At 62.5% G+C, this 57,671-nt stretch carries 50 protein-coding genes (1 of these 50 running past the window's edge); 38 read left to right on the top strand and 12 right to left on the bottom strand.

Going from position 1 to position 57,671, the window contains the following annotated elements:
- Positions 1-1,264 carry the 5' portion of a hypothetical protein gene (locus Q363_RS00265; RefSeq protein ID WP_035346911.1) on the bottom strand. The gene continues 917 nt to the left of window position 1, outside the view, so the window shows 1,264 of its 2,181 coding nt (coding positions 1-1,264); the start codon lies at positions 1,262-1,264; the stop codon falls past the left edge of the window.
- A 171-nt stretch (positions 1,265-1,435) separates the two neighbouring features.
- Between Q363_RS00265 and Q363_RS45270 the strand changes: the two genes are divergently transcribed.
- The 6 genes from Q363_RS45270 (at position 1,436) to tgt (ending at position 11,671) form a co-directional block, all read left to right on the top strand.
- Positions 1,436-3,241, top strand: a complete 1,806-nt coding sequence (locus tag Q363_RS45270) for a tetratricopeptide repeat protein (RefSeq protein WP_157466438.1) — start codon at positions 1,436-1,438, stop codon at positions 3,239-3,241.
- Between the two features lie 91 nt (positions 3,242-3,332).
- The gene (locus tag Q363_RS00255; protein ID WP_035346905.1) at positions 3,333-4,214 is read left to right on the top strand and encodes an FkbM family methyltransferase; all 882 of its coding nucleotides are present in this window, start codon (positions 3,333-3,335) and stop codon (positions 4,212-4,214) included.
- Between the two features lie 335 nt (positions 4,215-4,549).
- Positions 4,550-5,584 (top strand): hypothetical protein, encoded by a 1,035-nt coding sequence (locus Q363_RS35515; RefSeq protein WP_051978116.1) that lies wholly within the window; start codon positions 4,550-4,552, stop codon positions 5,582-5,584.
- Between the two features lie 69 nt (positions 5,585-5,653).
- Positions 5,654-6,787, top strand: coding sequence for a glycerophosphodiester phosphodiesterase family protein (locus Q363_RS00245; RefSeq protein ID WP_035346904.1), 1,134 nt, complete (start codon positions 5,654-5,656; stop codon positions 6,785-6,787).
- Positions 6,788-6,826: 39 nt separating this feature from the next.
- Positions 6,827-10,384: a TonB-dependent receptor gene (locus tag Q363_RS00240; protein WP_245631952.1), complete on the top strand. Its 3,558-nt coding sequence runs from the start codon at positions 6,827-6,829 to the stop codon at positions 10,382-10,384.
- Positions 10,385-10,528: 144 nt separating this feature from the next.
- Complete coding sequence (gene tgt / locus Q363_RS00235; protein WP_035346900.1) at positions 10,529-11,671, top strand: tRNA guanosine(34) transglycosylase Tgt; 1,143 nt, start codon at positions 10,529-10,531, stop codon at positions 11,669-11,671.
- A 48-nt stretch (positions 11,672-11,719) separates the two neighbouring features.
- Here the strand turns inward: tgt and Q363_RS00230 are convergent, their stop codons facing one another.
- Positions 11,720-13,177 carry a M20/M25/M40 family metallo-hydrolase gene (locus tag Q363_RS00230; RefSeq protein WP_035346898.1) on the bottom strand — a complete coding sequence of 486 codons (1,458 nt, stop codon included), beginning with the start codon at positions 13,175-13,177 and terminating at the stop codon, positions 11,720-11,722.
- Positions 13,178-13,361: 184 nt separating this feature from the next.
- Between Q363_RS00230 and Q363_RS35510 the strand changes: the two genes are divergently transcribed.
- The 3 genes from Q363_RS35510 to Q363_RS00215 are packed head-to-tail and all read left to right on the top strand — an operon-like array spanning position 13,362 to position 14,640.
- The gene (locus Q363_RS35510) at positions 13,362-14,192 is read left to right on the top strand and encodes a hypothetical protein (protein WP_051978115.1); all 831 of its coding nucleotides are present in this window, start codon (positions 13,362-13,364) and stop codon (positions 14,190-14,192) included.
- Positions 14,171-14,398 carry a hypothetical protein gene (locus Q363_RS41915; RefSeq protein ID WP_169746900.1) on the top strand — a complete coding sequence of 76 codons (228 nt, stop codon included), beginning with the start codon at positions 14,171-14,173 and terminating at the stop codon, positions 14,396-14,398. The genes Q363_RS35510 and Q363_RS41915 overlap by 22 nt, the downstream gene beginning before the upstream one ends.
- Positions 14,341-14,640 (top strand): hypothetical protein, encoded by a 300-nt coding sequence (locus tag Q363_RS00215; RefSeq protein ID WP_157466437.1) that lies wholly within the window; start codon positions 14,341-14,343, stop codon positions 14,638-14,640. The genes Q363_RS41915 and Q363_RS00215 overlap by 58 nt, the downstream gene beginning before the upstream one ends.
- Before the next feature lie 121 nt (positions 14,641-14,761).
- Here Q363_RS00215 and Q363_RS00210 read toward each other — a convergent pair whose 3' ends face one another.
- Positions 14,762-15,322: a heme-degrading domain-containing protein gene (locus tag Q363_RS00210; protein WP_245631951.1), complete on the bottom strand. Its 561-nt coding sequence runs from the start codon at positions 15,320-15,322 to the stop codon at positions 14,762-14,764.
- Between the two features lie 139 nt (positions 15,323-15,461).
- Between Q363_RS00210 and Q363_RS00205 the strand changes: the two genes are divergently transcribed.
- From Q363_RS00205 to Q363_RS00170, 7 genes are all read left to right on the top strand, one after another.
- Complete coding sequence (locus tag Q363_RS00205) at positions 15,462-17,546, top strand: M3 family metallopeptidase (protein WP_051978113.1); 2,085 nt, start codon at positions 15,462-15,464, stop codon at positions 17,544-17,546.
- A gap of 46 nt (positions 17,547-17,592) precedes the next feature.
- Positions 17,593-18,384 carry a HipA family kinase gene (locus tag Q363_RS00200; protein WP_035347594.1) on the top strand — a complete coding sequence of 264 codons (792 nt, stop codon included), beginning with the start codon at positions 17,593-17,595 and terminating at the stop codon, positions 18,382-18,384.
- Positions 18,362-18,772: a DUF3037 domain-containing protein gene (locus Q363_RS00195; protein ID WP_035346885.1), complete on the top strand. Its 411-nt coding sequence runs from the start codon at positions 18,362-18,364 to the stop codon at positions 18,770-18,772. The genes Q363_RS00200 and Q363_RS00195 overlap by 23 nt, the downstream gene beginning before the upstream one ends.
- 837 nt (positions 18,773-19,609) lie before the next feature.
- Positions 19,610-20,269, top strand: coding sequence for a hypothetical protein (locus tag Q363_RS00185; protein ID WP_035346882.1), 660 nt, complete (start codon positions 19,610-19,612; stop codon positions 20,267-20,269).
- A 44-nt stretch (positions 20,270-20,313) separates the two neighbouring features.
- Positions 20,314-20,868 carry a YceI family protein gene (locus Q363_RS35505; RefSeq protein ID WP_051978112.1) on the top strand — a complete coding sequence of 185 codons (555 nt, stop codon included), beginning with the start codon at positions 20,314-20,316 and terminating at the stop codon, positions 20,866-20,868.
- A 51-nt stretch (positions 20,869-20,919) separates the two neighbouring features.
- Entirely contained in the window at positions 20,920-21,309 is a 390-nt protein-coding gene (locus Q363_RS00175; protein ID WP_245631950.1) for a cupin domain-containing protein, read from the top strand.
- 3 nt (positions 21,310-21,312) lie between these two features.
- Entirely contained in the window at positions 21,313-22,101 is a 789-nt protein-coding gene (locus Q363_RS00170; protein WP_035346878.1) for an SDR family oxidoreductase, read from the top strand.
- A 368-nt stretch (positions 22,102-22,469) separates the two neighbouring features.
- Here Q363_RS00170 and Q363_RS00165 read toward each other — a convergent pair whose 3' ends face one another.
- Together Q363_RS00165 and Q363_RS45265 are read right to left on the bottom strand one after the other, a co-directional pair.
- Positions 22,470-23,351, bottom strand: a complete 882-nt coding sequence (locus Q363_RS00165) for an isocitrate lyase/PEP mutase family protein (RefSeq protein ID WP_035346876.1) — start codon at positions 23,349-23,351, stop codon at positions 22,470-22,472.
- A 784-nt stretch (positions 23,352-24,135) separates the two neighbouring features.
- Positions 24,136-26,688 (bottom strand): alpha-L-rhamnosidase-related protein, encoded by a 2,553-nt coding sequence (locus Q363_RS45265; RefSeq protein WP_035346874.1) that lies wholly within the window; start codon positions 26,686-26,688, stop codon positions 24,136-24,138.
- A gap of 140 nt (positions 26,689-26,828) precedes the next feature.
- Here Q363_RS45265 and Q363_RS00155 point away from each other — a divergent pair, with 140 nt between their 5' ends.
- The 14 genes from Q363_RS00155 (at position 26,829) to Q363_RS45260 (ending at position 39,278) form a co-directional block, all read left to right on the top strand.
- A complete protein-coding gene (locus tag Q363_RS00155; protein ID WP_035346872.1) occupies positions 26,829-27,173 on the top strand; it encodes a PadR family transcriptional regulator in 345 nt (114 codons plus the stop codon).
- A 26-nt stretch (positions 27,174-27,199) separates the two neighbouring features.
- Positions 27,200-27,637 (top strand): permease prefix domain 1-containing protein, encoded by a 438-nt coding sequence (locus Q363_RS00150; RefSeq protein WP_035346870.1) that lies wholly within the window; start codon positions 27,200-27,202, stop codon positions 27,635-27,637.
- Positions 27,618-28,730 carry an ABC transporter permease gene (locus tag Q363_RS00145; protein WP_035346868.1) on the top strand — a complete coding sequence of 371 codons (1,113 nt, stop codon included), beginning with the start codon at positions 27,618-27,620 and terminating at the stop codon, positions 28,728-28,730. The genes Q363_RS00150 and Q363_RS00145 overlap by 20 nt, the downstream gene beginning before the upstream one ends.
- A 28-nt stretch (positions 28,731-28,758) precedes the next feature.
- Positions 28,759-29,892 carry an FtsX-like permease family protein gene (locus tag Q363_RS00140; protein WP_035346866.1) on the top strand — a complete coding sequence of 378 codons (1,134 nt, stop codon included), beginning with the start codon at positions 28,759-28,761 and terminating at the stop codon, positions 29,890-29,892.
- A gap of 211 nt (positions 29,893-30,103) precedes the next feature.
- Positions 30,104-30,415 carry a preprotein translocase subunit YajC gene (gene yajC / locus Q363_RS00135; RefSeq protein WP_035346864.1) on the top strand — a complete coding sequence of 104 codons (312 nt, stop codon included), beginning with the start codon at positions 30,104-30,106 and terminating at the stop codon, positions 30,413-30,415.
- A 138-nt stretch (positions 30,416-30,553) separates the two neighbouring features.
- Positions 30,554-32,161, top strand: coding sequence for a protein translocase subunit SecD (gene secD / locus Q363_RS00130; RefSeq protein WP_035346862.1), 1,608 nt, complete (start codon positions 30,554-30,556; stop codon positions 32,159-32,161).
- 84 nt (positions 32,162-32,245) lie between these two features.
- A complete protein-coding gene (gene secF / locus Q363_RS00125; RefSeq protein ID WP_035346860.1) occupies positions 32,246-33,208 on the top strand; it encodes a protein translocase subunit SecF in 963 nt (320 codons plus the stop codon).
- Positions 33,209-33,313: 105 nt separating this feature from the next.
- On the top strand, positions 33,314-34,045 hold the full coding sequence (locus Q363_RS00120) for an energy transducer TonB (protein WP_035346858.1): 732 nt from the start codon (positions 33,314-33,316) through the stop codon (positions 34,043-34,045).
- Positions 34,046-34,198: 153 nt separating this feature from the next.
- Positions 34,199-34,939, top strand: coding sequence for a MotA/TolQ/ExbB proton channel family protein (locus Q363_RS00115; RefSeq protein WP_035346856.1), 741 nt, complete (start codon positions 34,199-34,201; stop codon positions 34,937-34,939).
- A gap of 170 nt (positions 34,940-35,109) precedes the next feature.
- A complete protein-coding gene (locus tag Q363_RS00110) occupies positions 35,110-35,550 on the top strand; it encodes an ExbD/TolR family protein (protein ID WP_035346854.1) in 441 nt (146 codons plus the stop codon).
- A 49-nt stretch (positions 35,551-35,599) separates the two neighbouring features.
- On the top strand, positions 35,600-36,034 hold the full coding sequence (locus Q363_RS00105; protein ID WP_035346852.1) for an ExbD/TolR family protein: 435 nt from the start codon (positions 35,600-35,602) through the stop codon (positions 36,032-36,034).
- 314 nt (positions 36,035-36,348) lie between these two features.
- Positions 36,349-37,170 carry a tetratricopeptide repeat protein gene (locus Q363_RS00100; RefSeq protein ID WP_035346850.1) on the top strand — a complete coding sequence of 274 codons (822 nt, stop codon included), beginning with the start codon at positions 36,349-36,351 and terminating at the stop codon, positions 37,168-37,170.
- A gap of 123 nt (positions 37,171-37,293) precedes the next feature.
- The gene (gene accC / locus Q363_RS00095) at positions 37,294-38,790 is read left to right on the top strand and encodes an acetyl-CoA carboxylase biotin carboxylase subunit (RefSeq protein WP_035346847.1); all 1,497 of its coding nucleotides are present in this window, start codon (positions 37,294-37,296) and stop codon (positions 38,788-38,790) included.
- Positions 38,787-39,278, top strand: coding sequence for an acyl-CoA carboxylase biotin carboxyl carrier protein subunit (locus Q363_RS45260; RefSeq protein WP_051978111.1), 492 nt, complete (start codon positions 38,787-38,789; stop codon positions 39,276-39,278). The genes accC and Q363_RS45260 overlap by 4 nt, the downstream gene beginning before the upstream one ends.
- 480 nt (positions 39,279-39,758) lie before the next feature.
- Here the strand turns inward: Q363_RS45260 and Q363_RS00085 are convergent, their stop codons facing one another.
- A complete protein-coding gene (locus Q363_RS00085; RefSeq protein WP_211256091.1) occupies positions 39,759-40,109 on the bottom strand; it encodes a hypothetical protein in 351 nt (116 codons plus the stop codon).
- A 176-nt stretch (positions 40,110-40,285) separates the two neighbouring features.
- Between Q363_RS00085 and Q363_RS00080 the strand changes: the two genes are divergently transcribed.
- The 3 genes from Q363_RS00080 (at position 40,286) to Q363_RS00060 (ending at position 44,492) form a co-directional block, all read left to right on the top strand.
- Positions 40,286-40,615: a PadR family transcriptional regulator gene (locus Q363_RS00080; RefSeq protein ID WP_035346844.1), complete on the top strand. Its 330-nt coding sequence runs from the start codon at positions 40,286-40,288 to the stop codon at positions 40,613-40,615.
- A 391-nt stretch (positions 40,616-41,006) separates the two neighbouring features.
- Positions 41,007-43,667: an ABC transporter permease gene (locus tag Q363_RS00065; protein ID WP_035346841.1), complete on the top strand. Its 2,661-nt coding sequence runs from the start codon at positions 41,007-41,009 to the stop codon at positions 43,665-43,667.
- 84 nt (positions 43,668-43,751) lie between these two features.
- Positions 43,752-44,492, top strand: coding sequence for a YIP1 family protein (locus tag Q363_RS00060; RefSeq protein WP_035346835.1), 741 nt, complete (start codon positions 43,752-43,754; stop codon positions 44,490-44,492).
- Between the two features lie 6 nt (positions 44,493-44,498).
- Here the strand turns inward: Q363_RS00060 and Q363_RS00055 are convergent, their stop codons facing one another.
- The 4 genes from Q363_RS00055 to Q363_RS00040 form a co-directional block, all read right to left on the bottom strand.
- A complete protein-coding gene (locus tag Q363_RS00055; RefSeq protein WP_035346832.1) occupies positions 44,499-45,986 on the bottom strand; it encodes a sialate O-acetylesterase in 1,488 nt (495 codons plus the stop codon).
- A gap of 60 nt (positions 45,987-46,046) precedes the next feature.
- The gene (locus Q363_RS00050) at positions 46,047-46,565 is read right to left on the bottom strand and encodes a YceI family protein (RefSeq protein ID WP_035346830.1); all 519 of its coding nucleotides are present in this window, start codon (positions 46,563-46,565) and stop codon (positions 46,047-46,049) included.
- A 152-nt stretch (positions 46,566-46,717) separates the two neighbouring features.
- Complete coding sequence (gene fabF / locus Q363_RS00045) at positions 46,718-47,968, bottom strand: beta-ketoacyl-ACP synthase II (protein ID WP_035346828.1); 1,251 nt, start codon at positions 47,966-47,968, stop codon at positions 46,718-46,720.
- A 2-nt stretch (positions 47,969-47,970) separates the two neighbouring features.
- Complete coding sequence (locus Q363_RS00040; RefSeq protein ID WP_035346823.1) at positions 47,971-48,216, bottom strand: acyl carrier protein; 246 nt, start codon at positions 48,214-48,216, stop codon at positions 47,971-47,973.
- Between the two features lie 313 nt (positions 48,217-48,529).
- Here Q363_RS00040 and Q363_RS46015 point away from each other — a divergent pair, with 313 nt between their 5' ends.
- On the top strand, positions 48,530-49,135 hold the full coding sequence (locus Q363_RS46015) for a DUF1810 domain-containing protein (protein ID WP_425387617.1): 606 nt from the start codon (positions 48,530-48,532) through the stop codon (positions 49,133-49,135).
- Positions 49,132-49,758: a hypothetical protein gene (locus tag Q363_RS00030; protein WP_281175955.1), complete on the top strand. Its 627-nt coding sequence runs from the start codon at positions 49,132-49,134 to the stop codon at positions 49,756-49,758. The genes Q363_RS46015 and Q363_RS00030 overlap by 4 nt, the downstream gene beginning before the upstream one ends.
- Before the next feature lie 15 nt (positions 49,759-49,773).
- On the opposite strand, the gene Q363_RS00025 is transcribed toward Q363_RS00030, so the two are convergent.
- The gene (locus Q363_RS00025; RefSeq protein WP_035346821.1) at positions 49,774-51,261 is read right to left on the bottom strand and encodes a DNA recombination protein RmuC; all 1,488 of its coding nucleotides are present in this window, start codon (positions 51,259-51,261) and stop codon (positions 49,774-49,776) included.
- 113 nt (positions 51,262-51,374) lie between these two features.
- Here Q363_RS00025 and Q363_RS00020 point away from each other — a divergent pair, with 113 nt between their 5' ends.
- Together Q363_RS00020 and Q363_RS00015 are read left to right on the top strand one after the other, a co-directional pair.
- On the top strand, positions 51,375-53,411 hold the full coding sequence (locus Q363_RS00020; RefSeq protein WP_035346818.1) for a M13 family metallopeptidase: 2,037 nt from the start codon (positions 51,375-51,377) through the stop codon (positions 53,409-53,411).
- 124 nt (positions 53,412-53,535) lie between these two features.
- Positions 53,536-54,582, top strand: a complete 1,047-nt coding sequence (locus Q363_RS00015) for a VWA domain-containing protein (RefSeq protein WP_035346816.1) — start codon at positions 53,536-53,538, stop codon at positions 54,580-54,582.
- On the opposite strand, the gene folP is transcribed toward Q363_RS00015, so the two are convergent.
- The gene (gene folP, locus Q363_RS00010) at positions 54,567-55,490 is read right to left on the bottom strand and encodes a dihydropteroate synthase (RefSeq protein ID WP_035346814.1); all 924 of its coding nucleotides are present in this window, start codon (positions 55,488-55,490) and stop codon (positions 54,567-54,569) included. The two genes, Q363_RS00015 and folP, sit on opposite strands and share 16 nt — an antisense overlap.
- Positions 55,491-55,594: 104 nt before the next feature.
- On the opposite strand from folP, the gene dacB reads away from it, so the two are divergent.
- A complete protein-coding gene (dacB, locus tag Q363_RS00005; protein WP_035346812.1) occupies positions 55,595-57,244 on the top strand; it encodes a D-alanyl-D-alanine carboxypeptidase/D-alanyl-D-alanine endopeptidase in 1,650 nt (549 codons plus the stop codon).
- Positions 57,245-57,671: the final 427 nt, after the last annotated feature.

Here is a 57,671-nt window from a genome sequence, read left to right as displayed (position 1 = left end):
TGTCGGAGGCTCCGAGGGAGGGGTTGGCGGTGCCGATCTCTTCAAGGATCTGGCGGCGAGCTCCGGTGGGATCGAGCTGATACCAGCGGTAAAGGGCCGCCGATTTGAGTTCGCGCTGGGAGTAGACGTCGTTTCCCGAAGCCGGGACGGGTTTGGTGGCCATAGTGCGAAGGGCTGGGAGGATGGACGGCGAGTTGATGGCGTCCCAGTTGTAGAAGAGTTGCTGGGTCTGGCCAGCTGGCGGGAGATCGAGCAGGCGTGAGGCGAGTACGGCGACGAGCTGGGCCTTCTGCTGCGAGGTGCGTTCGGTGCCGCGAGCGATGGTGAGGCTCTGCGCGGTGGCGGCCTGGGCCTTGTTGTTTTTTCGGGGAAGAGATTCGAAAACGGCCTGCCATGCGGCGGCGTCCGCGCGCTTGCCCTCTTCCAGCATGGATTCGCGAGTGCCGTGGCCGCTGCGCTGGAGTGCGACTGCGGTGCTGAAGTACAGATACGAGACGGGGAAGTCGGGATCGTCGAGCTCGCGGTTGAGGGCGGCGAGCGCGGCGGGGCGCAGGGCTTCGGGGACTCCGATGAGTCCGAAAGCGCACTGGCCGACTAGCTCGGGTCGATCGTCGCGAAGGTTCTTTGCCATGTAGTCGATGGCGGCGCGGGTTCCGAGGAAGCGGAGATCGGCGAGGGCTTTGACTGGCTCGGGAGATTGCATGCCGGGAGTAAAAGGTGGGGTGAGTTGCGCGACGATGGCAGCGAACTGTTTGTCCTGCCAGTCGGGAGTGGCCGCGATGATGTGGAGGCGGATGGGTTTCGACTGAAGGGTGAGCGGCGAGTTGTTGGCAAACGGTGCGAAGCCGGGGCCCACGCGATGGCTGGAGACGGTGACGGTGTAGTCGCCGGGCTGATCGAAGCGCACCCATTCATTGAGGTTGAGGGGAAGAAGGAATGGGGTGGAGGAGAGTGTGCGAGGACCGGCGCTGGCTCCTCCCATGGAAGTCTTGCCGAAGACGAAGTAAGTGGCGAGGGGGTCGGCCCAGCCGGTGGCGGGCTTTACGTCGAAGTCCTCGGAGATCATCCTGCCGCTGCGGTCGTAGGTGGAGGTGCTCACCTGGAAATTGCCGCCGTCGGGGCCGGTGAAGCTGAGTTCGAGCGGGATTCTTTCGCCGATGCGGAAGGTCGTCTGGCCTCCGGTGGTGTGGACCTCGAGCCGGGGCTGATTCTGCTGAGCTGCTGCGGTGGCGATGAGGGAGACGGCGCAGGCGAGCGCAGCCACGGTGAGTCCTGGGTGGCGGCTAGGATTCCTGGACTGGAGACGGCAGCCGCTCGGAACCATGGGGGGAGTGTATGCGGAAAGGCCTGCTTTGAGAAGCAACAAAGCCAGTCGGACCAGGCATGGAGGTTTTATGCTGGGTAACGGCAGTCTGCGCCAAGTACGAGGGAGTTTATGGGACGTCGATGTAAAGGAGCGTGGGCGGTTGCCGCGCTTGGCGGTGCGTTGTTGAGTGGAGCGCTGGTTGCGCAGCAGGGGCAGAATTGTCATGGGACGGAGACGGGGGTGTCGGATCCGGCGACGCTACCGGCTCCGGTGAAGATGACGGGGATCGGGAACAGCCGGATGGAGATTACGGCTGCGAACGATCAGGCAAAGGAGTGGTTTACGCAGGGGCTGAATCTGCTGCACGACTTCTGGGACTATGAAGCGGCGCGGGCGTTTGAGCAGGCGGTAAGGGCCGATCCGCAGTGCGCGATGTGCTACTGGGGACTGTATCAGGCGGGGAGCTTTCGCGGGCAGGGTGTGGTGTGGGCGCAGACGGCGCTGACGCGGGCGCAGGAGCTGGCGAAGGATAAGAGGGCATCGAAGGCGGAGCGTCTCTATATAGAGGCGGCGGTGGCGGATAACAAGGAGAAGGCGGAGCGGTCGAAGCATGGTCCGAACACGGCGGGGGCCGGGAAGACGGAGGCGTACAAGGATTCCAAGGAGACGAAGGTTCTGCGCAGGCTGGTGAAGATGCAGCCGGAGGATGTGCAGGCGCGGATCTATCTGGCGGAGTCGATGATGAACGGCTTCGATGCGAAGGGCGAGCCGAAGCAGGGCACGGCGCAGGGGCAGGCGATGCTGGTGGAGATCTTGAAGGAGCATCAGGACGACACGGCGGCGAACCACTACTGGATTCATGCGGTGGAGCCGGGGAATCATCCGGAACTGGCGCTGGAGAGCGCGCGGAAGCTGGGGGAGCTGACGCCGGCGTCGGGGCATATGGTGCATATGCCGGGGCACATCTTCTACAGGACGGGGGATTATGAGGCGGCGCGGGTTTCGTTTGAGAACTCGATGCATGTGGATGAGGCGTACATGCAGGCGCAGAACGTGACGGTGGCGAACGACTGGAACTATGTGCACAACCTGATGTATCTGATTGCGGATTTGATGGAGGCGGGGAGGCTGACGGAGGCGACGGCGATCTCGGCGAAGCTGACGCGGGCGCGGGCGGAGGTGGGGCCGACACTGTATCGGGGAGTTCCGCGGGATGGGCTGACGCGGATCGATGTGAGGCTGCCAGTGATGCTGCGGGCGGGGGCGTGGAGAGCGGCTCACGGTGCGCTGGAGACGAAGACGCTCCCCGGTGAGCTGAAGAACCTGGAGGGGCTGCGGGAGTCGATGGTGGAGTACACGGGCGGGATGCTGGCTCTCGAGATGGGCGACGTCGCTGCGGCGCGGAAGGCGAGCGATGCGCTTGCGGCTCGGGTGAAGGACAAGCCTGCGGTTCCGCCGGAGGATATGCCGGGGATGGCGGCGATGTCGATGTCGAAGGACGCGATGGCGATGCCGCTGTATAACTTTCTGGACGTGGCTTCGATGGAGCTGGAGGCGAGCGTGCTGCTGGCGGAGGGGCGCGGGGTGGAGTCGGACGCGCTGTTTACGAAGGCGGCGGATGCGGAGCGGGAGCTGGGGTATCGTGAGCCGCCGATGTACATACGGCCGGTGGGCGAGACGAGGGGCGATGCTCTGATGCGCGCGAAGCGTTATGACGAGGCGAAGACGGCGTATGAGGCGGCGCTCGAGGAGCGGCCGAACTCGGGGTATCCGCTGTTTGGGATTGCGCAGGCGGATGCGGCGGCGAAGCGTAGCTCGGCGGCGACGGAGGACTATGCGCGGCTGCTGGGCGCGTGGGCGAAGGCGGATGCGGACCTGCCGCAGATGGTGGTGGCGCGGGCGTGGCTGGCGGGGCAGGCGGTGAGCGGGGAGTAGGCGCGCGAGGTTCTTCGAGGGCCATCGCGTATGATCCAGTCATCGACGTCATGGGGCATCATGGATTGATGATCTTGATTTTGGGGAAGCGATGAAGCGGGAGATTCTGCGGTTTGTAGGGCACCAGCATTGGCTTCGCGGCCGTGACCGGGTTTTGCGAGCGTTTGAAGATCCTGACCGCCAGAAGCCGTATGCGTTTACTGTGGACTTCTTCGGCAGGCCCTATACGGGCAATATGTCGAACTTCATCGACTGGTCGGTGTTTTACTACGGGGCGTTTCAGGGACATGAGCTGAAGCTGCTGGCGGCGATCGCCGAGGGGCTGCACAGGAAGGGCAGGCCGGTGAACTTCTTCGATGTGGGGGCCAACATCGGTCACCACACACTGTTTATGTCGGCGCATGCGGATCGAGTGTTTTCGTTTGAGCCGTTCTCGGTGGTGCGCGACGAGATGAAGCGCAAGCTGAAGCACGCGGCGGTAGACAATGTGACGATCTTTCCGGTGGCGATGGGAGATGCTAACGAGACGGGCTCGTTTCATCCGCCCACAGGAGCGAACCAGGGGACGGGGACGCTGGGGGATGCGCTTCCGGACAACGCGTCGAGCGAGATTCTTCCGGTGACGGTGGTGCGCGGCGATGATTTCTTCGGGGCGAACAATCTGCCTCCAATCTCGGTGCTGAAGATGGACGTTGAGGGTTACGAGACGAAGGCGTTGGCGGGAATGCGCGAGACACTATGGCGCGACCGGCCACCGATGTTTGTGGAGATTCAGCGGGACCAGTACACGGGCGCGGCAGCGCGGCAGGGGACGATGGTGAAGGATCTGCTGTACCCGGACCACCTTATCTTCGAGGTGGCATCGTCGCGTGGGGAGTATGTTCTGAGGCGGTTTCTTTCGGGGAATACGGAGGAGGCGCTGGTGATTCCGGCGGAGCTGGCCGGGTTTATCCCAGGCACGGCGACGGCTTGAGGGACGAGATGTCCTGGGCGGACTCCATCAAATGATGTAGGCGGGGGTGGGCCGATTGGCTCATGACAGGGGAGTTGTGGGTGAGTAGTGTTGTTGGCGTGATGTATTGCTCTCCGGGGCGCCCTTTTGGGGCGCTCTTCTTTTTTGGTGTGCGGTGGGGTCGCGTTCCTTTCGGGCATTGATTGTTGGGGATCTCCACCTTTTGGTGGAAGACGACGTCTGGAGCGGCGACGTAGAGTTGTGGCGCTCCTAAGAGCTGAGTTTTGTTCCGCGCGAGCAAATTTGTGTGAGGCATTGCTGTGAGGACGACCATGAGAACAAGAACGAGAGTATGGATGGGAGTTTTTCTGGGGGTGCTGGCGGTGATGCCGGCGGCGCGAGGGTTTGGGCAGGGTTGCGTGGCGGCGCACTCGAACCAGCGGTCGATGGATGAGCTGGTGCGGGTGTGGGATGGAGGGACGACGCGGGGGTTGTCGATTCACAACCTGACGGTGGAGATCGGGTACAGGGTGTACAACTCGAACAAGTACTTTATCGGCGACGAGGAGATCAATCGCAGGAACGCGACGAGGAATCACCAGAACATCTTCGACATCGGGGTGGAGTACAGGTTTACGCCGCAGTGGAGCTTTATCGCGGATGTGCCGGTGTTCGATGGCTCGCGCAATCAGCTGTATCCGCCGTCGGGGGTGTTTCAGGTGAGCGGGCTGGGGGATATTTTGCTGGGCGCGCAGCGGTGGATCTTCCGACCGCCGACGGAGTTTGGCGGCAACGTGGCGGTGAACGCGATGGTGAAGGTTCCCGTGGGGATCAACAATGCGAGGGGGTCGGCGCTGTACAGGGGCAAGACGATCGAGGCGACGGCGGATCAGTCAATGCAGCCGGGCGATGGCGGGTGGGGATTCACGATTGGGGCGCAGGGGTACAAGTCCATGTGGCGCAGGGCCGATCTGTATGGGCAGGCGCAGTATCTGTTCAACCCGATGGACACGAATGGAGTGCCGACGTTTCGGTCGCAGCCGGGGCAGAGCGTGATGTCGGTGACGGACCAGTATCTGTATCGGCTGGGAGTCTCGCAGGGACTGCCGAAGGTGCGCGGCGTCGCTCTGAGCCTGGGGGTGCGCGGCGAGGGCGTTCCGGTGCGCGACCTGCTGGGGGACAGCAACGGGTTCCGGCGGCCGGGCAGCGTGATCTCGATCGACCCGGGGCTGATGGTGAACGTGCGGCGGACGACCCTGATGGTGAACGGGCCGTGGGCCCTGCGCAGGGACAGGCCGCCGAGCGTTCCGGAGATCGAGAACGGCACGAAAAGAGGCGATGCGTTCTTTGCGGATTACACGGTGATTGTGGGGATCTCGCACCACTTCTAATTCAAGCGCACTTTCAGCGGAGAGTGTTTCTTACACCAGCGTAACGTTGGTGTGGGACGCTGGCTGTCTATGACAAAGAGAGTTGTGGGCGGCGTAGTCTTCTCGATGAGTGTGGCGGTGGCGATGAAGGCGCAGGTGGCGAATCCTTATTTGCAGCTGATGGAGAAGGCCGGCGAACATGCGAAGGCGCATGGTGCGGTGGTGCCGGTGCTGTCACCGGTGGATGCGACGGTGCTGAGTGGCGCGGTTCCTGTGAAGGAGTTGCAGGCGAAGGGCTTCAAGGTGGTGCCGTGGACGACGAACGAACCGGAGAAGATGCGCGCGCAGATTCGTATGGGCGTGGATGGGCTGATTACGGATCGGCCGGACCTGCTGCAGGCGGTGCTGAAGGAGGAACGCGCGGCGGCGAAGACGGAGGAGGAGCGGGCGCGGCTTGCGGGGTTCGATGTGACGGCACATCGCGGCGGACGGGGATTGAGGCCGGAGAATACGCTGCCTTCGTTTGAGGGCGGGCTGGACCAGCTGTCGACGACGCTCGAGACGGACACGGGCGTGACGACGGATGGGGTGTCGCTGATATGGCACGACCAGTTTCTGAATCCGGAGAGCTGTCGCAGGGCGGATGGCGCGGCGTACACGATGGAGAACCGGGTGTTTATTAAGGACATCTCCAGCACGGAGGCGCAGAAGTCATTTATTTGCGACAGGCTGCACTTCGGCGGGGAGCAGAAGAACGATCTGGCGCTATCGCCGGTGGCGGTGGCGTTCGCGAAGAAAGAGGCGCTGATGAGCCCGTATGTTCCCACGTACGCGGCGCAGCTGTTCCAGTTTGTGAAGTTCTACGTAGAGTACTACACGACGGGCGCGGGGAAGAGCGATCCGCACGCGAAGGAGCGCGCGGAGAATGCGGCGCGGGCGCGGTTCAACCTAGAGACGAAGCTGATGCCCGAGGGCATCACGACGGACGAGGCGCACAAGAACCACACGGTGGGGCCGCAGGCGTTTGTGAATGCGCTGTGCGGGGCAATTGTGAAGAACGGGATGGAGTCGAGGGCGGAGATGCAGAGCTTCGACTTCAGGACGCTGGTGCTGGTGGAGGAGCAGTACCCGAGGATTCCGACGTACTACCTGACGGGCGACCCGAAGCTGCTGTCGAGCCCGCTGGTTCCGGAGCAGCTGCGGGTGACGGCGGGCGTGAAGTAGCGGATAGACCAATCCAAAAAAATCCAACAGGAGAGCCCGATGAAACGTTCTGTTCATCGTCTGGTTACGGTGCGTACACAGAGAGACGTTAGCGTTACTGCTATGCGCAAATTTCTCTTTTTACTGACGGCGACACTTGTGTGCCTGGCACTGACATCGGGGCGGGCCCTGGCTCAGTATGACAATGGCAGCATTGTGGGTACAGTGCACGACGCCACGGGCGCGGTGATCTCTACTGCAACCGTTAAAGTCACAAATATTGCGACCGGCGTCGTGAGCACGCGCCAGACGAACGACAGCGGCGACTACGAGGTTCCGGCGCTGCGTGTGGGGCAGTACGACATCGAGGTGTCGAAGCAAGGTTTTTCGCCGGCGCGGGCGCATGAAATTACGGTGTCGGTCGGCGCGCGGCAACGAATCGACCTGACGATGGGTGTGGGCGAGACGAGCACGACGGTTGAGGTGTCGGGCGTCTCGCTGCAGGTGGAGACGGATTCGAGCCAGCGCAGCCAGGTGGTGACGCAGTATCAGTCGGCGGCGTTGCCGCTGGTGAGCCGCAACTACTCGGACCTGATGGGGCTGGTGACGGGCGTGCGGCAGGCTCCGACAGCGGCGACGACGAGCTCGATCTCGAGCCTGGTGCGCGCGGGCGCGTACAACGTGAACGGCCAGCGCAGCATGTTCAACAACTTCCTGCTGGATGGCATGGACAACAACGCCTACGGCGAGTCGAACCAGGGATTCGATAACCAGATCATCTCGGTTCCTCCGGACTCGGTGGCGCAGTTCAGCGTGGTGACGAACAACGAGAGCGCGGAGTATGGAAGGTCTTCGGGCGCGACGATCAACACGGCGTCGGCAAACGGAACGAACAAGTTTCATGGAACGGCATACGAGTTCCTCCGCAACACCAGCCTTAATGCGGCGGGATACTTCAAACCGAACATCGTGAGCAATACTGGCAGCGTGGTTCCATTCAAGAAGTCGACGTTCAACCGCAATCAGTTCGGCGTGAACTTCGGCGGGCCGATCATTCATGACAAGCTGTTCTTCTTTCTGGACTACGAGGGATTTCGGCAGGTGCTGAAGCCGCTGAGCGTGCTGACGCTGCCGACGCAGAACGAGCTGAACGGCATCCTGGTGGTTCCGGTGCGCAATCCGGTGACAGGCGCGGTGTATCCGGCGGGCAAGCCGATTCCGGCGGCGGCGATGAGTCCGCTGTCCCAGCAGATCGTCTCGTACTTCAAGCAGATTCCGGGGCTTCCGGTAGCAGGCCTGCCCGCGACGGGGCTGGCGTCGAACGACTATGCGGTGCAGGCGCCGTTCACGGACTACTCGGACAAGGGCGACCTTCGGCTGGACTACCAGCAGAACCCAAGCAGCTCGTGGTTCCTTCGCATCAGCGACCGCAAGGAGAACGCGGTCAATAACCCGACCATTCCGCTGCCGCTGGACGGGCAGACGAACGGCACGATCCGTGTTCTGAACCAGCAGATTGCGTTGGGCTACACGCACCTGATCGGAGCAAACAAGATCATTGATGCGCGGCTTGGGCTCTCGCGCACGAAGGCCGGCAAGTACACGCTCTCGATCGGCGATTCATCGTTCTCGATTCCCGGGCTGCCGACCATTCCGAGCGTGTCGGGAGGCTTGCCTGCGATCGGTATCACCGGTTTTAGCGGGTTCGGTCGGCAGACCACCAATCCGCAGTGGCAGAATCCCGCGCTGCTCGATCCGAAGGTCAACTTCACCTGGGTGAAGGGCAACCACTCGCTGAAGTTCGGCTACGAGTACGAGCACATCTGGATGGCGGTGAACGACAACAACCCGCTCTATGGATCGTTCAACTACGGCGGAGGATACAGCGCGGTGGGGACGGCGGTGACCGATACCTACTGGGCTGACTTCCTCTTCGGCGCGACGAACCAGTATTCGCTGGCGAACTACTTCGTGGCGCATCTGCGGCAGACGATGCAGAACGTTTATGCGCAGGACGACTGGAAGGTGAGCCCGAAGCTGACGCTGAACCTCGGTATGCGCTGGGAGTATGGTTCGCCCTACTCTGAGCAGCACAACTACATCTCGAACTTCGATCCGGCCACGCAGACGGTGCTGACGCTGTCGCCGGGAGCGGTGGCGGGCAATGGAATTACGCCCTATCACGGTAGCGGAGTGTATGGCAACACGCTGGTCAATCCGGACCTGAACGACTTCGGACCCAGGGTTGGCTTCGCATACTCTCCTGACACGAAGACTTCAATCCGCGGTGGCTTCGGCACGAGCTACGTGCACTACACGCGCGCGGGCTCGGGCAACATTCTGGCGATCAACGCTCCGCAGGCGCAGTTTGCCAGCGTGACGCAGATCGCTCCCACGACGACGAATCACTGCAGCTCGACGCTGCCGGCGCAGATCATTCCGATCGGCGGAACGACTCCGAGCTGCTTTGCGACGGCGGAGCAGGGCTATCCCTCGGGGCTGGTGACGGCGTTCAATCCGGCGACCGACAACATCACGTACGTTCCGAAGAACAAGCGGGACAGCTATGTGGAGAGCTACTTCGTGAGCGTGCAGCGCGAGCTGGCGAAGAACATCCTCGTCGATGTGGCCTATGTAGGCAATCATGGGTTGAAGCTCGAGGGCTTCCTGAACGCGAACCAGCTGAACCCGTCGATCATCACCAACGGCAAGTTCACCCGGCCGTATGGCAACTGGCCGAGTGACATCACGGCGGCGGTCAACAGCTTCTATTCGAACTACAACGCGCTGCAGGTTCGTTACGAACAGCGCATGGTGGGCGGGCTGACGCTGCTGAACTCGTTCACGTGGTCGCACTCGATGGACAACGCGAGCGCATCGCTTGAGGGCAACACGCCTTCGCCGCAGGATGCGAACAACCTTGCGGCGGACTACTCGCAGTCGGACTACAACCTTCCGATCGCGAACGTTACGAGCCTTGTCTACGAGCTTCCCTTCGGTCGCGGGCGCAAGTTCATGAACAGCACGAACGGCGTTGTGGATGCCGTGCTGGGAGGATGGCAGATCAGCGGCATCAATACGATGCAAGCGGGTACGCCGTTCAACCTGGGGTATACGCCGAACGCAGCCACCGCAGTCTCGCCGCAGATCGCAGCGACGTATCGCGGCGCGAATGAGTATCGCCCGAATGTCGTGCCGGGGCAGAAGATTACGCAGGGACGCTCGGTGAAGCAGGCGAACACCGGCTTCATCCAGTACGTGAATCTGAACGCCTTCCAACTGCCGGCGACGCGGAGCGCCTCGGGTGCGCTGCTGAGCCCGTTCGGCAACGCGCGGCGCAATCCGGGGCGCAATCCGGCTTTCTATCAGACGGATCTTGCGGCGAACAAGAAGTTCAACACGCCGATCGAAAGCCTGAAGGTGGAGTTCCGCACGGAGTTCTACAACATCTTCAATCACACGAACCTGTACCTGCCTTCGAGCGGTCTGGGTGGAACGCTGCTGACCTATGGGTCCAATGGGACGGTTACGAATCCGGGTACGCCAACCACCGGCGGCGTGATCTCGAGCACCTTCCAGCCGCGCATTATTCAGTTCGGCCTGAAGGTGATGTTCTAGAGCAACGTCAATACATCCTTAGGCGCCAGTTCCTCCCCAGGGCTGGCGCCTTTTTTTGGTGGCGGCCCTTGCAGCGGCGGTGGCGAGCGCGGGCTACGATACGCGGCCGCGAGAAAGCGTGAGCGGGACCATACAATCGAAGGGATGGGTTTGACGTTTGACATTCAGGCGACCGCGAGCGGCGGCGGCCGAAGGGCTTCGCTCGCGCTGCCGCATGGCGTGGTCGAGACGCCGGTGTTTATGCCGGTGGGAACGGCTGCGAGCGTTAAGACGGTCGAGCAGGGTGTTCTGGAGCGGATGGGGCCAGGCGGGCGCGGCGCGGAGATCATTCTGGCGAACACGTATCACCTGTATCTGCGGCCGGGGCACGATCTGATTGCGCGGATGGGCGGCGTGCATGGCTTCATGGGCTGGGAGCGTCCGATCCTGACGGACTCGGGCGGCTTCCAGGTCTTCAGCCTGAGCAGCCTGCGCAAAGTCACGCCGGATGGCGTGGAGTTTCGCTCGCATCTGGATGGGTCGCGACACTTCTTCTCGCCGGAGCACTCGATCGACGTGCAGATTGCGCTGGGCGCGGACATTGCGATGGTCTTCGACGAGTGTGTGGAGACGCCGGCCAGCTGGGAGCGGACCAAGGAATCCATGGGGCTGACGCACGCGTGGGCGCAGCGGTCGAAGGATCACTTCGAAGCAAACAAAACAAAGGTGCCATGGCATGCGGAGTTGAACGGCGCGACGCAGAACCTGTTCGGCATCGTGCAGGGCGGGATGTACGTCGATCTGCGGAAGGAGTCGGCGGAGCACCTGGTGGAGATGGATCTGCCGGGCTATGCGATCGGCGGGCTTGCGGTGGGTGAGCCGCGTGAGGTGACGCGCGAGATGATTGCGCGCACGCTGGAGTGGCTACCGAAAGACAAGCCGCGCTACGTGATGGGCGTAGGCTATCCGGATGAGATTGAGGAGTACGCGAAGATGGGCGTGGACATGATGGACTGCGTGCTGCCGACGCGCGCGGGGCGTCATGGGCTGGTGTTTGCGCGCGGCGAGGACGGTCTTCCGGTGCGCATGAACATCAAGCGCAAGGAGTACGCAGAGGACCAGGGGCCGATCGACGCGACGTGCGGCTGCATGGTGTGTGCGCGGTATACGCGGGCGTATCTGCGGCATTTGTTTGTTGCGGGCGAGCCGCTGGGGCTGACGCTGAACTCGGTGCACAATCTGCACTTTTATCTTGCGACGATGGAGCGGGTGCGGACGGGGCTGGCGGGAGCTGTGTCATCGAGGTGAGGGTGAGGTGCAGTGTAGCCCGCACCTCATCGTGGGAGTGAGTTGTTTCTATGGGAAGACGCCGGCGTTCTTGAAGAACTGATAGTCGTCCCACTGCTTCGCCTTCTTGAGCCACTCCTCGACCTGTGTGGGTGTCTGGTGCGGGGCGAAGGGCTGGGCGGAGTCGGCGATGGCGTAGGCGGTGGCGATGGTGGTGGCCGCGCCCTGGTTCAAGTCGGCCTGGTTGATGGCGTCGAAGGAGTCGGACGCTTTGTGGTGGAGCTTGAAGTACTTGTCGGTGTCGTTCCAGAGCACGAGCGTGGGCACGCCGAGCAAGTCGAAGCTGATGTGGTCGGTCTGGAATAGGAACTCGGTTGAGGGCGTGGTGTCGTTGGAGCCGAGGCCGGCGAGCAGCGGCTCGACGTTCTTGAGGGCGTCCATCTCATCGTCGCGTCCCATCAGGTACCAGCCTTTGGCCGGCTGCGCTCCTGTATCGGAGATGAGCACGCAGTCGATGGAGGGAAGGTCGGCGCGGTGGTTGTTCACGTAAGCCGTTGAACCGAGGATTCCCTGCTCTTCGCCGCCGAAGAGAATGAAGCGCATGGTGCGGCGTGGTGCGCGGCCGCTGGCCTTGATGGCGCGCGCGGCCTCGATGACGGTGGAGGCGCCGGTGCCGTTGTCCTGTGCGCCGGTGGCGGGATGCCAGGAGTCGAGGTGGCCGGCGATGATGACGACCTCGTTAGGCAAATCGCGTCCGGGGATCTCGGCGACGACATTGTTCACTTCGACGTCCTGGCGGATGCGGTTCTTAAACGAGAACTCGACGGAGACGGGGACGTGGTCGAGCATGCGCCGGATGAGCGAGGTGTCCTCGGCGCCGACCTCCGCGGTAGGGCAGCGGAAGATGCTGCCGTCGAAGGTCAGCGCGGTCGCGGACTCGCTGCCGTTCGGGCCGCCGACCAGCAACAGGGCCTTGGGCGCGAGCTTGTTGAGGTGGTCGAGCGCCTGGAGGATCTGGCTGAAGGCGGGGCTCTCGCCGATGGAGTCGCGGTCGATGAGGACGATGTTTCCGGCGAGCTTATCCTTCTGGGCGTCGATGCCTTCGTTGGTGAGGTGTTGGAGGTAGACGACATTGCCCTTGATGCCGCCGTCGGCTGTGGACGGGCTCCAGCCGAGCGAGTAGATGTGCAGGTTCTGCACGCGCGGCGTGACGATGCGGCCGGTGGCGGCGGTCTCGGGCTCCCATGCGGACTTCAGGGTGAAGGGCTCAGTGTGGACGTTGGCCAGGCCGAGCGACTTGAACTGCTGCTGGGCCCAGGCGACGGCGTGAACGTAATTGTCGGAGCCGGTGAGGCGCGGGCCGATGGTGTCGGCGAGCTGGCGGTCGTACTCGTAGGCCTGGCCGTTGACCATGACGTCGCCGATGATGTGTGCGACGGTGGCGCGGGTCTCGGGTGATACGGGCATCTGTGCGGAGGCGAGGACGGGAGCGAAGAAGGCCAGAAGGGCCAGGGTAAATCGGCGCATCTTCGAACGGTAACACGGCTCGGGAGCGGATTTGTGCGGAGGTCTCCGGGCGGGCAGTCGCGAGCGAATCCCCGTGCTACGATGGGCTGCCTCGCGCGGGTGGTGCGAGACTGCAACTCCGGGCCCTGAGTCTGTGCTGTCGGAAGGAGCTGCGATGCAGGCGAGGCGGCATCTCTGACGTGACGTGCTGCTGGCTGTGCTGGCGGCGCTCATTGTCGTCGCTGGGCTGCGTCTGATGTACCACTTTCCTGGAGCTCCGGCGGAGGACCGGCAGAGCGCGGTGGCGGTCTCGACGGCTCTGCCGGGAATGAACAAACTGCGCGTGCGGATGTGGGTGGATTCGAGCGTCGTTCGTCCGGACGAGGCTGCGCACATGACGGTGCGCTTTGAAAACGGCACGGGCGAGACGATCAGCGGGCTGGCGATTGTGGACGCGCAGGAGCCGGGGTTCTGGTACCAGCCGCTCGAGTTGAAGGCGTGGTCGCTGGCTCCGGGCGAATCGGTCGAGAGTGCTCCGGTGGAGCTGCGGCCTTCGACCGGCCGCGGACGCTATCGCGTGACGGTGCGCTACCGGGTGAAGGGCGCGGACGATCTTGTTCGCGAGGGCGCGATTGCGAGTCCGCCGATCCTGATCCGGAACGAGGAGGCGGAGCGGAGAGATCGCTTTCTGCGCAGGATGCTGTCGGTCTTCACGCTGCCGCTGCTGCTGGAGCTGATCGGCTTCTGGCTGCAGCGGCAGCAGGCGGTGGAGGCTCGGCGGCAGGAGATCTGGAAGACGATCCTGCCGCACTTTTATTCGCTGTCGGAGCGGCACTATCTGCCGATTGTGCGCAGCCTGCGCGCGGTGGAGCGCACGCGCGTGGCGGATGGGCGACGGCACCGCCGGAGCAGATGCGGCGGCTGCTCTTCGAGTTTCTGTTTCTTCTGCTGCGCATGGATATTCTCCGCAAGCGGCGTGGGCAGTTCTTCTTCAAGAGCAGAAGGGGCGAGCAGGTGGCCTCAGCGGCGTGGATGATCCTGAAGCTGGGCAGCGACGAGGCGCTGGGGGCGACGTGCGTGGAGGCGGTGCTGGAGAGGACGACGGCGAAGATGTCGTACCGGCAATTCTGCTATCTGCTGGCGACGCAGCCGGAGGTGATGGAACTGGAGGGAAAGTTCCTGGCGTGGAACCGAACGAGGAGCCGGGGCGAAGCTTCTACTGCTACACGGACCTGGTGGTGATTATGCAACTGGCGGTGTACTTCGAGGCCAACCGGCCGTTCGATCGCGACTGGTACGAGGTGACGGCGGAGTTCAAGATGAAGCCGTCGGGCGAGTATCAGTATCCGCAGCCGGCTGCTACCGACAGTGCGGCAGAGAGGCAGGCGAAGATCAAGCGGAATGAAGATCTGAAGAGCGCCGTGACGTCGTACGAGGCGGAGGTCAGGGCCTATCTTACGTCGCTGCCGAAGCCGAAGGAGTAATCGGAATCACGGCAGAGATTGAAAGCTGTGTTAGAGAACGTCTGTGCCCTTCATGGTGCTCCCTTCGGTGCTTCTTATTCGATGCTACAAGCTGTGCCGGGATGTTGTCGCGTGTGTGCGGTCAGGGGAGGCGCAGCGAGGCGGGGTCGCGTTTGAGGGTGAGGCAGAGTGCTTCGACGACGAGGTTGTGGTCCTCGCGCTGGGGGAGGCCGGAGACGGTGACTGCTCCGATGATGCCGGCGCCTGTGACGTGGAGCGGGAAGCTGCCGCCATGCGCGGCGTAGTCGGCGTCCGGCAGCGAATACTTCTCGGCGAAGGTGGTTTTGTTCTGAGCGAGGAAGAGGCCGAGTTGGTAGGAGCTGCGGTGGAAGCGCGCGACGAGGTTCGCTTTGCGCTCGACCCAGCGGGCGTTGTCGGGCGTGGTTCCGGGCAGCGCGGTGTAGAAGAGCGGCTGCGAGGGCTGGCCGAAGCGGCGGATGTCGATGACGAGGGTGTGGCTGCGGGAGACGGCGAGATTGCGGAGCAGAAGCCCGAGCTCCCAGGCGTCGTTGTGGTAGAAGTGTGGGAGTCGAAGTTCAGACTCCTGATGGATGACGTGTGCGAGGTCTTCGGCGATGGCCATGCGTGCAAGGATAAATGCAGCCGAGCCTCGGCGGGCGCAGCGGGTCACTGAAGGAAGCACGGGCGTCACGTAGGTCTATGCAGGCGTCACGTAGGTCTATGCAGGCGTCACGTTTGTCTAGGTAGCCGCGGAATCGTTGGGTATACTCGCCGGTACAACACTCTATTCGCCGAAGCTTCGGTTCTCTTTGGAGGATTTCATGGTCAGCTCTCGTCTTGCGCGGAACAGCGTCGTTCGTGGCGGAGTTACTGCTGCTTTGTTGGTTGCTCTCTCTGCCGGGGCTCGCGCGCAGAAGCCGGATCCGCTGCATGCGTGGGCCGGAGGAGCCGATCCGGCGGCGCTCGAGACATGGGTGAATGCGCGGCTGGCCGCAGTGAAGGCCGACATCGACAAGGTGACGGCGGTGAAGGGCGAGCACACGGTGGCGAATACGGTTCGCGCGTACGACGATGCTTTGAACGAGCTTAATCTGGCGGGTAACGAGGCCTATCTGATGTATGCGGTCGGCGATGCGGCTCCGCTGCGCGACAAGGGGCAGGCGCTGGTGGCGAAGATCTCGTCGGTCCAGACGGAGCTGAACCTGAACCAGGCGGTGTACAAGGCGCTGTCGGCGGTTCCGCTGCCTGCGAATGACGCGGCGACGAAGCACTACGTGGAGCGCGCGCTGCTGGAGTACCGGCTTGCGGGCGTGGACAAGGACGACGCAACGCGGGCGAAGATTCGCCAGCTGCAGGACAAGATCACCGAGCAGTCGCTGGTCTTCGGGCGCAATGTCGCGGACGGCAAGCTGGAGATCAGCGCGGCGAAGGCTGAGCTGGACGGCTTGCCGGAGGACTACATCACGCGGCACAAGCCCAAAGCCGACGGCAGCTATACGCTGACCACGGACTCTCCGGACTTTACGCCGGTGATCAGCTTCGCCAAGAGCGCCGATCTGCGCAAGCGGATGTACATCGCATACAACGAGCGAGCGTATCCGAAGAACGTCGCGGTGCTGAAGAGCATTCTGGAGACGCGGCAGGAGCTGGCGACGACGCTGGGCTACGTGACCTTCGCGGACTTCGCGATGGCCGACCAGATGATAGGCTCGGCGAACAACCTGAAGGCGTTTCTGAAGCAGGTGGACGAGGCCTCGCACGACATCGCGGACAAGGAGTACGACGTTCTGCTTGCCTATGCGCAGAGCCAGCAGCCGGGATTGAAGAACATCCTCGCCTCGGACTATGGCTACTGGGCGGAGCAATATCGCCGGGCGAAGTACGACTTCGACGCGCAGAGCGTGCGGCCTTACTTTCCCTACACGCAGGTGCAGGAGGGAATCCTGACGACGGCGGCGCGTCTGTTCCACGTGGAGTTCAAGGCGGTTCCCGGTGCGAAGACGTGGGATAAGTCGGTGTCGACGTACGACGTCTTCGACGCTGTGGGTTCCGATCATAAGAAGCTGGGACGGATCTATCTGGACATGCACCCGCGCGAGGGCAAGGACAAGTGGTTTTCGTCGGCTCCGGTGGTTCCGGGGATTCGCGGAAGGCAGATTCCCGAGGGTGTGCTGATCTGCAACTTCTCGGGCGGCGTTGCGGGCGATCCCGGACTGATGGAGTACAGCGAGGTGGTGACTTTCTTCCATGAGTTCGGTCACCTGATGCACCACATTCTTGGCAGCCAGGGACAGTGGTCGAACGGCGGCGGATTCAATGTCGAGGGCGACTTTGTCGAGGCTTCTTCGCAGATGCTGGAGGAGATGTTCCGCGACTACGGAGTTCTGTCGGCGTTCGGCAAGGACTATAAGACCGGAGCGGTGATTCCGCGCTCTCTGGTGGAGAAGATGAACGCGGCCGGAGCGTACGGGCGCGGCAACTGGGTGCAGAGACAGCTGCTGTATTCGACGTACTCGCTGCAGCTGCATGATCGTGCGCCGGCGGATGTGGACTTCGATGCTCTGTGGCGGCAGGACGCCGAGCGATTCTCTCGCGCGACGTTTGTGGACGGAAACAGGGGTTATGCGAGCTTCACGCATCTGACGGGCTACTCGTCGAACTACTACACGTACATGTTGGACAAGGTGATCGCGGTGGACTTCTTTGCGCAGTTCGACAAGGCGAACCTGCTGGGCGGTCCAGCGGCGATGCGGTATCGCAGGACGGTGCTGGATCCGGGAGCTTCGAAGCCGGCGACGCAGCTGGTGAAGGACTTCCTGGGCCGCGAGCAGAGCCTTGACTCGCTGAAGCTGTGGATGAACGAGCAGTTCGAGGCGAAGGGCACGAAGACGGCTTCGGGCAACTAGAGCTTTCTCCGCTCGCGTTCGCCGCCGCTACACTTGATGGATGGAGTTGCGGACGGTACGGGCGACGCAGTATGTGACGGCGCTGCGCGAGGGCGGAAGCCTTCCGGCGATCGTCGCTGCGGACGATCTTGGGCTTTATGTGCTGAAGTTTCGCGGTGCGGGACAAGGTCCGCTGGCGCTGGTTGCAGAGCTGGTTGCGGGCGAGATCGGCCGCGAGCTGGGGCTGAATGTTCCGGAGCTGGTGTTTATGGAGGTCGATTCGGCGCTGGGGCGCAATGAGCCGGATCAGGAGATTCGCGATCTGCTGAAGGCGAGCGTTGGGCTGAACCTTGCGCTGGACTTTCTTCCCGGCGCGACGATGTTTGATCCGGCGGCTTGCGATGCGGCGGATGCGGAGACGGCTTCGATGGCGGTTTGGTTCGATGCGTTCGTGATGAACGTGGATCGCACGCCGCGGAATGCGAACCTGCTGTGCTGGCATCGCGAGCTTTACTTCATCGATCATGGAGCTTCGATCTACGTTCACCATGACTGGGAGACGATGCTGGAACGCGCTGAATCTCCGTTTCGTGAGGTGAAGCATCATGTTCTGCTGCAGTGGGCGAGCGCGCTGGAAGAGGCGGATGAGCGGGCTCGGCTGCGGTTGACGACGGAGTGGATCGCCGAGATTCTTGAGGTGGTTCCGGACAAGTGGCTGCTGCGCGATACAACTCAAGGGCGCGATGGTTTGAGCGCTGGGGAGAAGCGTGCGGTGTATTCGGATTTCTTTTCGCGCCGGCTGAAGGCTTCGGCGAGGTTTGTGGAGGAGGCGAATCGTGCCCGTTCCGAGCTCGTTTGATTATGCGGTGGTGCGCGTGGTTCCTCGCGTGGAGCGAGGGGAGTTTATCAACGCGGGCGTGATTGTGTTTTGTCTCGAGCGCCGGTTTCTTGAGGCTCGGGTTGTGGTGGACGAGGCGCGGTTGAGGGCGCTTTGGCCGGAGACGGACGTGGAACTGGTGCGGCGGCATCTGGAGGCGATTCCGAAGATCGCGGCTGGCGATGCTTCAGCGGGACCGATTGCGCGGCTGTCGCAGCGGGAGCGGTTTCACTGGCTGGTCTCGCCGCGGAGCACGATCATCCAGGTTTCGCCGGTTCATACGGGGTTGTGCGAGGAGGAGCCGTCGGAGATGGTGGATGATCTCGCTCGGCGGCTGCTGGGAACCTCCCTCCCCCCTGTTTCGCGGTAAAGTATCTGTTTTCAGAGAGATGTCTGCTTTGTTGGGCTAAAATCTTGATTCTATGTGGGTTATGGGCAAAAATCTTGAATCTAAATGAGTTAGCCCCGGGTTGGTGGCCGGGGCTTTTCTCTTACTGGTTTAAGGATAGCCGGGGTGGGTGGGTGAATCGGCGCTTTTTCCAGATTTATTTTTTGGGCGTATGTGGCTTATTTTATGTGGTTTGTTCGTGGGATGAGGGGTTTTGGGGGCTTGACAACATTTTTTGGTCTTTAGTTCTTTGGGCCATGGCGCGGTGGCGACTTGGACGAACTACTGAGATTCTTCGCCTTCGGCTCAGAATGACGGGTGAGGTGGGCGTGATGGTTGGGCGCCTGCAGGGTCTTTGGCGGATTGCGGCTGAGGCATACCTCAGGGGCTGAAGCCCCTGTTATTTGGGGGATGAGATGCCGGGGCTGAAGCCCCGGCCTACCTCAGAAGCAAGGGCAACGACAACGGCAAGGGCAACAACAACGGCAACGGCAAAGGCAACCGCCAAAAGGCAACAGCAAAGGCGTCTGGAAGCGCGAAGCCGGTGGCGAAGAGTGCCACGGTCAGGTCACACTTTGCCCCGTGAGCGAGTTGTTACTTTTTGTTCTTGCCGGACTCTCATGGGTGAAGTGGTTCGGCGGGCTTCCTAAGCGGGCTTTCCAAGAGGACCATTCCAAGGCAGGACGGCGTTACGAGTGCCGGCTGCCAGCTAGCTCGTCGCAAAAATTTGCGCTGTTTTCCAGTTGCTCGCGTAGGCCGCGCAGCGATACGGCGAGGCCGTGTCTGGCTGCAGGTTCACCGGCAGAAAGGTGGACAGAGATGAAGAGATTTGTCATAGGTGTTGTCCTGTGCGTGCTTGTTCCGCTGATAGCATCTGCGGCGCATGCACAATCGTCCGATCCCACTCTGAAGAATGAGGTCGGGCTGGTCGTTGGCGCGACGTTGACTCCGTCGATCGAGCTGAGGGGAGGCGGTGATGTCAACCTGAACTCGAGTCTTGCGTTCGGCGCGGAGTACGACCGGCGGCTCATCGGCCGTCAGATCGCTGTGTATGCAGGCATCGACTTTCTCGCATCGCCCTTCGATGTGAAGGCCAGCTACCCTGCTGCGGACGTCAGCCCTCAGTACGCTTATCTGTTTCTCACACCGCATGTGCGGGTGAAGTTCAACGCCGATGGAGCCTTGCAGCCGTGGCTCCTGTTCGGCGGCGGATATGCCAACTTCGCTCCGAAACAACCGCGCGCGGGCAGTGTTGATGTCACCGGCCAGGGCAGCACCGGAACGTTCGAGTTCGGTGGAGGCGTGGATACAAAAACACTGATCCGCCTGAGTGGGATTCCTGTCCTTGAAAAGCTTCCGATTGGCGCGCGCTTTGAAGTGCGTGACTTCTATTCCGGACAGCCGAACTACGGTGTTCCCACGATCAGTTCGCGGCAGAATAATGTTGTCTTAACAGGTGGGCTGTTGCTTCGCTTTTAGGATGGGGGGAGAGTATGCGGGGAACCGCGTAAGAGGAGATTGTTGTGAGAGCGATTCTGGTGCCGGTTCTGTTTCTTTCGTTTGGAGTGATGCAGCTGTCTGCGGAACAGAAGCAGATCGATGCCGAGCGCAGCACTCTGACAATCCATGTCGGCAAAAGCGGGCTGTTCTCGGCCGCCGGTCATGAGCACACGGTGACGGCGCCGATTGCTGAAGGCACCATTGATGATGGCTCAAATGCTAGGGTCAGCTTCCGAGTGGAAGCGGCGCGTCTGACGGTTCTTCCGGAAGAACACCAGAGTGAAGTTCAGCATTCGATGCAGGAGCGAGTCCTTGAGAGCGCGCGCTTTCCTGAGATCAGGTTCGTGTCGGATAAGGTTCAACCCACCGGAGACAGGAAGTGGGATGTCTCGGGCAGGTTGACGCTGCACGGCGAAACGAGGGCGGTCCCGGTGCGTGTGCAATTGGTTGATGGCAACTACGTCGGTAGCGCGACGATCAAGCAGACCGACTTCGGTATCGAGCCAGTGAGCGCCGCTGGAGGCACGGTCAAAGTGAAGAACGAGCTGACGATCGATTTCGTAATCAAGACAAAGTAGTGCCGGCGAGGGGTAGGATATCTCTGGTCGAGTTGCCGGGAGAGTGAGCGTATGGAGAGCGAAATGGAGCGGCCTTCCTATGTGAAGTGGAAGGATGTTGAGGTGGAGCAGATGAGCTCGCACATCGGGCGGCAGTTTGTTGTGGGGACGAATGTGATGGTCGCGCGGGTGCTGCTGAAGAAAGGAGCTAACGTTCCGCTGCACCAGCATCACAATGAGCAGATCACGTATATCCTGGAGGGCGCGCTTGAGTTCCTGATCGCGGGCGAGCGCATCGTGGTTCGCGCCGGTGAGGTGTTGTGCATTCCGCCGAATGTTCCGCACGAGGCCAATGCGCTGGAGGACACGGTGGACCTCGATGTCTTCAATCCTCCGCGGCAGGACTGGATCGATCGCGACGATGCGTACCTTCGCCGCGAGGCGACGGCAGAGAAGGGGTAAGGCTTGGACCTGGGGCTTTGGAAGCGGAGCGTAATCGTCGCGGCTTCAAGCGAGGGGATTGCTCGTGCCGCCGCGGAGAGGTTTGCGGCGGAGGGTGCGCGTCTGGCGATGTGCTCGCGGGATGCTGAGAAGCTGAACAAGGCGGCTGCGGAAGTTCGCGAGCGTTATGCGGCGGAGGTGTTGGCGGAGCCGGTGGATGTGACGGATGCGGCGGCTGTCGCGCGGTTCGTCGATCAGGTCGCGGAGCGATTTGGCGGAGTCGATGTGTGCGTGACGAACGCGGGCGGGCCTCCGGCGAAGATGTTTCTTGAGACGACGGGCGAGGAGTGGCAGCGCGCGGTGGAGATGAACCTGATGAGCATCGTCCACTTCGCGCGGGCGGTCGTGCCACACATGCAGAAGAAGAAGTGGGGGCGCATCGTCACGATCACTTCTGTCTCTGTTCGCCAGCCGGTGTACGACCTTGTGTACTCGAATGCGGTGCGCGCCGGTGTTCTGGGGCTGGTGAAGAGCCTGTCGAACGAGTTTGGCAGGGATGGCATTACGGTGAACAATGTGGCGCCGGGTTATACGGCGACGGAGCGGCTCAAGGATCTGGTGGCGAAGCGTGCCAGGGGCTTGGGCGTCAGCGACAGCGACTATCTTGAACGCCTGGGCGCGGAGACGGCGCTCGGGCGCGTGGGCGAGCCGGCGGAGGTGGCCGACGCGATTGTCTGGCTGGCGTCGGAGCGGGCGGCTTACATCACGGGGCAGACTCTGCTGGTTGACGGCGGTTTTTATAAGGGGTTGTGAGGAACGCAGTCTGACCGCGGCTTCAGGGTTGGGGTTAGACGCCTTCTTCGATGGCTCGCTGGGCCGGTCTTTGCGGAAGAAGTCGTAGCTTCAGGCGCCATAAGGACAACGGCACGTGCCAGAACGGATAGTAGAACGGCAGAGAGGACATCTCTCGTCGTGCTGGAGGAGACGGCGCACAAACGACAGGACGTAGTTGTAGATAACCAAAGGCGAGCTCCGAAGAGAAAAGTTACAAAAGGACGGGAGTGATATTACCTCAGCCTTGTGTGCCCGAATGAGCCTAATTCGCCGATTTCCCAAAATGGGAAACGGGGGCGGGACAGGTGTGAGGGCGAGGGGAGAGCGGGAGATGCCGAGGGAGCGGGCTAGTCGCCTTCTTCGATGGCTCGCTGGGCCTGGTCTTTACGGAAGAAGTCGTTGATTTCGCGGAAGGTGGCGATGTTGTCGAGGCCGGCCATGGAGTTTTCGTGGGCGAGGGTTCGGGCGGCGTTGATGAAGCCGGTCCATGCGGCTCGGGCGAGGGCGGAGCCTGTGGAGACGCGGCGGACGCCGAGTTCGACGAGTTCGGGGAGCGGGGGCAGGAGGGTGGAGGTGACGAGGACGTTGACGGGCCGGGGGGCGACGGCGCGGACGACGGCGGCGATGGCGGCGCGGTCGGGGAGTCCGGGGGCGTAGAGGACGTCGGCACCGGCCTCGGCGTATTCGATGAGGCGGCGGAGGGCCTCGCGGAGTGGGTCGGGATGGTTGACGAGGAAACACTCGGTGCGCGCGGTGAGGAGGACTCCGGTTTGGGTGGCGTCGATGGCAGCGCGGGCGGCGCGGATGCGCTCGGCGCCTAGGGGGAGATCGTAGAGGGGCTTCGCGGGGTCGCCGGTGGCGTCCTCGATGGACAGGCCGGCGACTCCGGTGGCGACGCAGAGGCGGACGTTGTGGGCGACGTCGTCGGGGGCGTGGGCGTAGCCGGACTCGAAGTCGGCGTTGACGGGCAGGGCGTTGGGGCCGGCGCCGACGGCTTCGACGATGGTGCGGATGTGCTGGAGGGCCATGTCGCGGGAGACGGCCCACTCGGCGTCGGGGAGGCCGTTGGCGAAGGCGAATCCGGAGCTGGTGGTGGCGAGGGCCTTGAAGCCGAGGGAGCGGAGGTAGCGGGCGGTCCCGATGTTCCAGGGGTTGGGCAGGACAAAGAATCCGGACTCGTGGAGTTTGCGGAAGGCTGCTCGGCGGGCGGAGAAGGTGTCTGGATTCATCGGCTTGGGCTCCCACCTATGAGAGTGGGGGGAGCGGCGGAGTGGTTCAAATTTAAATGTAGAAGTTTTGTTTGAGCGAGATTGCGTTTCTGTCGGCGAGGACGCCTGGCGGGGGCTGCTTTTTGCCGGGGGCTTGTTCGTCCCTTCAGGCGCGACGATGCATGGGACATACCCCCGTGGGCTCGAATGAAATACTTTAGGAACGCTTACTTCTAGGGAACTGCCCGAGACCCTGGTCCACTACCATAGGCCCAAGTCATCGTCACAGTGATCGTTGCAGTATTCCTCGCTGCGATCCTCAAAGGACAGACGCCTGTTGCAGGTCTTACACTTTCCCCAGCCTAAGAGGAAGCCGACTATGCGCCATCCCCAGAGAGGCTTGGGGGCAGGTGGTTGAGCTGTGATCTCGTTCGATGGGTTCGCCGCCGAAGCAGCAGGTAAAGAATAGTCCTCTATGCCTTCCAATGTGCTCTCCGACAGTATGTGATGACGACAAATGGGCGAGTCCGTCACACAAGGGCGCACATAAGGAAAAGGGCGGCTCAGCTGGGACCAAAGGCAGTAACGCAGAGTGTTTCAATCAGATACGGCGCAGCCATTACTCACTGGGCAGAAATGTACTACAGAATCCTGGAGCGGGCTAGATCAAACATTCAACAGTTCCGATACCTAAGGTGTTCTCCAGGGCCAAAACGGAACTGACGTCTCTGTTCCGAGGTGGGTCTCCCGCGCCCTAAGACGGTGTCCCAGAACTCGCTCTCTGAACTTTTGCGGTAGGGCGCTCTCATCGCTTCTTTGCGGATGGGGGCGTCGGGGTGGTGATCTCGTAGTGGCCGGCAGCGGTTAGTTCGAGGACGCGCAGGGGTGGGGTCTCGTTGCTGAGGCACTTACCGCAGGCTGCGGGTCTGCCGTTGAGGTAGACGTCGGCGGCGGGGTTGGTGGGAGTGAAGGTGACGGAGGCTTTGGTGACTCCGCGGGGAAGGTCGAGGACGATTCCGCGTTGCTTGTCGAGGTTGATCTTGATGAGGCCGTGGGGGGTGGGGACGGAGCCGTAGGCCCAGGAGAGATCGAGCAGGTCGGGGTGAATGGAGACGGTGTCGTAGCCGGGGTCGAGGGGAGTAATGCCGAGAATGTTTTCGGCCAACCAGGCGGTGGGTCCGGAGGACCAGCCGTGGGCGAGCGAGACGAAGTAGCCGGAGGTGTTGTCGGCCTGGAGGGAGAGGTGGGGGTCGGACTTGGGCCAGCGGAGGTCGTAACCCTCCCAGAAGGAGGTCGCGCCCTCGGCGAGCATTCCTCCCCAGTACTGGCGTATCCAGTCGAGGGCCTCGCGGCGGTGGCCGAGCGAGGCCATGGCGTCGATCACGTAGGCGTTGAAGTAGGGGGTGATGACCGGGTCGGCGGGGCTGTCCTGTTTGACATGGGAGAGGACGGCGGTCCAGAGGGCGGTGTTGTCGGGGTTGGGGATCGCGAGTGCAGCGAGGGCGTTGAGCTGCCAGGTTGAGCCGTAGGTTTCGGTCCGGGGATCGCGAAAGTTGGCCTGGGCGGCGGCGATGGCGGCGCGAGCGCGGGCTTCGTACTTCGCGCTGTTGCGCGCGTCGCCCATCCAGGTGAAGAGGCGGGCGGCGGCGGTGTAGGCGCGGATGTACTGGAGCTGGGTTCCGATGCGGGTTTCGGGGCTATTGTTGTGGAGGCCGGGGGCCCAGTCGACGAAGAGCCACGCCTGCTGGGTGTTGGCGAGGAGGCCGTTGGCGTCGAGGGTGGTGTCCATGCCGGCGAGGACGCGGAGGAGGTTGTCGCGCTGGGACGCGAGGAAGTCCTTGTCGGCTGAGCGGAGATAGAGGCCGTAGAGGTCGGCGATCCATTGAGCGGAGTAGCCGGGGATGCCGTTGATGGCGGGAGCGGGGCCGGTGCCCTCGGGGACGAGGAGGCGGAGGGTCTGTTCGATGAGGCGGCGGTCGCCGAAGACGGTGGAGATGACACGGCCGGCGACGTCGAGGTCGCCTGCCCAGCGGCCGCGATCGCGTTTGATGGCGTCCCAGATGCCGTCCTGCATGCAGAGGTGGGCGGTGTAGGCTCCGGTCTCCCAGATGCGGTTGAGGAGGGGGTCGGAGGACTGGAAGTGGCCGGCGTAGTCGACCGGGTAGTAGATGCCCTCGACGCGGATGGACTTGAAGGCGGTGGTGGCGGCTCCGCGGAGGAAGGAGATGCGGACGTAGCGGAAGCCTGATTTGGGGCCTCGAGCGGTGCCGCGCGCGGGGACCTCGAGGAGGTTCGTGCCGAGAATATTGCCGCCGTTGCGGCCAGGGGCGAGGCCGGTGCTCATGGCCTCGATCTCGGACTCACCGTAGGCGATCGAGAGGGTGGCGATGCAGTCGCAGGCGGATTCGACGAGGAGGCGGCCGGAGATCTCGCGGCCGAAGTCGAGCAGGAGAGTGGGGGCGTCGGCGTCGGTGACGATGCCGGGCAGGGTGATGGCGAATGGAGTCGCCGAGGGTTTGGTGAGGGCGTCGAGATTGGTCAGGCGCGAACGCCCGGCGTAGATGTGGGTGACGGTTTGGGGCTTCAACTCGAAGGTGCGGAGGGATTGGGACATGCCCATGTATCCGGGCCAGGCGTACATGCCGGCGTCGGCGTTCCACTGGAAGAGGTCGATGTTGTCCTCGATGGAGCCGAGGGATGCGGCGGGGAGCCAGTCGCGGTCGTTGAAGGCGGGGTCCTGCCAGCGACTGGTGCGGGCGGTGGTGGAGCGCCAGTTGGTGTCGGTGAGGACGAGGGCGGGAGCTTCGACACCGAAGGGGGCGGGGACGATCTTGGCGGCGAGGACTTCGCCGTAGGCTAACTGCCGGGTGGGGATGGAGCCTCCCTCGCTGGGGACTCCGCGTCCGCGGATGGCTTCGATGGCGAGGGTGTTGTCACCGATGCGGAGCGCCTGGGTGGCGTCGGCGTGGAAGACGTGGAAGTTGATGGGGGCGTCGAGGTTGCTGGCGAAGTCGGCGAGGAGACGGCCGTTGAGGTAGACGTGGGCCTCGCGTGGGCCGGCAAGGTAGAGGGTGGCGGCGGCGGGAAGGCTGGCGAGCTTGAAGTGAGCGCGAAAGAAGTGGGGGTCGGTGCGGAGCTCGGTGAGGCTGGCGGGGAAGCTGCCGCGGTCGCGGCGGAGGGCGGTGACGTCGCCGGCGGTCCAGAGGTACTGCTCGGGCAGCGGGGTGTGGAGCGGCTGGGCGGTGGTGGTGGGAGTGCGGGTGGGGTCGAGGCGGCCGTCGGGGAAGGTGTTCTGGGCAGGGAGAGTGGTGGCGGTGAGGAGGAGGGCCAGGGCGAGGAGAGGTCGCTGGATGCACATGGGTGGTGTGGGTCGAATGGGTGGTGTGGGTCGAACGACTTTGCCAACTTTACACGAGATGGCTGGTCTGCGCTCGCTCAGGACGCTTCGCCCGAAAGGGGTTGACAAGGTTGCCGGCGGGGGTCTAGCGTTCCCCTAAGATGATTAGGGAAGAAAATGTCGAGTCGGGCGATCTGTTGCAGGGGACGCTGGAGATGCTGGTTCTGAAGGCACTGGCGCGTGGGCCGCTGCATGGGTATGGAGTGGCGGAGTGGATTCATCAGATGTCGCAGCAGCTGTTGAAGGTGGAGGAGGGGGCGCTGTATCCGGCGCTGCACCGGCTGGAGCTGCGCGGGTTGCTGGAGGCGGAGTGGGGGGCTTCGGAGAACAACCGGCGGGCGAAGTTTTATCGGCTGACGGCTGAGGGGAAGAAGAAGCTGAGTGCGGAGACGCAGAGGTGGGCGCGGCTCTCGGCTGCGGTGGCGTTTGTGATGCAGGCTTCGTGAGCTTTCGGTTTTCGGGAGATGAGCGTATGGGACCGGCGATGCATCAGTTTCTGGGGCGGATGAAGCGGCTGTTTCGCGGGCGGCGGGCGGAGCAGGAGATGGCCGAGGAGATGGAGTTTCACCAGGAGATGCTGCGGTCGCGGTATCTGCGCGAGGGGATGCCGGAGGGGGCGGCGGATGCGGCGGCGCGGAGGACGTTCGGGGATGCGAGGCGGTGGCAGGAGCGGCTGCGCGAGGTGTGGCAGTTTCGCTGGCTGGAGAATCTGGTTCGTGATGTGAGGTTTTCGGCGCGGCTGTTGCGGAAGTCACCGAGGTTTACGGCGGTGGCGCTGGGGACGCTGGCGCTGGGGGTGGGGGCGAATACGGCAGTGTTCTCGATGATCAACGGGCTGCTGCTGCGTCCGCTGCCGGTGCCGGAGGCGCAGCAGATGGCGGTGCTGCGTTATGAGGAGGGCGGGCCGTAGGTACTCATTCTGCACGCCGTTCTTTCGCGGGCTTGAGGACAAGCATGATGTGTTTGCGAATGTCTTTGCGTACAACGCGGATACGCTGCAGGTGCGGGGTGAGTCGGGCAACGAGAACGTTCGCGGGGTGCTGGTGAGCGGGCAGTACTTTGCGGCGATGCAGGTGGCTCCGCTGATGGGACGGTATCTGACGCCTGAGGACGACAGGGAGGGCGGAAGTCCGCAGGGGCTGGCGGTGGTGATCAGCGAGGAGTTTTGGAAGACCTGGTTTGGGCGCGCTCCGGATGTGGTGGGGAAGAAGCTAGTGATCGCGAATACGCCGTTTACGGTTGCGGGGGTGATGCCTAAGTGGTTTACGGGAGCGGACCCGACGCAGAGGCCGCTGATCTATGCGCCGCAGTCGGCGGACCCGATCATCGACGCTCCGCGGGACCATATTCATGGCGGGATTCATTCATGGTGGCTGGTGGTGATGGCGCGGCTGAAGCCGGGGGTGACGGTGGAGCAGGCAAATGCGGCGTTGCTGCCCCTGTCGGGGCCGATTCTGCATGGGTCTACTGACGATGGGAACTGGATTAGGGATGAGGAGAAGCATCACTTCCACTTCGCCGCAGAGCCCGGTTCTCTGGGGTTTGCCTATGTGCGCTTTGTGTTTCGCAAGCCGCTGGTGACGATGTTCTGTATGTGCGGTGGGATTTTGCTGCTGGCGTGCCTGAACCTGGCGAGTCTGCTGCTGGCGCGGGGAGCAGCGAGGGAGCGGGAGCTGGCGATGAGGCTGGCGCTGGGAGCGACGCGGGCGCGGCTGGTCCGGCAGCTGCTGATCGAGAGCCTGCTGATTGCGGTGGCGGGAACGGCGCTGGGCCTGGTGCTGGCTCCGGTGGTGAGCCACGCGCTGGTGGCGATGCTGTCTGGCGGGAACGGACCGGACAGCATGGCGCTGGACGCGTCGCTGGATCTGCGGGTGTTCGGGTTTGCGGCGCTGGTTGCGGTTACGGCGGCGGTGTTGATCGGGCTGATTCCGGCGCTCAAGGCGACGGGCGGCGACCTGAACGAGCAGATCGAAAGAGGGGCAGCATGCGACGAAGGCCTATGAGCGCAGCAGGCTGCTTCCGAGGGTGCTGATGGTGTCGCAGGTTGCGCTGGCGTTGGTACTGGTGGCAGGAGCCGGGTTGCTGGCGACGAGCCTGGTCAGGCTGTATCGCTCGGAGCTGGGTTTCGATCCGCGCGGCGTGGTGAATATCGCCTTCAGCATGGACAAGCAGCAGCTTGAGGGGGATCAGCTAATGGAGCTGTACCGGCAGATCGGCGAGGGGCTGAAGACGCAGCCGGGGGTGAAGGATGTGAGCTTTGAGTTCATCGTGCCGCTCTCGCACAGGAACTGGAACGGGCGTTATTCGAGCGCGAACGGGAAGCATTTGATCTGGATGAACAGTGTTGGGCCGGAATACTTCAGGACGATGCGGATTCCGATGTTTGAGGGGCGTGGGTTTACGTGGAACGATACGAAGGCGTCGGGGCAGAAGATCATTCTGAATAAGACGGCAGCGAGGCAATTCTTTCCGGATGGCGAGGCGCTGGGGCGGCAGGTCGTGAATACGATAGATAAGACCGCGTACGAGGTCGTGGCGGTGGTCGGCGATGCGAAGTACAGAGACGTGCGCAGGCCAGCGGCGGCGGCGGCGTATGTGCCGATCCAGCAGGACCAGCAGCCGAAGCCTTCGCTGAATGCGGTGGTGCGGGTGGAGGGGCCGTGGGCTCCGCTCGTTGCATCGTCTCGTGAGCTGGCGTCGCGGCTGGCGCCGGTGATTCCGGCTCCCGTGGTCCGTCCGATGGATGATGTGGTGGATACGTCGGTGGGCACGGAGCGGATGATGGCGGTGCTGGGGCTGTTCTTTGCCGGATGCGCTTTGCTGGTGACGGCGATCGGGCTGTACGGGACGCTGTCGTATGCGACGGCGCGGAGGACGAGCGAGATCGGGATACGGATGGCGCTGGGGGCGCAGCGGCTGCGGGTGCTGGCGATGGTCTTCCGGGAGAACGCGGTGGTGGCGGCGATCGGCTGCGAAGCGGGGTTGGCGGCGGCGGTGATGCTGTCGAAGGTGCTGGCGAGCTTTCTGTACGAGACTTCACCGCGGGACCCGATGGTCTTTGCGGGGTCGATTGCGGCGCTGGGGGCGGTGGCGTGCGGGGCTTCGCTGCTGCCTGCGGTTCGTGCGGCGCGAATTGATCCGATGTCGGCGATCCGGTGCGAATAGCGAGCGACGTGAGGGAGTTGCGGCGAATCCTGCGCGTGATGGCGTTTAATAGCCTGATTTTCTTGACACCGGGGTGCGCGAGCGGCGATGCTTAGGGGCTAGGCACTCAATTTTCGGCCTCTAAGCAGGGTTGCGCCTTGTTTCGAGCGTCCTGCGATTTTTCTACGCGGGCCGGTGCGCCGGATCACCCTGAGGGGATGGAGTTCAAAGGATGTTCGCACTTTGGTTGCAGAATGCGCCCAGCGGGCTGGGAGGCCTGGGCGGGCTCGCTCTGCCGATACTGTTTTTTGTTGCGCTGTACTTTTTGATGATCGTCCCAAACCAGCGGAAGCAGAAAAAGTGGCAGCAGATGCTGAGTCAGATCAAGTCGGGTGACCGCGTAACGACCAATGGCGGAATCCGCGGCACCGTTCTGACGGTAAAGGACGACGCGGTGATTCTGCGCGTGCAGCCTGACGGAGTGAAGCTGGAGTTTGTGAAGAGCGCGATTGCGGCGGTGACGACCGACGAGCCGGCTTCGTAAGTCGGCGTGAATAGCCGTGGCGGCAAGGGCAAAATGCGGGGGTTCCTCGACTTCGCGGCTAAAGCCGCTTCGCTAGGAATGACGCTTCAAAAGAAATCGCGCGGAACGACACACATTATTTAGGTTGAAGAGAGAAATATGGGAAAGAATCTGGCCGGTAAGACGGCATTCATCGTTGCGGTGCTGGTGGTCTTCGTCTATGGGATCTTTGGGATTCCGAAGGGCGGGTTGAAGGAGGCGATTACGAATCGCATCCACCTGGGCCTGGACCTGAAGGGCGGAACGCACCTGGTGCTGGAGGTTCACGTGGACGAGGCAATCGCCTCGACGGTGGACCGCGACGCGGTGCGGCTGACGAGCGATCTGCAGGCGGCGGGGATTCCCGGCGCGACGGCGGCGCGGACCGATCCGGCGAAGCCGCGGACGATCGTGGTCTCGGCGGTTCCGGCCGGGAAGCTGACGGATGCGCGCGGGGTCTTCAACGGCGTGAACTACGGCGCGTATGACGTGGCGACGGCGCCGGATGGCTCGACGACGCTGACGATGAAGGAGTCGGGGGCACGGGACCTGGCGACCCGCACGGTGGACACGTCGATCGAGACGATCCGCGAGCGCATCGACAAGCTGGGCGTGGCGGAGCCGGTGATCCAGAAGTTCGGCCTGGGCGAGAACCAGATCCTGGTGGAGTTGCCGGGCATCAGTGAGATCGGGCGGGTCGAGGAGATCATCCAGTCGACGGCGAAGCTGGAGATTCATGCGGTGGCGGGCGGACCGTATGGCAGCGATCAGGATGCGCTGCAGGCTAATGGCGGGGTGATTCCGCCTGATTCGGTGCTGCTGCGCGGGTCGGCCTCGGCGGGGTCGCCGGAGCAGGTTTGGCTGCTGAAGCGGGTGAGCGAGGTGGAGGGCACGGACTTCCGCGATGCGCAGCCCTCGACGGACCAGAACGGGCGTCCGAATATTACGTTCAACCTGACGACGGAGGCGGGCGACCGCTTCTACAAGTACACGAGCGAGCACTCGTCGACGTCGGCGACGCCGGGTTCGATGGCGATTGTGCTGGATAATAAGGTCCGCGAGGTTGCGGGGATTCAGTCGGCGATTCGCGACCGCGGCGAGATTACTGGCGGATTTACGAAGCAGCAGGCGGCTGACCTTTCGCTGATGCTGAGGACCGGAGCGCTTCCGGCGTCGATTACGTTCCTCGAGACGCGGACGGTGGGGCCGAGCCTGGGCGCGGCTTCGATCCGGCAGGGCGTCTTTGCGGCGGTCGCGGGCATGACGGCGGTGATGATCTTCATGCTGATCTACTACCGCGGCTCGGGCATCAATGCTGATCTGGCGCTGATGCTGAACCTGGTGATCCTGCTGGGCTTTATGGGCTTCACGGGCTCGACGCTGACGCTGCCGGGAATCGCGGGCGTGATCCTGACGATCGGCATGGGCGTGGATTCGAATGTGCTGATCTTCGAGAGGATCCGCGAGGAGTTGCGTGCGGGCAAGAGCGCGGCGATGGCGGTGCAGCAAGGCTTTGCGCGTGCGTGGGTGACGATCATCGACACGCACGTGACGACGATCGTGTCGGCGCTCATCCTGTTCCTGTTCGGAACGGGCCCGGTGCGCGGATTTGCGGTGACGCTGGCGTTTGGTCTGCTGGCGAACCTGTTTACCGCGGTGTTTGTGTCGCGGGTGATCTTTGACGCGCACCTGGCGAAGAAGGAGCGGGGCGCGGCGCTTTCGATTTAGGAGCGAGTCAGCGAGTCAGCGAGTCAGCGGGACTGGCCAACAAGACGGTATGGGGCGTGTAACGCCTGAATTGAGGATTGGAACGTGGAACTTTTTCGTAATACGAATATCGACTGGCTGGGGAAGAAGTGGTACTTCCTCGGATTTTCGCTGATCTTCTCGGTTGCCGGCGTGCTGAGCATGCTGTTCTGGCACGGGATTCCGAAGGGCGTGGACTTTGTGGGTGGAACGCAGATCCGTGTGAACTTCGACCAGACGCCGAACGAGGACCACATACGCCAGGCGATGGCCGGCGCCGGGATTCGTGACGCGCGGATTCAGCGCGTGAGCGACCCGAGCGGTCATGCGGCCAACAAGGTCATCATTGCGCTGCCGATTACGTCGGCGACGGACGCGGCGCACGATGCAGGGCGGCAGAGCGTGGAGAGCGCACTGTCGGCGAACTACAAGGACTCGAAGTTCCAGATCGAGCAGGTGGAGATCGTCGGGCCGACGGCAGGTAAGCAGTTGCAGAAGCAGGCGATGCTGGCGACGGTGTACTCGCTGATTGGAATGCTGATCTACCTGTGGTTCCGATTCGAGCTGATCTATGGTGTGGCGGCAGTGGTGGCGGCGTTTCACGACACGCTGATCACGATCGGAGCGTTCAGCCTGACGAACCAGGAGATTACGCTGACGGTGATCGCGGCGATCCTGACGCTGATCGGTTATTCGATGAACGACACGATTGTGATCTTCGACCGGATTCGCGAGAACCTGGGGATGAACCGGCGCGAGGGACTGGCCGACCTGGTGAACCGGTCGATCAACCAGACGTTGAGCCGGACGGTGCTAACTTCGGGTCTGACGTTTCTTACGGTGCTTTCGCTGTATCTGTTCGGCGGCGAGGTTCTGCACGGGTTTTCCTTTGCACTGGTTGTCGGCATCCTAATCGGTACGTACTCGTCGATCGCGGTGGCGGCGCCGATGCTGGTGGCCTACCAGGAGTGGCGGGCCAGGCGTGGAAAGTCGGCAGCGCTGCCGGCGGGAAAGCGGGCGCGGGCGTAATCCACAGCGTGTGGAAATTTATTGCTGCAGTGCAGCTCTAAATCGGGAACAAACGAAAAAGCCGCGGTGTCTATAAACGAATAGCTCTTCTTCGCGAGGCTCGATATGTTTGAAGATGCATTGATGGAGTCCGGCGGTAAGATCAAGACCAAGTCCAAGTACTGGATGGTTGCGACGTTTGCGTTCAACGGCGCGATCCTGGCCATGCTGATCCTGATTCCGCTGCTTTACCCCGAGGCTCTGCCGAAGACGGCGATGACCGCCATGCTTGTGGCACCGCCCCCACCCCCTCCTCCCCCACCTCCGCCACCTCCGGCTCAGGTGATCAAGCCGATCAAGATGGTTTCGGAGATCGATCAGGGCCTGCACGCGCCGACGAAGATTCCCAAGGACATCAAGATGCTGAAGGAGGAGGCTGCGCCTCCGCCGCAGATGGCTGGCGTTGCCGGCATGAGCGGCATGGGCTCTGGCTCCGGAGTTCCCGGCGGCGTGATGGGCGGCATTGGAACCGCTCCGGCACCGGTGGTGAAGGTGGAGAAGCCGAAGGGACCAGTGCGCGTCTCGAGCGGTGTCGTCTCCGGTATGGCGCTCTCGCAGCCGAAGCCGATCTATCCTCCGATTGCCAAGGCTGCTCACGTCTCGGGTGCTGTGGTGTTGCGTGCCGTGATCTCAAAGACGGGCTCCGTGGAGAACCTGCAGGTGATCAGCGGGCCTGAGATGTTGCGGGCTGCTGCTCTGGATGCCGTGCGCAACTGGAAGTACAAGCCGTATATTTTGAACGGCGAGCCCACCGAGGTCGACACGACCATTACGGTGAACTTCAACTTCGGCGGTTAGCATTCTTTCTCCGGACGGCCGCTTTCTGTTGGAGGCGGCCTCATCTGGACGACAACAACGACTTTGCTCGCAAGCATCCTGAGGGCATCACCCTTTTGGGGAGTTTCCGGGTTAGAAACACGAAGGTTAGAGTTCCAATCAGGAGGAAATTCTGTGATTCTCGCTCATCTCGCAAATATCGCTCATGTACCCACCTCGCTTGCTCTGTTCTTTCAGGAGCAGCAGGTTGGCTTCAGCCCTCTCCAGCTCTGGGGCAACATGGGCAATCTGGCCCGTGCGGTCGTCATCATTCTGTTCATCATGTCGATCTGGTCGCTGGCCGTGATCATCGACCGCGCACTTTACTTCTCGGCAGCTCGCAAGCAGTCGCGTGAGTTTGCTCCGAAGGTAGCCGGTGCGCTGAAGGATGGGCGTCTGGACGAGGCGATCAAGGTTGCTGATCGTTCGAAGAAGTCGCACCTCGCCGAGGTGGTCACCGCCGGTCTGCAGGAGTTCCGCAGCTTTGGTTCGGGCGGCGCGATCACCGACGAGCAGATCGAGAGCTCCAAGCGCGCGCTTGAGCGCTCCGAGGCCATCGTTCACGCCAAGCTGAAGCGCGGCCTGGGCGGTCTGGCGACGATCGGATCGACGGCACCGTTTATCGGCCTGTTCGGCACCGTGGTCGGCATTCTGAACGCCTTCCAGCAGATCGCCACGCAGAAGACCTCCGGTATCGGCGCAGTCGCCGGCGGTATCTCTGAGGCCCTGGTGACGACGGCGTTCGGTCTTCTGGTCGCCATCCCGGCCGTTATGACTTTCAACTACTTCACGGGCAAGGTTGAGGCCTTCGACGTGGAGATGGACAACAGCTCCTCTGAGCTGGTGGACTACTTCATCAAGCAGAGCCACCGCTAAGAGCCGCGCGCTCCCTTCGGGGAGGCGTGATGGAAGAACATCCTGCGAGAATGACAGCTCGAGAGACTCCGGGTGCCGCAAGCGAACGGCATCCGGAGATCGAGAGAAGGGTCAGCGGAGCAGGACGATCGCAGGAACGGAATACGGCGAGTCCGTACGGAGTGTAGGTTATGGCGATTGCAAAGCGGGATGAGGGCAGCAAGGTAAATTCCAACATCAACGTGACGCCGATGGTGGACGTCATGCTGGTGCTGCTGATCATCTTCATGGTTATCACCCCGATGCTGAACAACAAGGTGAACGTCGACCTTCCGAAGACCGATTCGGCGACGGTGATGGAAGACGCGAACAAGGAAGACGCTGTTACGATCGCGGTGACGCGCGACGGGCGGACATTCCTGGGCGGCGACCAGGTGACGCTGGACAACCTGGGGCCGAAGATCTCGGCGAAGTTGGAGAATAAGACCAACAAGCAGGTCTTCATGCGCGCCGATGCCCGGGCCAACTACGGCAAGGTGATGGACGCGGTCGACGGCATTCGTGCCGCGGGCGTGAGCCAGCTTGGACTGCTGACGGAGAAGCGCGAGCAGACTGAGACGGCGAAGAAGTAAAGATTTGCGGCTTGCCGAGTGCAGGCCAGAGTGTTTAGGAGAGTTTGCTATGGGAATGGGCGGAGGAAATAAAGGCGGAACGATGTCGGAGATCAACGTGACTCCGATGATCGACGTTCTTCTGGTGCTGCTGATCATCTTCATGGTGATCGTGCCGGTGACGCCGAAGGGTCTGGACACGCTGGTGCCTCAGCCCCCGAAGGATCCTTCTAAGTCGGAGCCGAACGACCGCACGATCGTAGTGCAGGTTCTGTCGAACGGCGCGGGAGCCCCTTCGTACAAGATCAACGATAACGCCTTCAACAAGCAGGACATCGAGCCGAAGCTGGCCGAGATCTTTGCGACGCGCCAAGAGAAGGTGATGTTCGTAAAGGGCGATAAGGACCTGGACTTCAGCAAGGTCGCCGAGGTGATCGACTTTGGCCACCAGGCAGGAGTCGATAACATCGGTCTGATCACGCCTCGGGTTGAGTCGGGTCAGTAGTCCAGAGTAGTCGGGTGTCGCATCAGTTTCGCTTCGGGCGGTCCGGCTATGCGAGCGGTCGCCCGATTCGTCTGTTGGTAGCATGGCTCAGGTTCAGGTTCTCGATGGCCCGCCGAGACGCGTTCCTTCATCCCCTTTCCGGGGAGAACAAGGCACTGTCCTGAGAGATTGAGAGATATCGCAAGTTAATAAGGCATCCGCCTCTGGTCACGTCAGGTGGTATACCATTACAATCAACCGCAAGCATAAACACTGCTTCGCTGATCTACCGTCCCCAGACGAAACGCGCCCATTTGAAGGAGATACCACGTCCCATGAAATTGACCGCACGGATTCCGGTTACGGCCGCTCTGTTGGCGCTGATGCTTATTTCTGTAACCGGGTGCAACCGCCTGAAGGCGCGTGACCAACTGACGAAGGGCGTAGCGGCCTTCAAGAACGCGCGCTACGAAGAGGCGGTCAACCACTTTCAGACTGCGATTCAGCTTGACCCAGAGTACGAGACGGCGAAGCTGTATCTTGCGACCTCTTACTCCTACCAGGTGGTTCCCAACCTGGACACGCCGGAGAACCTGGCCATTGCGCAGAAGGCGCTGGAGGGCTTCCAGGCGATCCTGGCGAAGGATCCGAACGACTTAACGGCGCTCAAGCAGATGGCATCGATCTACTTCAACATCAAGAAGCTTGATGAGGCGAAGGAGTATCAGAAGAAGGTCATCGCACTTGATCCGAAGGATGCCGAGGCGCACTACACGATCGGCGTGGTGGACTGGATGCAGGCGTACAAGAGCGCGATCACCATTCTCGCGGCCGATGGCCTGACCGATGACGGCAACGGCAACCCCAAGAAGAGCAAGGGCGCCTGCCAGAAGCTGGTGGATGCCAACACGGCGCTGGTGAATGAGGGGATGGAGTACCTCAATAAGGCTGTTGAGCTGAATCCGAACTACGACGACGCGATGCAGTACCTAAACCTCATGAATCGCCGCAAAGCCGATCTGGAGTGCGGCGACGACAACGCCCGCAAGGCCGATCTGGCGAAGGCCGACGACTGGAGCCAGAAGGCGATGGGTGCCCGCAAGGAGAACGAGCGGAAGAAGGAACAGAAGACGCAGGGCGGCGTGACCATGCAGTAACGCTGTTCTTCGTTAGGCGGATGAAGAAAGAGCCTCCCGCTGTGGGAGGCTCTTTCGCGTTTGGGAAAGGGATGCCTTGGTGAGGGGCGTGGGGTGCGGGTAGAATTGCGGCTTGCCGGATGTATGAAAAAAGTTCTGATTGCAAACCGGGGTGAGATCGCGGTGCGAGTGATGCGCACGTGCCGCGAGATGGGGCTCGGGACGGTTGCGGTGTACTCGGATGTGGACCGCAGAGCGCTGCATGTGGCGCACGCCGACGAGGCGTACCGGCTGGGTCCGGGTGCGGCGACGGAGAGCTATCTAAGGGGCGACCTGCTTCTCGATGTCGCGCGTCGAGCAGGCGCCGATGCCATTCATCCGGGGTACGGGTTTCTTTCGGAGAATGCGGAGTTTGCGGATGCCTGCGCGGCGGCGGGAGTGACGTTCATCGGGCCGCCGGCGCGTGCGATGAGGGCGCTGGGGTCGAAGACGAAGGCCCGGCAGGCTGCGGACGCTGCCGCGATGCCGCGGGTCCCGGGCAGTGTGACGGGCCTGGCGACGGTGGAAGAGGCGCTGCGGGTTGCGGGGGAGATCGGGTATCCAGTGATGTTGAAGGCCGCGGCGGGCGGAGGCGGTAAGGGGATGCGCGCGGTGGCGTCGGCAGCAGAGTTGCCTGCGGCGTATGCGGCGGCGTCGAGCGAGGCGGAGCGAAGCTTCGGGTCCGGCGAGGTGTATCTGGAGAAGCTGATTGAGCGGCCGCGGCACATCGAGATCCAGGTGATGGCGGACATGCACGGCAACTGCCTGTATCTGGGCGAGCGCGAGTGCAGCGTGCAGCGGCGGCACCAGAAGGTGATCGAGGAGGCGCCGTCCGCAGTTGTCGGGGACGATCTGCGGCGGAGGATGGGCGAGGCGGCAGTGCGGCTGGCGCTTTCGGCCGGTTATGTGAATGCGGGTACGGTGGAGTTTCTGGTGGACGAAGCGCAGAACTTCTACTTCCTGGAGATGAATACGCGGCTGCAGGTGGAGCATCCGGTGACGGAGATGATTACGGGACTCGACCTGGTCGAGATGCAGCTTCGTGTGGCGATGGGCGAGCCGCTGGCGCTGCGGCAGGAGGATGTTCGGCTGCGCGGGCACGCGGTGGAGTGCCGGATCTACGCTGAGGATCCGGAGAATAATTTCTTTCCGTCGCCGGGTTTGATTACGCGGCTGGTGCAGCCGGGCGGGCCGGGGGTTCGCGAGGACTGCGGTGTGTATGAGGGGTGGACAGTGCCGCTCGAGTACGACCCGATGCTGTCGAAGCTGGTGACGTTTGCCGAGACGCGGGAGGCGGCGATTGCGCGGATGGTTCGCGCGCTGGATGAGTATGTCATCGGCGGCATTCGGACGAACATCGGTCTGTTTCGGAGGATTCTCGATGACGAGGAGTTTCGCGCGGCGTGGATCGATACGGGGTATCTGGAGCGGCTGCTGGCGCGACCTGCCGAGCGAGGGGATCCTGAGATTCCTGCGGACGTTGTGACGCTGGCCGCGGCGCTGTTTGCCTCAGGGGCGAAGCAGAATGGAGCGGACGTGCCGGTTGAGGCGAGTGAGAGCCGTTGGGCTGCGGTGGGGCGGCGTGAGGGTTTGCGCGCGTGACGGTGTGGCTGGAGGTGGAGGGCAAGCGGCTGCGCGTGGAGTTGCCGGCGGATGCGCAGGGTGGCGCGCTGCAGTGCTCGATTGATGGCCGCGTAATCGAGGTGGATGCGCAGGTGCTGGAGCCGGGAGTGATCTCTCTGATCGTCGAGGGGCGGCAGTATCGATGCGTTCTGGATGGCGACGCGGTGGTGATCGGTGGGCGGCGGTTCGGGTTTGCGGTGGATGATCCGCGATCGCTGCGCGGCAGGCGCGGGGTGGGGGAGGGAGGCTCGGGGCCGCGCGCGGTGAAGGCTCCGATGCCGGGGCGCGTGGTGCGAGTGCTGGTGGCCGAGGGTGATGAGGTGGCGGAGCAGCAAGGCGTGGTGGTGATCGAAGCGATGAAGATGCAGAACGAGCTGAAGTCGCCGAAGGCCGGGCGGGTGGTCCGGGTGGCCGTCGCTGTGGATGGCACCGTAGGGTCGGGCGATGTTCTGGTGGTGGTGGAGTAGTCCCCCTCCCCTCGGTACTTTTTTGTGCAAGATCTTCCATCAATTTGGGTTAGGTGGGTACTTCGTGCCATTGGAGGGTCGTTTCGTTGAGTTAAATGAGAAAGCCCCGGCTGGCCGGGGCTTTTACTTCTATATCAATTGTAGCTGGATGAAGGAAATTAATCGGCAACGTGGATCTTCTTTGGTTTGTGTTGATTATGGGTATTTGGGGCTTGACAGGGTTTTGCGGCTCGCCGGGCTGTGGATCGCTTCGCCTTTCGGACTTCGCTCCGGCCTACGGCAGTGCGGTTGCGCCTTCGGTGCGGATTATAGAGGACCAAGGCTGGAGCTTTGGCTCACCGGAGACCAGGGCAACCGTGAGGCGCGGCACGATCGAGTCTTGTGGCGTTGATGAGTTTGGATTGCCTTCGACAGGAGCGGAACCCATTCATGCCGCTTCGCGTTATGAATGGGGCAGTCGGGGAACGCCTCAGACGCTAATCAGCGAGCCGAAACTGATCTCGTCGCAAGGTTGCGGCGCAAGCGAATATGTTGAAAGTCATACGTCGCAGCGAAGGCCAACAAGACCGTAGTCAAATAGCCGCCAGCAAACAGTACGACCGTATCGACTTGTTTGCAGCCCATAACAATGTTGAGTTGAGAACAACCAAAAATTCTCTCAAACCAACTCAGAGAGAACAGTCCGACGAGGTGCAGAGCAAGCCATTGAAGGCCGATCAGTTGAATGTACCAAGGTGTATTCGGTGGATAGCCCACGTCTATCGGGAACCCACAGAGGACGAAGAAGTTCACTAGCTCTATTAGCAATGCCGCCAGGAGAACAATTGCCACTTTCACCTTCATCTGGAACCCCCGATCAAGCTGCGCCGCCAGTAAAACACAGTATCCAGAGCAGAAGGAATAATTCCAACGCCCGTCCTAAGTCCTCCGGCTACACGAGCAACAGGGTTCCCCTTGACATTCGACAGGAGAAGGCAGAGTCTGTTGTCGAATGTCGAGGGGAGCGCATGGCGCCATCATCGGAGTTGCTGCAGGGTACGCTTGATCTTTTGATTTTGAAGTCGCTGGCTCCGGGGCCAATGCATGGGTGGGGGATTGCGCGGCGGATTCAGCAGGTGTCGCGGGAGGCGCTGGAGGTGGGGCAGGGCTCGCTGTATCCGGCGCTGCATCGGCTGGAGTACAGAGGCTGGGTGAAGGCGGAGTGGGGTGATTCGGAGAACAACCGCAGGGCGAAGTTCTACTCGCTGACGAAGAAGGGCGTGAAGCAGCTGGAGTCGGAGATTGCGGAGTGGGAGCGGCTGACGGCGGCGATTGCGCTTGTGCTGAAGGGGGTGTGATGGGTTACCCAGGGGCTAAAGCCCCTCTGGTCGCGGAGTGATAGAGTGCCTGGGCTAAGGCCCAGGCCTACCTCAGAAGCAACAGCAACAGCCCCAACAACAACAACAGCAACAGCAACAACAACAACAGCAGCAGCAACAGCGACAGCAACAGCAGCAGCAACAGCGACAGCAAATGCAAGGGAACAGCAACAGCAAACGCAACGCCAACGGCAAGGCAATCGCAACGACAACGGCCAACGCAACGGCAAATGTAACGACAACTGGCAATGGCACCAACGGCAAACGACAAAGGGCAAGGACAAGAGCAAAGGCAAATGCGGGGGTTCTTCGCTTCGCTCAGAATGACGAGGGATGGGAACCGGGTTGAGGTCGGTGTGAAGGAGTTTCTATGCTGAAAAGGTGGGTAGTGCGGCTTCGGCTTTTCTTGCGGCGCGATGCTGAGCTGGATGAGGAGATGCCGTTTCACCTGGAGCGTGAGGCGGAGCAGAACATTGCCGCGGGGATGAAGCCTGAGGAGGCGCGGCGGCGGGCGCGGATTGCGTTTGGTGGAGTGGTGCGGGCGAAGGAGGAGTGTCGCGAGGCGCGGCCGGGGTTCTGGATAGAGGTGCTGGCGCAGGATGTGCGCTATGGGCTTCGCGGGTTTCGGCGGAGTCCGGTGTTTACGCTGACGATTGTCGCGACGCTGATGCTGGGGATTGGGGCTACGGCGGCGGTGTTCAGTGTGGTGGACCGGATTCTGTTTCGTGCGCTGCCTTACGCCGATGCTGACCGGCTGGTGTCGGTGGGGCTGGTGCAGTCGATGGAGACGCAGGAGTTTATGCTTGGCCACTTCTACTACGACTGGAGGAGAGACCAAACGCCGTTTGAGGCGATGACTTCAGAGAATGCAGTGACGAGGGTATGCGACGTGACGGAGGGAAGTCCGGCGCAGTTGAGCTGCCCGATCGTGGAGGTGAATTTTCTGCCGACGCTTGGCGTTACGCCGGTGGCGGGGAGGAACTTTCTGCCGGAGGAGGGGCGCCCGGGCGGGCCGAACGTGGCGTTGATCTCGTATGGCCTGTGGCTGACACGCTACAACCGCGACGCGGGGATTCTGAACAAGACGATTGAGATCGACGGCAAGCCAGTGCGCGTGGTGGGCGTGTTGCCGAAGGAGTTTGAAATGCCTCGGCTACAGGCTGCCGATGTGATCTTTCCGATGACGATGGACGAGGCGGCGGATCGCAAGACGAACTCTGGGCTGGGAGGCCCGAAGCGAGTCTTCGCGCGGCTCAGGCCAGGGGTAAGCGTGGAGCAGGCGTATGCGCAGCTGGGGCCGCTGTTCGAGCAGACGCAGAGGTGGATTCCGGCGGAGATTCGGTCGAACTTTCGTTTGAAGGTGCGGTCGCTGCGCGATCGTCAGATGCAGGATGTTCGTCTGACCGCGTGGGTGTTGCTGGGGACGGTGCTGGCTGTGTTGCTGATTGCGTGCGCGAATGTGGCGAGCCTGCTGATGGCTCGCGGCGCGGCTAGGCAGCGGGAGCTTGCAGTGCGGTCTGCGCTTGGAGCGAGTCGAGGGAGGCTGGTCCGCCAGGCGCTGACGGAGGCGGGGTTGTTGTCGCTTGCCGGAGCTGTGGCGGGATGCGCTCTTGCGCAGGGTTTGTTGCGGGTCTTTGTGGCGATGGCTCCGGCGAGTGTGCCTTACATCACGAAGGTGCATCTGGATCTGCGGATTGCAGGCTTCACGGTGTTGCTCTCGTTTGTGTGTGGGGCTTTGTTCGGTTTGATCCCGGCGCTGCAGAGACCGCGAGAGGAGCTGCTTACGGGACGCACGCCGGGTTCGCTCTCACATGCGGCGATTCGTCAGTGGCTTGTGGTGGCGCAGATTGCGGCGAGTGTGGTGTTGCTGACGGCGGCGACGCTGATGCTGCGCAGCTTCTGGAAGATCGAGAACCAGCAGCTGGGGATGCGCGAGGACAACACGGTGACGGCGAGGATTACGCTGGGAGAGCATAAGTACTCGAGTGCGGCAAGCAAGATGATGTTCTTCGGGCAGTTGGCGACGCGACTTCGCTTTCTGCCGGGAGTGGAGGCGGTGTCGGTAAGCGATTCGCTGCCGCCGGATGGTGCGCACGCCGGTGTGCGCTACGGGGAGATCCTTATTGATGGCAGGCCGCGAACGGCGGAAGGGCCGGGGTCGGTCGTGATCGCACGACTGGTTTCGCCGGATTACTTTCGCGCGCTCGATGTGCCGATTGTGCGAGGCGTGGGTTTTCAGGAGAAGGACCTCAACTCCAACGAACGGGTTGTGGTGATCAGTCAGCGGCTGGCAGAGACGCTGTTTCCTTCTGAGGATCCGATCGGGATGCGGTTGAACTTTGAGCACGTCGGTGATCCCAAAGCTCCGTGGTACACGGTAGTTGGGGTTGCAGCGAATGTGAAGAATGGCGGGCTGACGGGCGAGCAGACTCCCGAGTATTACTTTCTGAGGCGCAATCGGGCGGAAGACTGGGGCCGCTGGGGTGTGTGGGACCAGACATCGGTATTTGTGGTGCGAAGTTTGCTGACGGAAGAGGAGACATCGAAGGCGATTCGGGCGCAGGTGGCGGCGCTGGATTCGACGCTGCCGGTGGATATTGCGACGTTGCGGCAGAGAGTGAGCAAACTGGCGGATCAGCCGAGGTTTCAGGCGACGCTGGTTGGATTCTTCGCTGCGATTGGGCTCACGCTGGCGGTGATTGGTCTGTATGGCGTGATTGCTTTTCTGGTGGCGCAGAGGACGCAGGAGATTGGCGTGCGGATGGCGCTGGGGGCGGCGAGGATGGACATTCTGCGGCTGGTGATGGGGAGGAGCGCGCGGTTGATTGTTGCGGGAGTTGTGGCGGGGCTGGTGGCTGCACTTGCGACGTCGCGCGTGCTGTCGTCGCTGCTGTTCGGAGTGGGGCCGCGCGATCCGGTTACGTTTGGGGCGGTGACGCTTCTGCTGATCGTGGTGGCGCTGGCGGCGACGCTGGTTCCGGCGAGGTCGGCGAGCCGGGTTGATCCGGCGGTGGCACTGCGCAGCGAATAGGTTGGAATTTTTGTTTCTCGGCTGAGCCGCGCGGGCTACAATCCGGCAGCGCTGTTTTCAGATAAATCGCTGCGGGAGAGTGCGATGAGTGATTCGCTTGTGGAGCAGGGAGCGGGGCTGAGCGAGGTGGAGCGTGTGGTGGATGTGTTTGTCGCTCCCTCGAAGACGTTTACGGATATTCTGCGCAGCGCGAAGTGGTGGCTGCCGTTTGTGCTGATGGTGATCGTGACGCTGGGCGTGACGGTGGTGGTGGACAAGCAGGTGGGCTTCGAGCGCGTGGCGGAGAATCAGGTTCATCAGAACGCGAAGCAGGAAGAGGCGATGAATAACCTGACGGCGGAGGAGAGGGCGCAACGGCTGCATGGGATGGCGATCGGGTATCGCTACTCCAGCTACGCGTCGTTTGTGTTCATCCTGATCTTTGTAGCGATCGGCGCGCTGCTGTACTGGGCGAGCATCAACTTCGGTATGGGCGCGCGGACGACGTATGGGCAGATGTTCGCGGTGTGGATGTATGCGGGGCTGCCGCGGCTGCTAACGGGATTGCTGACGATCCTGACGCTGCTGTTCGGCGGCAACGCGGATGCGTACGACATGCGCAATCCCGTGGGGACGAATCTCGCGTACTTCATGCCGGATGCGCCGCCGTGGCTGAAGGCGGCGCTGGGCTTCGTCGACGTGATCGGGATCTGGGTGCTGGTGTTGCTGATACTCGGCACGGCGATCGTGGCGAAGGTTCCGCGAGGCAAGGCGGCGGTGGTCGTCATAGGCTGGTGGGTGTTCGGGCTGCTGGTGAGTGTCGGAATCGCGGTGGCGACGAGCTAGTCACAGCTAGGGCTCGGGGTATGAGGTGAAGGTGGAGGCTGGGAGTCCCGCGCCGTTCGAGAGATTGTTGGCCGGGAAGTTGGGCCAGGCGTAGCGGACGTAGCGGGGCTCGGGGATGGTGGGGCTGGTGGCAACGATGGAGTTGCCCTCGATGCGCACGGTGGCTGGCACGAAGCGGCCGTCGGCTCCGGCGATCTCGAAGCCCTGCGGCGCGGCACCGTGGGTGGTGAGTCCTTCGGCGTAGTCGAACCAGACGTGCAGGGTGTTGCCTTCGGGGTATGCGAGGCGGAAGAGCGGGCCGGAGGCAGTCACCTTTTCGCCGTAGACGTCGCTGCGGGCCAGCAGCGCGAGGCGCGCGCCTACGGTCTGCTTGTCGGCTGGGTGTACGTTGGTCTGGTTACCGACGTCGATGGTGACGGCCATGCCGGTGTTGGCGAGTGAGAGGGCGCGGCGCTGGGCGTCGCGGAGCAGGCCCCAGTTCTCCTCAGGCGTGCTCTGGTAGCCGGAGATCTGCGCGAAGAGGAAGGGGAAGTCGCCCTGGCGCCACTGGTGGCGCCAGTCCTGGATGAGTTCGGAGAAGACGCGATTGTAGATCTCGACGGTCGAGAGCCTGGCGTTGGTCTCGCCCTGGTACCAGATGACTCCGCGGATGGGGAGCGGGGTGAAGGGCGCGATCATGGCGTTGAAGAGCGCGGCGGGCTGGTAGGAGAGCGGGTTGGGGTGGTAGCCCTGCTTTGGAGGCGTCCTGCTCTCGGCGAGGGCCTGTTGGGCGACGGCGTCGAGTCGCTGCAGTTCGGCCTCGCGGGTCATGCGGTCGGCGCGGGCGGCGAAGAGGGGCATCAGTCCGGGGTCGGCGGAGAGGCCGGTGAGCGAGACCCATGCCTCGGCAGGAGTGCCGCCCCAGGTGGAGTCGATGAGGCCGATGGGGACGTGCTGGTGCTCCTGGATGTCGCGGGCGAAGAAGTAAGCGGCGGCGGAGAAGTTGCGCGCGTTCTCGGGCGTGCAGACCGACCAGCCTTTGGCGCTCTTCACGTCGTCGAGAGGGTACTCGGAGGTGTCGCGGTCGACGAGGAGCAGGCGGATTTGCGGGTGGTTGGCGGCGGCGATCTCCTTCTCGCTGTCCTTGAGCGGAGCGCTGGGGAAGCCGGCGAGCGGCATCTCCATGTTGGACTGGCCGGCGGCGAGCCAGAGGTCGCCGAGAAGGATGTCGTCGAGTGTGACGGTGTTGGCGGCGCGGACGGTGAGGGTGAAGGGGCCACCGGCAGGCTGTGCGGGCAGGTAGACGCTCCAGCGGCCGAGGTCGTCGGCGGTTGCGGAGGCAGAGGAGCCGTGGAAGTCGACAGCGACCTTCTCCCCGGGCGAGGCGAATCCCCAGATGTGGATCGGCATCTCGCGCTGAAGAACCATGTGGCTGGAGAAGACTTTGGGGAGGGAGACGTCGGCGCGGGCGAAGGATGTGGCGAGGAGGAAGGCGAGACAGAGGCGAAGGTTCATCACTAGAACCTTTATAACGCGTGCTGCGGACGTGCGGAATGGATGGTTGAGAAGACAGGGCTATTGTTTGAAGACGAGCGGTGGGCCGCTGACGCGCTTTCCGTGGAGGTCAACAGTCACCTCGACCCGGTCTGCGATCTTGATGAACGGGATGCCGCTATTCATCCCGAATTCCTTGCGGTCGAATGCCATCGTCCCTTTAATCGAGCCCGCACCTGTTCCTTTGCCCTCGGCCGTGAACGTGAGGGTCTCGGGTTTCGAGACTCCGCGAATCGTAAACGTACCCGGCATGTCGAAGGTCTCCGGGCCGGTCTGAACGACTTTGGTGGAGCGGAAGGTGATCAGGGGGTCCTGCTCGACGTTGAAGAAGTCTTTGCTCTTGAGCTTGCCATCCTTCATGCCGCTTCCGGTATTTACGGACGCTGCCTGAATTTGAACGTCCAGAACGCCCGTCGTCACGTCGGTCGACGGAAACTTCAGCGTGGCAGTCCACTTTTCGAACTTACCGGTCAGATCGACCGAGGCCTTCACGTGAAAGGTGATGGTGCTGTTTTCCTGCGTGATTACGAAAGTGGGCACCTGCGCCCGGCTCAGTGATGGCAGGAGCGCAGATGCGGCGAGACAAAGAATGGCTAGTCGCATGCCCGCGAGTGTGGGCCTTTTTTCGGGGGCTGTCAAATCAGCGCACTTTACCAGTGCGGCCAGAGAGGCTCTCCGGCTGAACGGAGGTGCTACTCCGTCCAGCGCTTGAAGACGAGCGAGCCGTTGGTTCCACCGAAGCCGAACGAGTTGGAGAGTGCGATGTCGATCTTCGCGGGTTGCGGCTTGTTGGGGACGTAGTTCAGGCGGCACTGGGGGTCGGCCTCGACGAGGTTCATCGTGGGGGGAGCGATCTGGTGCTGCATGGCCATGATGGTGATGCCTGCCTCGAGTCCGCCGGCTCCGCCGAGAAGGTGGCCGGTCATGGACTTGGTGGAGCTGACGAGCAGGGTGCCGTTCTTGGCGCGGTCGCCGAAGACGTTCTCGATGGCCTGCGACTCGAGCGCGTCGCCGAGCGGGGTGGAGGTAGCGTGGGCGTTGACGTAGTCGATCTCGTCGGCAGAGATCTTCGCCGATTTGATGGCGTGGCTCATGGAGCGGGAGCAGCCTTCGCCCTCGGGGGCCATGCCGGTCATGTGGAAGGCGTCGGCGGAGAGGCCGTAGCCGATGACCTCGGCAAGGATCTTCGCGCCGCGAGCCTTTGCGAACTCCAGGTCCTCGAGGATGAGGATTCCCGCGCCTTCGCCGACCACGAAGCCGTCGCGATCCTTGTCGAAGGGCCGGCAGGCGTGGGTGGGGTCGTCGTTGCGCGTGGAGAGCGCCTTCATGGCGGCGAATCCGCCGACTCCCATGGGAGTGATGGCGGCTTCGGTGCCACCAGCGATCATCACGTCGGCGTCTCCGCGCTGGATGATGCGGTAGGCGTCGCCAATGGAGTGCGCGCTGGTCGTGCAGGCCGTGGCAGTGGCCTCGTTCGGTCCCTTGGCGTTGTACTTGATGGAGACGTGTCCGGCGGCGAGGTTGATGATGGTGGCGGGGATGAAGAAGGGCGAGATCTTGCGGGGGCCGCCGTTCATCAGGGCGGTGTGCTCGCGCTCGATGACATCGAAGCCGCCGATTCCGGAGCCGATGTGAACGCCGACACGGTCGGATATCTCGTCGGTGACGGTGAGGCCGGAGTGCTTCATGGCCTCTTCGGAGGCAGCGAGGGCGAAGTGGATGAAGCGCCCCATCTTGCGGGACTCTTTCTTTTCCACGAACTTTAACGGGTCGAAGTTCTTGACCTCGGCGGCGAGGCGGACGGTATGCCCGGTGAGATCGAAGGCGGTGATCTCGGCCATTCCGCTCTTGCCGGCCATGAGACCTTCCCAGACCTCACACGCAGTATTTCCGACCCCGCAGATTAGTCCGAGGCCGGTTACGACGACACGACGCTCAATCATTGCTACTTCGCCGCTTTCTGGTTCTTCTCGATGTAGTCGATGGCGTCCTTGACGGTCTTGATCTTCTCGGCATCTTCATCGGGAATCTGGAGATCGAAGGCCTCTTCGAACTGCATGACGAGCTCGACCACGTCGAGGGAGTCGGCACCGAGGTCCTCCTGGAAGCTTGCGCCCGGGGTGACTTCGGCCTCATCGACCTGAAGCTGCTCGACGATAATCTGCTTTACCTTTTCATCTACTGCTGCCATGTGTGTCTCCTGTCTTACGTTCAAAGGGGCAAAGTCCAAGTGGTGGGCCTGATGAAGGAACATCCTGCCATAAAACTCAAGAATACTGAGCGCCTTTGTGAGTGTAAAGCAAAGCGCGGCGCGTGTGGGGGGACACTTTCCTCCGGGAGGGGCTGGCCGAATAGCGGGCACACCCGGCCAGGGGCGGGGTGTTGGAGACAACCCGGGCGTCGCCTTGTTTTGTGCGGATTGCCCCGACGCAGGCAGAGAGAGTTACCGCGTTGGCGCGTCTGTCGGTAGACTCCTCTGGCGAGGTGCGACGATGAGGCAGGCGATGGGTGGACGAGACGGGTACGAGCTGGAGCGGTTTGTCCGTGCGCAGGAGAGCGTCTACGAGCAGGCCTGCGCGGAGCTGCGTGCGGGCAGGAAGCGGACGCACTGGATGTGGTTCATCTTTCCGCAGATCAAGGGGCTGGGGTCGAGCGAGATGGCGGTGCGCTATGCGATCTCGTCGATCGAGGAGGCCAGGGCGTACCTGGAGCATCCGGTGCTGGGCCCGAGGCTGCGGGAGGCGACGCAGATCGTGCTGGAGTTGAAGGACAGGACGGCGGAGGAGATCTTTGGGTATCCGGACAACCTGAAGTTCCACTCTGTCGATGACGCTGTTCGCCCAGGCGGCGGAGATCTCGGAGGAGGACCTGGTCTTCAGCCAGGCGCTGGACAAATATTTCGCGGGCAAGGAAGACGCGGGGACGATCGAGCGCCTCTAACGGTGGTATGGGGCCGGGGAGCGCGTCGCCTATGCCTGGCAGGAGATGGAGCGGATGGTCTGGGGTCGTGGCGGTCTGCGTCCTTTTTTCGCTGGGTCTTCTGGAGGGATGCGGAAGGCGGGAGAAGGCGGACGCTGAGCCCTCCCCGGGTCCGGCCGCGCCTCCGATGAAGCCGGCGCCGGCGACGCCGATTCTTGCCAAGAAGGTGGAGCTGGGCCACCCGACGCACTGGGAAGTGGAGTGGGACAAGATCGTGGAACTGGCGATTCCACCGGAGATGGTCTCGCACAAGGTTCCACGCGATGTGCGGAGATTCTGCCCGAGATTCTACGAGATGGATGAGGCGGACAAGCGCGCCTTCTGGGCGTACTTCTTCCAGGCCCTGGCGGGGGCGGAGGCCGGGCTGAAGCCGACGACGCGCGTGCGCCACACCGAGCCGGAAGTCGCGGTCACCGACAAGGTGACCGGCCGCGCCGTGCGCAGCGAGGGCCTGCTGCAGCTGACCTATATGGACCAGCAGCGCTATGGGTGCGACTTCGACTGGCAGCACGACAAGACGCTGCCCGCCGAAGATCCCGGCAAGACGATCCTCCAGCCCAAGAACAACCTGGAGTGCGGGGTGAAGATCCTGGAGAACCAGATCATCGATCAGAAGAAGCCGCTGCTGTCGCAGACGGGATACTGGTCGACGCTGCGGCCGGGGACGGTAAGCTACAGGGTCTTCGCGAAGCAGATGACCAATGTTCCGCTTGCCTGCAAGCCCATGAAGCAGAAGCCGATGGCGGGCCGATAGGCCGGATGGAAACCTTTAGTCCTCATCGTCCGTTGAGGCCGCGAGGAAGGTAGTGATTCCCGCCGCCTGGTCGAAGTCAATAAACGCTCCGGGAAGTCGCTTCTCGGTCTCACCGACCTCGCGCAGGGTGCGGTTGATCGCGCGGGTGCGGACGCCGAGCTTCTGAATGGTGTTCTGCACGGTGCCAACCTGAGACTCCATCTTCGTCATCAGTGTCTCGAAGTTGCCGAACTCCTTCTTCGTGCCTTCGAGCACCTTCCATACCTCGTCCCCCTTTTCCTGGATGGCGAGCATATGGAAGCCCATCTGAAAGCTGGTGAGGATGGCGGAGAGCGTGCTTGGCCCGGCGATGGTGACGCGACACTTGGACTGCACCTCGGCCTGCAGAGCGTCGCGGCGCATCACCTCGGCGTAAAGACCCTCGGTGGGAAGGAACATGATCGCGTGCGGCGTCGTGCGCGGCGGGTTGATGTACTTCGAGCAGATGCGGTCGCCCTCGGTACGGATCGCTGCCTCAAAGGCCTTGCCTGCCGCGGCGATCTGCTCCGCATTGCCGCTCTCATAGGCAGCCTCCAGGCGCTCCCAGTCCTCGCGTGGAAACTTGGCGTCGATCGGCAGCAGAGTCTCGCCGGAGTGCCCGGGAAACCGCACCGCGAACTCGACGGCCTCAAGGGAACCATCCTTCACCTTTGCGTTGCGAAGGAACTGGCTGGGCGCAAGCATCTGCTCCAGCAGCATACCGAGCTGGACCTCGGCGAACCCGCCACGTGACTTCACGTTTGTGAAGATACGGCTCAGGTCGTTGACGCCATCCGATAGTTTGGTCATCTCGCCGAGCCCGGTATGCACCTTGTTGAGCTGGTCGGTAACCTGGCCGAAGCTCTCCGTCAGCCGCGTCTGCAGCGTGTCGTTCAGCTTTTCGTCCACGGTCTTCCGCATCTTTTCAAGCTCCGTCGAGTTGTCGGCGTTGAGCTTGTCGAGCCGCTGCTCGACTGCTTCGCGAAGCTGATTCTGCAGAGCGGTGTTACTCGTCATCAGCTCATTGAGCTTGTTGTTGAGCGATTCACGCAGATCGCTGTGTTGACGATTGGTGTCTGAGGTGAACCGCAAAATCTGCTGGCTCATGGATTCCATCTGCTTCTGAACCGCATTCCGTAGAAGCTCGTCAGAGTTCTTGTTGTCGGCGCGGAATCCATTGAGGCCACTCTGAAGAATCTGGCTCAGCTCAGCGATGTTGCGGGTCACCTCGGTCCGTAGCGAGCCGAAGTCGGTGGCGCTCGCTTCACGAGTCCGCTGTGCCTCGGCAGCAATGTCGGCTCGCATCTGGGCGAATGCGCTCCGAATGTGCTCGTCCAACGCCTGGTTGCGAGCGTCCAGCCGCGTAAGCTGCTCGGGAAGCAGGGCAAGGCGGGGATCGACCGCCGGAGCCTGCTGCCTGCGTAGCAGAAGCATGAGGACAACGACAAGAGTCACGATCTGGCAGGCAATCAGGGCAGTCGACATTTCGTTTTTCCTTCGCCACAGAATAGCATTGCCAGAAGCGAGGAGAAACGTTACATTTCCACGCGCCGTACGTATAATCCTCGCCCACATCCGTTTCGAATCCTGAGGTGACTATGAAGAAAGTGTGTGCGCACGCGTTTGTTCTTTTCTGTTTCGCTACAGCCTTTGCCAGTGCTGGCCTGTCCCAGTCGACCAGCCTGAAGGGAATTGAAACGGCGGATCTCGACCGCAATGCCGACCCATGCAATGACTTTTACGAGTACTCCAACGGCACGTGGCGCGCACAGAATCCCATCCCCAACTCGATGGACCGGTGGAGCCGGCGGTGGAAGGCCGGCGAGACAAACAAGGATCAGCTGAAGATCATCCTCGACGATATCTCGAGCCACCCCGCGACGAAGGGCACTCCCGCGCAGCTTACAGGCGACTTCTACACCGCCTGCACCAACCAGAAGGCCATCGATGCAGCCGGAATCAACCCGTTGCAGCCGATGCTCCGGCAGATTGCCGCAATCAGGACTGCGGCTGACCTGGAGGCCGCAGTGATCGCGCTGCAGGAGATCGGCGTGCAGGTTCCGTTCGACCTCTATTCGACGCCCGATCCACACGCGCCGCAGAACGTCATCGCGGATGTAGGCGCATCCGGCCTCGGTCTGCCTGACCGCGACTACTACCTCAAGCCGGAGAAGCGCTTCGTGGACGCTCGCGCGGGATACCTTGTCCATGTTGCGAAGATGCTCGAGCTGGCGGGCTCCTCGCCGGCCGAGGCAAAGAGCGCAGCGGAGACGGTGATGTCAATGGAAACCGCGCTGGCGAAGGCCTCGCTCGACAACGTCGCCTTGCGCAACCCCGTCAATATCGACCACAAGATGACCTTCGCCCAGCTGCAGCAGCTCACCCCACACTTCGACTGGACGACCTACTACCGAGGCGCAAAGATCAATCCTGCCGACCTGAATGTCGAACAACCGGAGTTCATGAAGGAGGTCGAGCGCCAGTTCAGCAGCACACCGATTCCGCGGTGGAAGACTTACCTGCGCTGGCACCTTCTGCACGACTACGCTGACAGTCTCTCCACGCCTTTCGTCGATGCCAACTTCGCCTTTTATCAGAAGCAGCTGAGTGGAGTGGGCGAGCTGAAGCCGCGGCCCACGCGCTGCGCGGAACAGACCGATGCGCTGCTCGGCGAGGCGCTCGGCCAGGAGTACGTCAAGCGCTACTTCCCGCCCGAGGCCAAGGCTCGCGCGACCGAGATGGTCACCAACATCCTCGCCGCGATGCACGACACCATCGAAGGCGCCGAGTGGATGACGCCGGAGACCAAGAAGAAGGCGGTCGAAAAGCTCTCCACCATCAACGTCAAAGTCGGATATCCCAACAAGTGGAAGGACTACTCCAGCGTCGCCATCACTCGCAATGGATACTTCGCGGACGTCCTCGCCGCAGAACGGTTCCAGACCGCCGACGATCATGCGAAGATCGGCAAGCCTGTCGATCGTGACCTGTGGGGAATGACTCCGCCGACCTCCAACGCCTACTACAACCCGCTGCTGAACGAGATCGTCTTTCCTGCCGGCATCCTTCAGCCTCCTGCGTTCAGCGTCGATGTGACGGATGCAGTGAACTACGGAGCAATCGGCGTTGTGATCGGCCACGAGATCAGCCACGGCTTCGATGACGAGGGCGCGCAGTTCGACGCGCAGGGACGGTTGCAGAACTGGTGGAGCCCGGAGGACCTGAAGCAGTTCCAGGCGAAGACAGCGTGCGTCGCCCATCAGTTCGACAGCTACACCATCGGCGATGGCATTCACATCAACGGCAAGCTGATACTGGGCGAGAGCATCGGCGACCTGGGCGGAGTGAAGATCGCGTACCTCGCCTTCCAGAAATCGCTCAAGAACAAGCCGCCGGCGCCCACCATCGACGGCTTCACTCCCGATCAGCAGTTCTTCATCGCCTGGGGACAGTTCCGCGGCGACGAGACTCGTCCGGAGACCCAGAAGCGAATGGTGCAGGGAGACCCGCACCCGGTGGCGAAGTTCCGAGTCCTCGGGCCTCTCTCGAACTATCCGCCGTTCGCGGAGACCTTCGGCTGCAAGGCCGGATCGGCGATGGTCCGTCCGGATGCAGAGCGCTGCGTGGTCTGGTAATCAGGCCACCGGATTCTCTTGCGTGCTTGAGGAGAACGGAGGCTTTCAGCGTGTTTCAAACGTCTATCCACGTGTTGCAGCACAGGGCTCGGGCGTTTGGCCGTTATCGAGAGCAAAGGAGACTATGACCACTGGAACCAGACTTGGCGCTATTGTTTTTGCCTTCCTTTCCTCATTTGTACTAGCTCAGACGAAGCAGGAGACTCCGGCTTCGGAGACCAACGGAAAGATCTATCTGGACGCTGTCGTTTCGACAAACGGAGGAGCGCCCGTAGCTGGACTCGAGCAGAAAGACTTCACCGTGCTCGACAACAAAGTGGCGCAGCCGATCGCCTCGTTTGAGGCGCTGGGTGGCGAAAAAGCTCCGGTCGAAGTGCTTGTTGTCGTCGACGCAGTGAATACGAGCTTCTCGATCGTCGCAGCCGAGCGAGATCAGATCGCGCGATTTCTCCACGCAAATGGTGGACATCTCGCCCATCCTGTAAAGTTGGCGTTCTTTACGGAGAAGGGGTTGGAGATGCAGCCCCAGCCTTCGACGGACGGCAACTCACTGAGCGCTGCACTGGACAGCTACGAGGTACGCCTGCGAACGATCCGGCGCTCTTCCGGAATCTATGGCGCCGACGAGCGACTGCAACTTTCGCTGAACATGGTGCGCCAGCTGGCGCAGCAAGAGGCGGCGCAACCGGGAAGGAAGATGGTGTTCTGGATCTCACCGGGTTGGCCGATGCTGAGCGGACCAAACGTCGTCCAGTTGACGCCCAAACAACAGCAGCAACTGTTTGCCAATATCGTGGCTCTATCGACCGGGCTTCGCGCTGCAAGGATGACGCTGTATGCGCTGGATCCCGTGGGCGCGGACGAATCGGTGATGCATGGCTCCTACTACATGAGCTTTGTAAAGGGAGTGGCGAAGCCGCGCGATGCCGGCTTCGGAAAGCTTGCTCTTCAGGTTCTGGCGACACAAACGGGCGGCCTGGTGGTGAACTCGAACGACCTGACGGAGCTGTTTGGACGTTGTGTGAAGGATGCGGAAGCGTACTACGAGATTGCGTTCGTACCCGCGCCTGATCACGGCGAGCAACGCGATGTCTATCACCAGGTAGAGGTGAAAGTGGCGAGGCCGGGTCTTCCCGTGCGGACGCTTCAGGGATACTACTCAAATCCCTGAAGGATGCGGTCGGCGATCGCGGCGGCCTCGGCGGCTGGCTGGGCTTCGTGAACGCGAAGGATGTGGGCGCCCGCTAGGATCGCGGCGACGTTGGCCGCGGTTGTTGCGTTCAGGCGGGCGTTGACTGGCGGCGGTGCGGCCTGGTGGACGGCGGCAAGCGACGGTGACTGCGCGACGGTTTGGGCGAGGAAGCTCTTGCGCGAGGCTCCGAAGAGGATGGGGCGCTCGAGGCGGTGGAGTTCGGAGAGGTGCGCGAGGATCGGATAGTTTTCGTCGAGGCGCTTGCCGAAGCCGAGGCCGGGGTCGAGGACGATCTTCTCCGGCGAGATGCCCGCGGCTTGAGAGGCGGCGAGGCGGTCTTCGAGGCCGCTGAGGACGAGAGGCATCACCTCATTGGGGGCGAGCGCGGTTTGCGTGCGCCACTCGTTTGGGGTGCCGCGGGTGTGCATCAGGATGACTCCGCAGCCGAGGCTGGCGAGGGTGGCGAGCATCGCGGGGTCCCAGAGGCCGCCGGATACGTCATTGACGATCTCGGCTCCGACCTCGACGGCGCGCTGCGCAGTGGCCGCGTGGAAGGTGTCGATGGAGACGATGGTGCGGGGGCGCTCGCGGAGGAGGGCCTCGAGGACAGGGAGGACGCGGGCCTGCTCCTCGTCCGGGGAGAGGCGCGTGGCGCCGGGGCGCGTGGACTCGCCGCCGAGATCGAGCAGGTCGGCGCCGTGGTCGAGCAGGTCGAGCGCGTGGGCGACCGCGCGCTCGGGTGCGGAGGCGGCGTCGTAGAAGTGGCCGCCGTCGGAGAAGGAGTCCGGCGTGACGTTGAGGATGCCAATGATGAGGGTTCGCCGCCCGAGCGCGAGGCTGCGGGTCCGGAGCCGCCAGTCGTAGGTGGGGCGCGGCGCGAAGGGCATGGGGAGATTCTAGTTGCAGGTTGTCAGTTGTTCGTTGCCGCTGGTGCGGTTGTCGCCTTTGAACCTGCAACTGGCAACTCGCTCCTCTGCTAGACTGCGCGCATATGAACAGAGTGTTTCTTGCGGGCATGTTGGCGGCGGCCGTGTGCGTGGGGGCGGCACAGGGGCAGGGCGTTGGATGCGACGCGGCGGTGGCTGCGAAGGCCGGGCGTGGCGGTCCGTGCACGGAGCTGGCGCGGCAGATCGCGGAGGTGGTGGCCGATCCGGCGGTGGCGCGGGCGCACTGGGGGATCGTCGTGACCGCGATGGGTGGCGCGCCGATCTACGCGATGAACGAGGGGCAGTTGTTCCAGCCGGCGAGCAACACCAAGATGTTCACCACCGCGACGGCGCTTACGCTGATGGGACCGAACGCGACGTTCGAGACGAAGGTGGTCGCGCGGGGCAAGTTCAACGGGCCGGTGAATCTTGCGGGCGACGTCGTGATCGTCGGGGGAGGCGATGCGAACCTCTCGGGGCGGCCGATTCCTTATGTTCCTCCGGCGCTGCGGCCTACGGTTGCGCCGGGGGAGACGCCTCCGCCGGGGCCGCCTGCGCTGCGGTATCTCGAGGAGATGGCGGATCAGGTGGCGAAGACGGGGCTGAACGTGGTGAACGGCGACGTTGTTGGCGACGACACGCTGTATCCGTGGGAGCCTTACCCGGAGGACTGGTCGATCGATGATGCGGTGTGGGGCTACGGGGCTCCGATCTCCGCGCTGACCGTGACGGACAACCAGCTTGCCGTGAAGGTTGCGCCGGGCACGGCGGCGGGGCAGCCCGCGATCGTCACGGTCGATCCTCTGTTTCCGTACTACACGGTGGACACGACGGCGCTGGTGACGGGGCCGGCGAAGAGCGGTAGCCATGTGCAGATGGACCGTGCGGTGGGCTCGCGGGTGCTGCGCATTTATGGCTCGATTGCGGTGGATGCGCATCCTGATGACGAGGACGTTGCGTTCCAGGACCCGGCGGAGTTTGCGGCTGCGGCGCTGAAGTCGATGCTGGAGGCTCGGGGCATCGTGGTGACGGGCGTTGCGCGGGCGAAGCATCGCCTGCCGGTGGACTCGCGCGGATTCATGCAGGCGTCGCATGAACCGGTTGCGGGGCTTGACTGGGCGAAGAGTTACGCTCCGGCACGGGCCGGGGCTATGGCGGGTGAGACGGTGCTCGCGCAGCATCTCTCGCCGGCGCTGATCGAGGACATGGTGGTGACGAACAAGGTCAGCCAGAACCTGCATGCGGAGATGTTTCTGCGCAACGTGGGTGCGGCGGTGCTGGGCGATGGCTCGACGGTGAATGGGGCGCGGGTGGTGCGGGCGTTTCTGACGATGCGGGTTGGCGTCGATCCGGACGACTTTGTCTTCTTCGACGGCTCGGGGCTGAGCGGGCACGACCTGGTGACTCCCCGGGCGACGGCTCGGCTGCTGCAGTTTGCCTCGACCCAGCCTTGGTTCGCGGACTGGAAGCGGACGCTTCCGATCGGGGGCCAGGACGGGTCGCTCGTCGAGCGGTTCCCGACGGCACCGCTGAAGGACCACGTCTTCGCCAAGACGGGCACGCTGGGCGAGGCGCGGGCGCTGAGCGGCTACCTGGACTGCGCGAGCGGGAAGACGGTGATCTTCTCGATCATGGTGAGCGCGCATACACCTCGCTCGAACGTGGACCGGGAGGCGATGGACAGGATCGTGGGGCTGATTGCGGCGGCTAATTGACGGCAGGGAGTAGGAGTAGGAAGTAGAATCGCTCCCTCCCCTCGGAAAGTATGCAAACTATTCAAAACAGGTTATTTAGGGTGGTACTTTGGTTTAGTCCGTTCTGTAAAGTGTCTGGAATGAGTGGCTTGGCTTCTAGCTCCTTTGCAAAGTTTTCATTTTGTTTGGGTTAAAGAGTGAAGGCCCCGGGGATGTCCGGGGCCTTTCTGTTTTTCTGTCTTATGGTTCTATTTTAGCGGGTCGGGTGGGGTGAATCGGCGCTTTTTTGAGATTTATTTTCGGGTGTAAGTGATTTGTTTTGTGTCTGTTGGTGGAGTTGTTGTTGGCGGGAAGGCTTGACAATCTCTAACGACGTTGGCGGTGTCAAGGGCGAAGTAAGGCGCGGTCGTGGGGAGCGGGGTCAAGGGCGCCGTTTTTTGGCGTTCAT

The sequence above is a fragment of the Edaphobacter aggregans DSM 19364 genome (assembly GCF_000745965.1).
Lineage (GTDB): Bacteria > Acidobacteriota > Terriglobia > Terriglobales > Acidobacteriaceae > Edaphobacter > Edaphobacter aggregans.
Note: the sequence above shows the minus strand (reverse complement) of the source record. Positions and strands in the feature narration are given on the sequence as shown.

Coding starts and splice junctions, on each gene's coding strand:
- fabF (WP_035346828.1), bottom strand. CDS start 47,968: ATGATTGAGCGTCGTGTCGTCGTAACCGGCCTCGGACTAATCTGCGGG.
- Q363_RS00165 (WP_035346876.1), bottom strand. CDS start 23,351: ATGAATCCAGACACCTTCTCCGCCCGCCGAGCAGCCTTCCGCAAACTC.
- Q363_RS45265 (WP_035346874.1), bottom strand. CDS start 26,688: ATGTGCATCCAGCGACCTCTCCTCGCCCTGGCCCTCCTCCTCACCGCC.
- Q363_RS00150 (WP_035346870.1), top strand. CDS start 27,200: ATGGGACCGGCGATGCATCAGTTTCTGGGGCGGATGAAGCGGCTGTTT.
- Q363_RS00185 (WP_035346882.1), top strand. CDS start 19,610: ATGAAGAGATTTGTCATAGGTGTTGTCCTGTGCGTGCTTGTTCCGCTG.
- folP (WP_035346814.1), bottom strand. CDS start 55,490: ATGCCCTTCGCGCCGCGCCCCACCTACGACTGGCGGCTCCGGACCCGC.
- dacB (WP_035346812.1), top strand. CDS start 55,595: ATGAACAGAGTGTTTCTTGCGGGCATGTTGGCGGCGGCCGTGTGCGTG.
- Q363_RS00040 (WP_035346823.1), bottom strand. CDS start 48,216: ATGGCAGCAGTAGATGAAAAGGTAAAGCAGATTATCGTCGAGCAGCTT.
- Q363_RS00120 (WP_035346858.1), top strand. CDS start 33,314: ATGTTTGAAGATGCATTGATGGAGTCCGGCGGTAAGATCAAGACCAAG.
- Q363_RS00055 (WP_035346832.1), bottom strand. CDS start 45,986: ATGAACCTTCGCCTCTGTCTCGCCTTCCTCCTCGCCACATCCTTCGCC.
- Q363_RS00255 (WP_035346905.1), top strand. CDS start 3,333: ATGAAGCGGGAGATTCTGCGGTTTGTAGGGCACCAGCATTGGCTTCGC.
- Q363_RS00105 (WP_035346852.1), top strand. CDS start 35,600: ATGGGAATGGGCGGAGGAAATAAAGGCGGAACGATGTCGGAGATCAAC.
- Q363_RS46015 (WP_425387617.1), top strand. CDS start 48,530: ATGGGTGGACGAGACGGGTACGAGCTGGAGCGGTTTGTCCGTGCGCAG.
- secD (WP_035346862.1), top strand. CDS start 30,554: ATGGGAAAGAATCTGGCCGGTAAGACGGCATTCATCGTTGCGGTGCTG.
- Q363_RS00100 (WP_035346850.1), top strand. CDS start 36,349: ATGAAATTGACCGCACGGATTCCGGTTACGGCCGCTCTGTTGGCGCTG.
- Q363_RS00020 (WP_035346818.1), top strand. CDS start 51,375: ATGAAGAAAGTGTGTGCGCACGCGTTTGTTCTTTTCTGTTTCGCTACA.
- Q363_RS45270 (WP_157466438.1), top strand. CDS start 1,436: ATGGGACGTCGATGTAAAGGAGCGTGGGCGGTTGCCGCGCTTGGCGGT.
- Q363_RS00080 (WP_035346844.1), top strand. CDS start 40,286: ATGGCGCCATCATCGGAGTTGCTGCAGGGTACGCTTGATCTTTTGATT.
- Q363_RS00060 (WP_035346835.1), top strand. CDS start 43,752: ATGAGTGATTCGCTTGTGGAGCAGGGAGCGGGGCTGAGCGAGGTGGAG.
- Q363_RS00205 (WP_051978113.1), top strand. CDS start 15,462: ATGGTCAGCTCTCGTCTTGCGCGGAACAGCGTCGTTCGTGGCGGAGTT.
- Q363_RS00025 (WP_035346821.1), bottom strand. CDS start 51,261: ATGTCGACTGCCCTGATTGCCTGCCAGATCGTGACTCTTGTCGTTGTC.
- Q363_RS00230 (WP_035346898.1), bottom strand. CDS start 13,177: ATGCGCCGATTTACCCTGGCCCTTCTGGCCTTCTTCGCTCCCGTCCTC.
- Q363_RS35515 (WP_051978116.1), top strand. CDS start 4,550: ATGGGAGTTTTTCTGGGGGTGCTGGCGGTGATGCCGGCGGCGCGAGGG.
- Q363_RS00015 (WP_035346816.1), top strand. CDS start 53,536: ATGACCACTGGAACCAGACTTGGCGCTATTGTTTTTGCCTTCCTTTCC.
- yajC (WP_035346864.1), top strand. CDS start 30,104: ATGTTCGCACTTTGGTTGCAGAATGCGCCCAGCGGGCTGGGAGGCCTG.
- Q363_RS00155 (WP_035346872.1), top strand. CDS start 26,829: ATGATTAGGGAAGAAAATGTCGAGTCGGGCGATCTGTTGCAGGGGACG.
- Q363_RS00140 (WP_035346866.1), top strand. CDS start 28,759: ATGGTGTCGCAGGTTGCGCTGGCGTTGGTACTGGTGGCAGGAGCCGGG.
- Q363_RS00030 (WP_281175955.1), top strand. CDS start 49,132: ATGAAGCCGGCGCCGGCGACGCCGATTCTTGCCAAGAAGGTGGAGCTG.
- Q363_RS00065 (WP_035346841.1), top strand. CDS start 41,007: ATGCTGAAAAGGTGGGTAGTGCGGCTTCGGCTTTTCTTGCGGCGCGAT.
- Q363_RS00110 (WP_035346854.1), top strand. CDS start 35,110: ATGGCGATTGCAAAGCGGGATGAGGGCAGCAAGGTAAATTCCAACATC.
- Q363_RS00175 (WP_245631950.1), top strand. CDS start 20,920: ATGGAGAGCGAAATGGAGCGGCCTTCCTATGTGAAGTGGAAGGATGTT.
- tgt (WP_035346900.1), top strand. CDS start 10,529: ATGGGTTTGACGTTTGACATTCAGGCGACCGCGAGCGGCGGCGGCCGA.
- accC (WP_035346847.1), top strand. CDS start 37,294: ATGAAAAAAGTTCTGATTGCAAACCGGGGTGAGATCGCGGTGCGAGTG.
- Q363_RS00240 (WP_245631952.1), top strand. CDS start 6,827: ATGAAACGTTCTGTTCATCGTCTGGTTACGGTGCGTACACAGAGAGAC.
- Q363_RS00245 (WP_035346904.1), top strand. CDS start 5,654: ATGACAAAGAGAGTTGTGGGCGGCGTAGTCTTCTCGATGAGTGTGGCG.
- Q363_RS00145 (WP_035346868.1), top strand. CDS start 27,618: ATGAGGAGGGCGGGCCGTAGGTACTCATTCTGCACGCCGTTCTTTCGC.